Source organism: Streptomyces sp. NRRL S-455 (genome assembly GCF_000717875.1).
Lineage (GTDB): Bacteria > Actinomycetota > Actinomycetes > Streptomycetales > Streptomycetaceae > Streptomyces.
Genome location: NZ_JOCT01000004.1, coordinates 113,061 through 169,431, shown reverse-complemented (window position 1 = coordinate 169,431; position 56,371 = coordinate 113,061). Strand labels below are relative to the sequence as shown.

General features: G+C 71.4%; 55 protein-coding genes (2 of these 55 only partly in view). 33 read left to right on the top strand and 22 right to left on the bottom strand.

The window, feature by feature from the left end; translation table 11 throughout:
• From IE97_RS0106375 to IE97_RS0106355, 5 genes are all read left to right on the top strand, one after another.
• Nucleotides 1-414, top strand: the 3' end of a protein-coding gene (locus IE97_RS0106375) for a peptide ABC transporter substrate-binding protein (protein WP_030232614.1). It extends 1,200 nt beyond the left edge of the window; only the last 414 of its 1,614 coding nucleotides appear in the window; the start codon falls outside the window, past its left edge; the stop codon is at nt 412-414.
• A 133-nt stretch (nt 415-547) separates the two neighbouring features.
• Nucleotides 548-1,477: an ABC transporter permease gene (locus IE97_RS0106370; RefSeq protein WP_030232609.1), complete on the top strand. Its 930-nt coding sequence runs from the start codon at nt 548-550 to the stop codon at nt 1,475-1,477.
• Nucleotides 1,470-2,432 carry an ABC transporter permease gene (locus tag IE97_RS0106365; protein WP_030232604.1) on the top strand — a complete coding sequence of 321 codons (963 nt, stop codon included), beginning with the start codon at nt 1,470-1,472 and terminating at the stop codon, nt 2,430-2,432. The genes IE97_RS0106370 and IE97_RS0106365 overlap by 8 nt, the downstream gene beginning before the upstream one ends.
• Before the next feature lie 11 nt (nt 2,433-2,443).
• On the top strand, nt 2,444-3,502 hold the full coding sequence (locus IE97_RS0106360) for an ABC transporter ATP-binding protein (RefSeq protein WP_030232602.1): 1,059 nt from the start codon (nt 2,444-2,446) through the stop codon (nt 3,500-3,502).
• A complete protein-coding gene (locus IE97_RS0106355) occupies nt 3,495-4,643 on the top strand; it encodes an ABC transporter ATP-binding protein (RefSeq protein WP_030232598.1) in 1,149 nt (382 codons plus the stop codon). The genes IE97_RS0106360 and IE97_RS0106355 overlap by 8 nt, the downstream gene beginning before the upstream one ends.
• Nucleotides 4,644-4,897: 254 nt before the next feature.
• Here the strand turns inward: IE97_RS0106355 and IE97_RS0106350 are convergent, their stop codons facing one another.
• Nucleotides 4,898-7,009, bottom strand: coding sequence for a prolyl oligopeptidase family serine peptidase (locus IE97_RS0106350; protein ID WP_030232594.1), 2,112 nt, complete (start codon nt 7,007-7,009; stop codon nt 4,898-4,900).
• Between the two features lie 176 nt (nt 7,010-7,185).
• Here IE97_RS0106350 and IE97_RS0106345 point away from each other — a divergent pair, with 176 nt between their 5' ends.
• From IE97_RS0106345 to IE97_RS0106325, 5 genes are all read left to right on the top strand, one after another.
• Entirely contained in the window at nt 7,186-7,380 is a 195-nt protein-coding gene (locus IE97_RS0106345) for a hypothetical protein (protein WP_003992731.1), read from the top strand.
• A gap of 266 nt (nt 7,381-7,646) precedes the next feature.
• Nucleotides 7,647-8,507, top strand: a complete 861-nt coding sequence (gene mshB / locus IE97_RS0106340; RefSeq protein ID WP_030232589.1) for an N-acetyl-1-D-myo-inositol-2-amino-2-deoxy-alpha-D-glucopyranoside deacetylase — start codon at nt 7,647-7,649, stop codon at nt 8,505-8,507.
• On the top strand, nt 8,504-8,914 hold the full coding sequence (locus tag IE97_RS0106335; RefSeq protein WP_030232585.1) for a DUF6113 family protein: 411 nt from the start codon (nt 8,504-8,506) through the stop codon (nt 8,912-8,914). The genes mshB and IE97_RS0106335 overlap by 4 nt, the downstream gene beginning before the upstream one ends.
• 194 nt (nt 8,915-9,108) lie before the next feature.
• Nucleotides 9,109-11,673: a hypothetical protein gene (locus IE97_RS41950; protein WP_030232582.1), complete on the top strand. Its 2,565-nt coding sequence runs from the start codon at nt 9,109-9,111 to the stop codon at nt 11,671-11,673.
• A 266-nt stretch (nt 11,674-11,939) separates the two neighbouring features.
• Nucleotides 11,940-14,366, top strand: a complete 2,427-nt coding sequence (locus tag IE97_RS0106325) for a SpoIIE family protein phosphatase (RefSeq protein WP_030232579.1) — start codon at nt 11,940-11,942, stop codon at nt 14,364-14,366.
• A 59-nt stretch (nt 14,367-14,425) separates the two neighbouring features.
• On the opposite strand, the gene IE97_RS0106320 is transcribed toward IE97_RS0106325, so the two are convergent.
• Nucleotides 14,426-15,277, bottom strand: coding sequence for a transglutaminase-like domain-containing protein (locus IE97_RS0106320; RefSeq protein WP_030232574.1), 852 nt, complete (start codon nt 15,275-15,277; stop codon nt 14,426-14,428).
• Between the two features lie 30 nt (nt 15,278-15,307).
• Nucleotides 15,308-16,330, bottom strand: coding sequence for a GNAT family N-acetyltransferase (locus tag IE97_RS0106315; protein ID WP_030232570.1), 1,023 nt, complete (start codon nt 16,328-16,330; stop codon nt 15,308-15,310).
• Between the two features lie 140 nt (nt 16,331-16,470).
• On the opposite strand from IE97_RS0106315, the gene fdxA reads away from it, so the two are divergent.
• Nucleotides 16,471-16,788: a ferredoxin gene (gene fdxA / locus IE97_RS0106310; protein WP_004926152.1), complete on the top strand. Its 318-nt coding sequence runs from the start codon at nt 16,471-16,473 to the stop codon at nt 16,786-16,788.
• A 128-nt stretch (nt 16,789-16,916) separates the two neighbouring features.
• Nucleotides 16,917-18,008 carry a bifunctional succinyldiaminopimelate transaminase/glutamate-prephenate aminotransferase gene (locus IE97_RS0106305; RefSeq protein WP_030232566.1) on the top strand — a complete coding sequence of 364 codons (1,092 nt, stop codon included), beginning with the start codon at nt 16,917-16,919 and terminating at the stop codon, nt 18,006-18,008.
• A gap of 113 nt (nt 18,009-18,121) precedes the next feature.
• On the opposite strand, the gene IE97_RS0106300 is transcribed toward IE97_RS0106305, so the two are convergent.
• Together IE97_RS0106300 and IE97_RS0106295 are read right to left on the bottom strand one after the other, a co-directional pair.
• Nucleotides 18,122-18,562: a hypothetical protein gene (locus IE97_RS0106300; protein WP_030232563.1), complete on the bottom strand. Its 441-nt coding sequence runs from the start codon at nt 18,560-18,562 to the stop codon at nt 18,122-18,124.
• 354 nt (nt 18,563-18,916) lie between these two features.
• Complete coding sequence (locus tag IE97_RS0106295; protein WP_030232561.1) at nt 18,917-19,900, bottom strand: hypothetical protein; 984 nt, start codon at nt 19,898-19,900, stop codon at nt 18,917-18,919.
• A gap of 85 nt (nt 19,901-19,985) precedes the next feature.
• On the opposite strand from IE97_RS0106295, the gene dapE reads away from it, so the two are divergent.
• Together dapE and IE97_RS0106285 are read left to right on the top strand one after the other, a co-directional pair.
• On the top strand, nt 19,986-21,065 hold the full coding sequence (gene dapE / locus IE97_RS0106290; protein ID WP_030232559.1) for a succinyl-diaminopimelate desuccinylase: 1,080 nt from the start codon (nt 19,986-19,988) through the stop codon (nt 21,063-21,065).
• Between the two features lie 119 nt (nt 21,066-21,184).
• Entirely contained in the window at nt 21,185-21,943 is a 759-nt protein-coding gene (locus IE97_RS0106285; protein WP_030232557.1) for a TIGR00730 family Rossman fold protein, read from the top strand.
• A 103-nt stretch (nt 21,944-22,046) separates the two neighbouring features.
• Here the strand turns inward: IE97_RS0106285 and folP are convergent, their stop codons facing one another.
• The gene (folP, locus tag IE97_RS0106280) at nt 22,047-22,907 is read right to left on the bottom strand and encodes a dihydropteroate synthase (RefSeq protein ID WP_030232556.1); all 861 of its coding nucleotides are present in this window, start codon (nt 22,905-22,907) and stop codon (nt 22,047-22,049) included.
• A 174-nt stretch (nt 22,908-23,081) separates the two neighbouring features.
• Here folP and IE97_RS0106275 point away from each other — a divergent pair, with 174 nt between their 5' ends.
• Both IE97_RS0106275 and IE97_RS0106270 read left to right on the top strand, forming a co-directional pair.
• A complete protein-coding gene (locus IE97_RS0106275; RefSeq protein WP_030232554.1) occupies nt 23,082-23,465 on the top strand; it encodes a DivIVA domain-containing protein in 384 nt (127 codons plus the stop codon).
• Nucleotides 23,462-24,064, top strand: coding sequence for a DNA-3-methyladenine glycosylase I (locus IE97_RS0106270; protein ID WP_030232551.1), 603 nt, complete (start codon nt 23,462-23,464; stop codon nt 24,062-24,064). The genes IE97_RS0106275 and IE97_RS0106270 overlap by 4 nt, the downstream gene beginning before the upstream one ends.
• A 77-nt stretch (nt 24,065-24,141) precedes the next feature.
• On the opposite strand, the gene IE97_RS0106265 is transcribed toward IE97_RS0106270, so the two are convergent.
• Nucleotides 24,142-24,945: an enoyl-CoA hydratase/isomerase family protein gene (locus IE97_RS0106265; protein WP_030232549.1), complete on the bottom strand. Its 804-nt coding sequence runs from the start codon at nt 24,943-24,945 to the stop codon at nt 24,142-24,144.
• 65 nt (nt 24,946-25,010) lie between these two features.
• Here IE97_RS0106265 and IE97_RS41945 point away from each other — a divergent pair, with 65 nt between their 5' ends.
• Both IE97_RS41945 and IE97_RS39905 read left to right on the top strand, forming a co-directional pair.
• Nucleotides 25,011-25,175, top strand: a complete 165-nt coding sequence (locus tag IE97_RS41945; RefSeq protein WP_158708243.1) for a hypothetical protein — start codon at nt 25,011-25,013, stop codon at nt 25,173-25,175.
• A gap of 152 nt (nt 25,176-25,327) precedes the next feature.
• Nucleotides 25,328-25,495, top strand: a complete 168-nt coding sequence (locus IE97_RS39905) for a DUF3117 domain-containing protein (RefSeq protein WP_003966491.1) — start codon at nt 25,328-25,330, stop codon at nt 25,493-25,495.
• Between the two features lie 118 nt (nt 25,496-25,613).
• Here IE97_RS39905 and IE97_RS0106255 read toward each other — a convergent pair whose 3' ends face one another.
• Entirely contained in the window at nt 25,614-26,312 is a 699-nt protein-coding gene (locus tag IE97_RS0106255) for an O-methyltransferase (protein ID WP_324605834.1), read from the bottom strand.
• Nucleotides 26,313-26,546: 234 nt separating this feature from the next.
• Here IE97_RS0106255 and sigE point away from each other — a divergent pair, with 234 nt between their 5' ends.
• The 5 genes from sigE to IE97_RS0106225 all read left to right on the top strand — a co-directional run bounded on the left by sigE (nt 26,547) and on the right by IE97_RS0106225 (nt 32,013).
• The gene (gene sigE, locus IE97_RS0106250; RefSeq protein WP_037834883.1) at nt 26,547-27,245 is read left to right on the top strand and encodes an RNA polymerase sigma factor SigE; all 699 of its coding nucleotides are present in this window, start codon (nt 26,547-26,549) and stop codon (nt 27,243-27,245) included.
• Entirely contained in the window at nt 27,242-28,258 is a 1,017-nt protein-coding gene (locus tag IE97_RS0106240; protein ID WP_030898362.1) for an anti-sigma factor family protein, read from the top strand. Before sigE ends, IE97_RS0106240 begins: the two co-directional genes overlap by 4 nt.
• Nucleotides 28,259-28,738: 480 nt before the next feature.
• On the top strand, nt 28,739-30,469 hold the full coding sequence (locus IE97_RS0106235) for a trypsin-like peptidase domain-containing protein (protein ID WP_420706066.1): 1,731 nt from the start codon (nt 28,739-28,741) through the stop codon (nt 30,467-30,469).
• Nucleotides 30,470-30,663: 194 nt separating this feature from the next.
• Nucleotides 30,664-31,104, top strand: coding sequence for a sec-independent translocase (locus IE97_RS0106230; RefSeq protein ID WP_030232534.1), 441 nt, complete (start codon nt 30,664-30,666; stop codon nt 31,102-31,104).
• A 237-nt stretch (nt 31,105-31,341) separates the two neighbouring features.
• A complete protein-coding gene (locus IE97_RS0106225; protein ID WP_030232531.1) occupies nt 31,342-32,013 on the top strand; it encodes a hypothetical protein in 672 nt (223 codons plus the stop codon).
• A gap of 130 nt (nt 32,014-32,143) precedes the next feature.
• Here IE97_RS0106225 and IE97_RS0106220 read toward each other — a convergent pair whose 3' ends face one another.
• The 3 genes from IE97_RS0106220 to IE97_RS0106210 are packed head-to-tail and all read right to left on the bottom strand — an operon-like array spanning nt 32,144 to nt 35,192.
• Nucleotides 32,144-33,277, bottom strand: a complete 1,134-nt coding sequence (locus tag IE97_RS0106220; RefSeq protein WP_030232528.1) for an Mrp/NBP35 family ATP-binding protein — start codon at nt 33,275-33,277, stop codon at nt 32,144-32,146.
• Between the two features lie 42 nt (nt 33,278-33,319).
• Nucleotides 33,320-33,919: a DUF1003 domain-containing protein gene (locus IE97_RS0106215; RefSeq protein WP_030232524.1), complete on the bottom strand. Its 600-nt coding sequence runs from the start codon at nt 33,917-33,919 to the stop codon at nt 33,320-33,322.
• Nucleotides 33,909-35,192 carry a magnesium transporter MgtE N-terminal domain-containing protein gene (locus IE97_RS0106210; RefSeq protein ID WP_030232518.1) on the bottom strand — a complete coding sequence of 428 codons (1,284 nt, stop codon included), beginning with the start codon at nt 35,190-35,192 and terminating at the stop codon, nt 33,909-33,911. The genes IE97_RS0106215 and IE97_RS0106210 overlap by 11 nt, the downstream gene beginning before the upstream one ends.
• 225 nt (nt 35,193-35,417) lie before the next feature.
• Between IE97_RS0106210 and IE97_RS0106205 the strand changes: the two genes are divergently transcribed.
• On the top strand, nt 35,418-36,185 hold the full coding sequence (locus IE97_RS0106205; RefSeq protein ID WP_030232514.1) for a hypothetical protein: 768 nt from the start codon (nt 35,418-35,420) through the stop codon (nt 36,183-36,185).
• A gap of 5 nt (nt 36,186-36,190) precedes the next feature.
• Here the strand turns inward: IE97_RS0106205 and IE97_RS0106200 are convergent, their stop codons facing one another.
• Nucleotides 36,191-36,703 carry a hypothetical protein gene (locus IE97_RS0106200; RefSeq protein WP_030232511.1) on the bottom strand — a complete coding sequence of 171 codons (513 nt, stop codon included), beginning with the start codon at nt 36,701-36,703 and terminating at the stop codon, nt 36,191-36,193.
• Nucleotides 36,704-36,726: 23 nt separating this feature from the next.
• The gene (locus IE97_RS0106195) at nt 36,727-37,845 is read right to left on the bottom strand and encodes a magnesium and cobalt transport protein CorA (RefSeq protein ID WP_030232508.1); all 1,119 of its coding nucleotides are present in this window, start codon (nt 37,843-37,845) and stop codon (nt 36,727-36,729) included.
• A gap of 456 nt (nt 37,846-38,301) precedes the next feature.
• On the opposite strand from IE97_RS0106195, the gene IE97_RS0106190 reads away from it, so the two are divergent.
• A complete protein-coding gene (locus tag IE97_RS0106190) occupies nt 38,302-38,886 on the top strand; it encodes a suppressor of fused domain protein (RefSeq protein WP_030232503.1) in 585 nt (194 codons plus the stop codon).
• A 30-nt stretch (nt 38,887-38,916) separates the two neighbouring features.
• On the opposite strand, the gene IE97_RS0106185 is transcribed toward IE97_RS0106190, so the two are convergent.
• Nucleotides 38,917-40,140, bottom strand: coding sequence for an MFS transporter (locus IE97_RS0106185; RefSeq protein ID WP_030232499.1), 1,224 nt, complete (start codon nt 40,138-40,140; stop codon nt 38,917-38,919).
• A 167-nt stretch (nt 40,141-40,307) separates the two neighbouring features.
• Here IE97_RS0106185 and IE97_RS0106180 point away from each other — a divergent pair, with 167 nt between their 5' ends.
• The 3 genes from IE97_RS0106180 to IE97_RS0106170 all read left to right on the top strand — a co-directional run bounded on the left by IE97_RS0106180 (nt 40,308) and on the right by IE97_RS0106170 (nt 42,816).
• Entirely contained in the window at nt 40,308-40,949 is a 642-nt protein-coding gene (locus IE97_RS0106180) for a DUF6758 family protein (RefSeq protein WP_030232495.1), read from the top strand.
• Nucleotides 40,950-41,179: 230 nt separating this feature from the next.
• A complete protein-coding gene (locus tag IE97_RS0106175; protein ID WP_030232492.1) occupies nt 41,180-42,037 on the top strand; it encodes a PHP domain-containing protein in 858 nt (285 codons plus the stop codon).
• Nucleotides 42,038-42,210: 173 nt separating this feature from the next.
• Entirely contained in the window at nt 42,211-42,816 is a 606-nt protein-coding gene (locus IE97_RS0106170) for a MarC family protein (protein ID WP_030232487.1), read from the top strand.
• A gap of 9 nt (nt 42,817-42,825) precedes the next feature.
• Here the strand turns inward: IE97_RS0106170 and IE97_RS0106165 are convergent, their stop codons facing one another.
• Both IE97_RS0106165 and IE97_RS41320 read right to left on the bottom strand, forming a co-directional pair.
• Nucleotides 42,826-44,916, bottom strand: a complete 2,091-nt coding sequence (locus tag IE97_RS0106165) for a trypsin-like serine peptidase (protein ID WP_030232483.1) — start codon at nt 44,914-44,916, stop codon at nt 42,826-42,828.
• A gap of 141 nt (nt 44,917-45,057) precedes the next feature.
• Nucleotides 45,058-45,210 (bottom strand): hypothetical protein, encoded by a 153-nt coding sequence (locus IE97_RS41320; RefSeq protein ID WP_106975312.1) that lies wholly within the window; start codon nt 45,208-45,210, stop codon nt 45,058-45,060.
• Nucleotides 45,211-45,439: 229 nt separating this feature from the next.
• Here IE97_RS41320 and IE97_RS0106155 point away from each other — a divergent pair, with 229 nt between their 5' ends.
• A complete protein-coding gene (locus IE97_RS0106155; protein ID WP_037834904.1) occupies nt 45,440-46,333 on the top strand; it encodes an NYN domain-containing protein in 894 nt (297 codons plus the stop codon).
• Between the two features lie 31 nt (nt 46,334-46,364).
• On the opposite strand, the gene IE97_RS0106150 is transcribed toward IE97_RS0106155, so the two are convergent.
• Both IE97_RS0106150 and IE97_RS38235 read right to left on the bottom strand, forming a co-directional pair.
• Nucleotides 46,365-47,249, bottom strand: a complete 885-nt coding sequence (locus IE97_RS0106150; protein WP_030232475.1) for an alpha/beta fold hydrolase — start codon at nt 47,247-47,249, stop codon at nt 46,365-46,367.
• Nucleotides 47,246-49,696, bottom strand: coding sequence for a DEAD/DEAH box helicase (locus IE97_RS38235; RefSeq protein ID WP_420706060.1), 2,451 nt, complete (start codon nt 49,694-49,696; stop codon nt 47,246-47,248). Before IE97_RS38235 ends, IE97_RS0106150 begins: the two co-directional genes overlap by 4 nt.
• Nucleotides 49,697-50,174: 478 nt before the next feature.
• Between IE97_RS38235 and IE97_RS0106140 the strand changes: the two genes are divergently transcribed.
• Nucleotides 50,175-50,924 (top strand): ferritin-like fold-containing protein, encoded by a 750-nt coding sequence (locus IE97_RS0106140; protein WP_030232470.1) that lies wholly within the window; start codon nt 50,175-50,177, stop codon nt 50,922-50,924.
• A 93-nt stretch (nt 50,925-51,017) separates the two neighbouring features.
• On the opposite strand, the gene IE97_RS0106135 is transcribed toward IE97_RS0106140, so the two are convergent.
• The 4 genes from IE97_RS0106135 to IE97_RS0106120 all read right to left on the bottom strand — a co-directional run bounded on the left by IE97_RS0106135 (nt 51,018) and on the right by IE97_RS0106120 (nt 52,936).
• Nucleotides 51,018-51,287: a hypothetical protein gene (locus IE97_RS0106135; protein WP_030232467.1), complete on the bottom strand. Its 270-nt coding sequence runs from the start codon at nt 51,285-51,287 to the stop codon at nt 51,018-51,020.
• A 207-nt stretch (nt 51,288-51,494) separates the two neighbouring features.
• Nucleotides 51,495-51,722: a DUF3107 domain-containing protein gene (locus IE97_RS0106130; RefSeq protein WP_030232462.1), complete on the bottom strand. Its 228-nt coding sequence runs from the start codon at nt 51,720-51,722 to the stop codon at nt 51,495-51,497.
• Nucleotides 51,723-51,857: 135 nt separating this feature from the next.
• Nucleotides 51,858-52,505, bottom strand: a complete 648-nt coding sequence (locus IE97_RS0106125; protein WP_030232457.1) for a TetR/AcrR family transcriptional regulator — start codon at nt 52,503-52,505, stop codon at nt 51,858-51,860.
• Between the two features lie 206 nt (nt 52,506-52,711).
• A complete protein-coding gene (locus IE97_RS0106120; RefSeq protein WP_030232454.1) occupies nt 52,712-52,936 on the bottom strand; it encodes a hypothetical protein in 225 nt (74 codons plus the stop codon).
• Nucleotides 52,937-53,170: 234 nt separating this feature from the next.
• Here IE97_RS0106120 and IE97_RS0106115 point away from each other — a divergent pair, with 234 nt between their 5' ends.
• From IE97_RS0106115 to IE97_RS0106105, 3 genes are all read left to right on the top strand, one after another.
• Complete coding sequence (locus IE97_RS0106115) at nt 53,171-54,244, top strand: alpha/beta fold hydrolase (protein ID WP_030232452.1); 1,074 nt, start codon at nt 53,171-53,173, stop codon at nt 54,242-54,244.
• 8 nt (nt 54,245-54,252) lie between these two features.
• Nucleotides 54,253-55,782: a DUF3152 domain-containing protein gene (locus IE97_RS0106110; protein WP_030232449.1), complete on the top strand. Its 1,530-nt coding sequence runs from the start codon at nt 54,253-54,255 to the stop codon at nt 55,780-55,782.
• A 222-nt stretch (nt 55,783-56,004) separates the two neighbouring features.
• Nucleotides 56,005-56,371 carry the 5' portion of a DUF3492 domain-containing protein gene (locus IE97_RS0106105; RefSeq protein WP_030232445.1) on the top strand. It continues 1,319 nt past the right edge of the window, so only the first 367 of its 1,686 coding nucleotides appear in the window; the start codon lies at nt 56,005-56,007; its stop codon lies beyond the right edge, outside the window.

The following is a 56,371-nucleotide window of genomic DNA, read 5'->3' as shown; positions in this document are numbered from 1 at the left end:
TCCATCCGCAAGGCCACCGGTGTCGAGTGCACCGGTGACGCCAAGCCGGACTTCGCCACGGACCTCGAGGCCCGTGACAACGACCAGGTGAAGGGCATGTACCGCGGTGGCTGGGTGGCCGACTACCCGGTCAACGCCAACTTCATGAAGGAGCTGTACCACACCACCGCCGAGGCCAACAACGGCCACTTCTCCAACAAGGAGATCGACGGGCTGATGAACAAGGCGGACAACGCCAAGTCCCTCGAGGAGTCGGTGAAGGCCTTCCAGGAGGTCGAGAAGAAGCTGGTCGACCACATGCCGGCCATCCCGCTCTGGTACTACCGCATCAACGGCGGCCACGGTAAGAACGTCGACAACGTCAACGTCGACTTCCACGGTGACCTCGAAGTGTGGGGCGTCACCACCAAGTAAGAGGGCCTTTCGGACCTCTTCCCCCTCGGCCGTAAACCCGCCGCCGCTCAGGTGGCGGTGGGAGGTGTATGGGGGTCGTCTCCTCACCAGGAGGCGGCCCCCGCACCTGCGTTAACCCCTCACGGAGGCACCTATGGGGCGCTATGTCGCACGGCGACTGCTCCAGATGATCCCGGTGTTCATCGGGTCAACCTTGATCATCTTCTGCATGATGTACGCCCTGCCCGGCGATCCCGTCCGGGCGATGATGGGGGATCAGGCGTACGACCCGGCAGTGGTCGCGAGCATCAAGAAGGATCTCGGCCTCGATCAGCCGCTCCTTCAGCAGTATGTGAACTACATGGTCGGGCTGTTCCAGGGCGACTTCGGTACTCAGATCGCCAGTAAGCAGCCCATCGCGGACATCATCGCCGGCGCGTTCCCAGTGACCCTCCGGCTGACGCTCTTCGCCTTCACCTTCGTCACGCTCGTGGGCATCGGCCTGGGTGTCGTCGCCGGCCTGCGCCCCGACACCGTGCGTGACCGCGGACTGCTGACGCTGACGCTGTTCCTCGTCTCGATGCCGTCCTTCGTGCTGGGCTTCCTGCTGCAGTACCTGTTCGCGTTCAAGTGGCAGGTCACCACGCCCACCGTGACCGACACGACGGACTTCGGCCAGCTCGCGCTCCCCGCCATCGTGCTGGCGTCGCTCTCCCTCGCCTACGTCGCCCGGTTGACCCGCACGTCGATCGCGGAGAACCTGCGTTCCGACTACATTCGCACCGCCGTGGCCAAGGGGTTGCCACGCCGCCGTGTCATCGGTGTCCACCTGATGCGCAACTCGCTGATTCCCGTGGTCACCTTCCTCGGTATCGAGATCGGCAGCCTGATGACGGGAGCCATCGTGACCGAGGGCATCTTCAATGTGCGAGGTGTCGGCTTCGAGGTCTACGAGGCGCTCACCCGGCGTGAGGGCGCCACGGTCGTCGGCATCGCCTCGCTGCTGGTGCTCATCTACCTCGCTGCCAGCCTGATCGTCGACCTGCTCTACGCGGTCCTGGACCCGAGGATCCGGTATGCCTGACAAGACCGTTGAGAAGAAGGTCGAAGACCTTCCCGGCGACACCGTGAGCACCGCGGCTGTCGTCGTGGCCGACGCGGGCCCCGCTCCCGAGAAGGCCCGCAGCCTGTGGTCCGACGCCTGGCACGACCTGCGGCGCAACCCGCTGTTCCTCATCTCGGGCGTGCTGATCGTGTTCCTGCTGGTGATGGCGGTCTGGCCGGGACTGTTCACCAGTGCCGACCCGCGCGACGCCGATCTGGCCAAGCACTACCTGGGCAAGCCGAACTGGGGGCACCTCTTCGCTGCGGACTGGCTCGGCTACGACGTCCAGGGCCGTTCGATCTACGCCCGTGTCGTCTACGGCGCCCGCGCCTCGATCAGCGTCGGTGTCGGCGTCACGGTCGCCGTCACCGTCATCGGCACGGTCATCGGCATGATCGCCGGCTACTTCGGCGGCTGGACCGACACCCTGCTCTCGCGGATGACCGACGTCTTCCTCGGCATCCCGTTCCTGCTCGGCGCCCTGGTGGTGCTCAACTCCTTCGACGACCGCACGGTCTTCGTCGTCATCATGGCCCTCGCCTTCCTCGGCTGGACGCAGATCGCCCGTGTCGCCCGCGGTGCCGTGATCACCATCAAGCAGTCGGACTACGTGGTGGCCGCCAAGGCACTCGGCGCGTCGACGTCCCGGATCCTGCTCCGGCACATCCTGCCCAACGCGCTCGCGCCCATCATCGTCGTGGCGACCATCGCGCTCGGCGGCTACATCGCGGCCGAAGCCACCCTGTCCTTCCTGGGAGTGGGGCTCGGTGACACGGCGGTGTCCTGGGGCGGCGACGTGGCGCGAGGACGTGAGCAGCTCCGTATCGCCCCCCACACCCTGATCATCCCGTCGGTGATGGTCTCGATTACGGTGCTCTCGTTCCTGATGTTCGGCGATGCGGTACGCAACGCCCTCGACCCCAAGCTGCGCTGAGGGAGGCGTACGTGACCATCATCGATGAAACGGCCGAGAGCCCCGCTCCGGACGGCTCCGAGGACACGGGCCGCCCGCTGCTCGAAGTCCGCGACCTGCACGTGGAGTTCCACACCCGCGACGGGGTCGCCAAGGCCGTCAACGGCGTCAACTACTCGGTCGCCGCGGGGGAGACGCTCGCCGTGCTCGGCGAGTCCGGCTCCGGCAAGTCCGTGACCGCGCAGGCGATCATGGGCATCCTCGACATGCCGCCCGGCCGCATCCCCAAGGGGGAGATCCTCTTCCGCGGCCAGGACATGCTGAAGATGTCCGGCGAAGAGCGCCGGAAGATCCGCGGCAGCAAGATCGCGATGATCTTCCAGGACGCGCTGTCCTCGCTGAACCCGGTGCTCTCCGTGGGCTACCAGCTCGGCGAGATGTTCCGCGTCCACCAGGGCATGTCCAAGAAGGACGCCAAGGTCAAGGCGATCGAGCTGATGGACCGGGTGAAGATCCCGGCCGCCGCGGCCCGGGTGAACGACTACCCGCACCAGTTCTCGGGCGGTATGCGCCAGCGCATCATGATCGCGATGGCGCTCGCCCTGGAGCCGGACCTGATCATCGCCGACGAGCCCACCACGGCCCTCGACGTGACCGTCCAGGCCCAGGTCATGGACCTGCTCGCGGAGTTGCAGCGCGAGTACAACATGGGTCTCATCCTGATCACCCACGACCTCGGCGTGGTCGCCGACGTCGCGGACAAGATCGCCGTGATGTACGCGGGGCGCATCGTCGAGCGCGCCCCGGTCCATGAGCTGTACAAGCGTCCCGCGCACCCGTACACCAAGGGTCTGCTGGACTCGATCCCGCGCCTGGACCAGAAGGGCCAGGAGCTGTACGCGATCAAGGGGCTCCCGCCCAACCTGCTGCGCATCCCGACCGGTTGCGCCTTCAACCCGCGCTGCCCCCAGGCCCAGGACGTCTGCCGTACCGACGTCCCGCCCCTGCACCCGGTCGCCGAGCGGGACGGCACCGAGCTGGCCGGCCGCGGCTCGGCCTGCCACTTCTGGAAGGAGACGATCCATGGCTGAGCTCAGCAAGACCGACGAGCCGCAGGACGCCGAGCCGAACGTCTCCGAAGTCGAGGTCGTCGACGCCCGCTCCGAGTCGGAGGCGGTCGCCGCGATCGAGGCGCCGGTCGAGCGGGGCGAGCCGATCCTGCAGGTGCGCAACCTGGTCAAGCACTTCCCGCTCACCCAGGGCATCCTCTTCAAGAAGCAGGTCGGGGCGGTCAAGGCGGTCGACGGCATCTCCTTCGACCTCTTCCAGGGCGAGACGCTCGGCATAGTGGGCGAGTCCGGATGCGGCAAGTCCACGGTCGCCAAGCTGCTGATGATGCTGGAGAAGGCGACCGCCGGCGAGATCTTCTACAAGGGCCAGGACGTCACCAAGCTGTCCGGGCGCGCGCTGAAGGCGGTCCGCCGGAACATCCAGATGGTGTTCCAGGACCCCTACACCTCGCTGAACCCCCGTATGACGGTGGGCGACATCATCGGGGAGCCGTTCGACATCCACCCCGAGGTGGCCCCGAAGGGCGACCGGCGCCGCAAGGTGCAGGAGCTCCTGGACGTCGTCGGCCTCAACCCGGAGTACATCAACCGCTATCCGCACCAGTTCTCCGGCGGTCAGCGCCAGCGCATCGGCATCGCCCGCGGCCTGGCCCTGAACCCCGAGATCATCATCTGCGACGAGCCGGTGTCGGCCCTGGACGTCTCCGTCCAGGCACAGGTCATCAACCTGATGGAGCGACTGCAGGACGAGTTCAACCTGTCCTACCTCTTCATCGCCCACGACCTGTCGATCGTCCGGCACATCTCGGACCGGGTCGGTGTGATGTACCTCGGCAAGATGGCCGAGATCGGCACCGACGAGCAGATCTACGACCACCCGACGCACCCCTACACCCAGGCGCTGCTGTCGGCGGTCCCGGTCCCCGACCCCGAGGCCCGGGCCAACCGCGAGCGGATCATCCTCACCGGCGACGTCCCGTCCCCGGCCAACCCGCCGTCGGGCTGCCGCTTCCGCACCCGCTGCTGGAAGGCGCAGGACAAGTGCGCCGAGGAGATCCCGCTGCTGGCGGTCCCGGAGCGCTTCAAGGGCGAGGACACACCGGCGGCGCACGAGTCGGCCTGCCACTTCGCCGAGGAGAAGGACGTGGTCCACGCGGCCTGAACCGCCCTCGCGACGACCGTCCCGGTTCCCGGCACCTCACAGAGGTGCCGGGAACCGGCCGTTTCCGGCAGCCACAGGGCTGCCGCGCCCCGTCGGAGCCACGGCAAAGGGCCGGGGCGACATGGCGCGCCCCGGCCCTTTTACGGCACCCGCACGGCCGTACGCTGCTCAGTCTCGTGCGTCCGTATATCGGTACCGCTTCCGTGAAGTTGCTTGCGCGTTAACGCAGTTCGTGCCGCTTTGCGGTGCTGCGGCTATGCCAGCGACCGCTTCAGGAAGTCCACCTGGAGGAGCAGCAGGTTCTCCGCGACCTGTTCCTGCGGGGTGATGTGCGTGACCCCGGACAGCGGCAGCACCTCGTGCGGCCGGCCGGCCGCCAGCAGCGCCGAGGAGAGGCGCAGGGCGTGCGCGACGACCACGTTGTCGTCGGCGAGGCCGTGCACGATCATCAGCGGCCGGTGCGGTTCAGCGGGGGACGACAGTCCGTCGGCCGTCACGAGGGAACTCCTCGCGTACGACTCCGGGTGCTTCTCCGGGTCGCCGAGATAGCGCTCCGTGTAATGCGTGTCGTAGAGCCGCCAGTCCGTCACCGGCGCCCCGGCGATCCCCGCGCGGAAGACGTCGGGGCGGCGCAGCACCGCGAGACCCGCCAGCCAGCCGCCGAAGGACCAGCCGCGGATCGCCACCCGGGTCAGGTCCAGCGGATACCTCTTCGCGAGGTCCTGCAGCGCCTCCACCTGGTCGTCCAGCGACAGCGTGAAGTCGTGGTGGATGGCCTTCTCCCAGGCGGGGGAACGTCCGGGGGTACCCCGCCCGTCCGCGACCACGACCGCGAACCCCTGGTCGGCGAACCACTGCGAGGTGAGGTACGGGTTGTGGGCCGCGAGCACCCGCTGTCCGTGCGGCCCGCCGTACGGGTCCATGAGGACCGGCAGCGGGGTGTCACCGTCGTAGTCCCGAGGCATAACCACGGCGCACGGGACACGGCGTGCGCCCCCTTCGGTGAGTGTCACGCGGGGAGACATACCGGGATCTTCCGCGTATGAGGGGACAGTCAGGGTCGGCTTTCCGTCACGCAGGACCCGCACCCGCGAACCTGGCCGGTCCAGTGTCGCCGAGACGAGCACGGTCACGTTCCCGGCCCGCACCGCCGCGTGCACGCCCGGCTCCTGCGACACCCGTTCCACACCCAGCTCGTTCACCCGGTACACATGCACCTGACCCGTCTCCGCGTCGACGGCCTCCTCACCCGCCGACGCCGAGACCAGTACGTCCTGTTCGGAGACGTCCAGAACGGCGCGGACATGCAACTGCGCTCCGGTGAGCGGCCGTTCCCCGACCGCCAGTACCCGCGCACCCCCCTCGTCCGCGATCCGCACGAGCTGACCGGCCGGACTCCAGCACGGCACCCCAGGGAAAAGATCCAGCCATGTTGGATCTTCGTCCGCGTGCACCATCCGGGTCCTGCCGGACTCCGTGTCCACCGCCAGGATCAGCTGGCCGCGCTGGTCGCGCGCCTGTACGAGCAGTAGCGGCGCACCCGCCGCTGACCAGTGCACACGCGCCAGATACGGGTACCGGGCCCGGTCCCAGACGACCTCCGTCCGCGCCCCGTCCAGCCCGATGACGAACAGCCGTACGTCCGCGTTGCCGGTGCCCGCCGCCGGGTACGCCACCCGCTGCGGCTCGCGTTCCGGATGTGCCGGATCGGAGATCCACCACCGCCGCACCGGTGTGTCGTCCACCCGTGCCACGAGCAGCCGGTCCGACTCCGGGGCCCACCAGAAGCCGCGCGACCGGTCCATCTCCTCGGCCGCGATGAACTCGGCCAGTCCATATGAGACATTTTCGGAATCCGGCTCGGCGAGCGCCCGGTCGCCGTCCCCCTCGGCGCCCACGACCCGCAGGGCACCCCGGGCGACGTAGGCGACATGCCGCCCGTCGGGCGACGGACGCGGGTCGATCACCGGCCCCGGAGCGGGCAGTTCACGCGCCGTCCCGGCCCGCAGCTCGGCCGCGAAAAGCCGTCCTGACAAGGCGAAAGAGGCCAACTCGACGGCCGCGTCGGTGGCGTACCCGACGATGCCGGCCCCGCCCTCGCGACTGCGTTCACGCCGGGCACGTTCCTCGGGCGAGAGGTCCTCCGAGGCACCGCCCAGCAGGGCGCGCGGGTCGGCGGCCACGCGCTCTTGGCCGTCCTCCGTGTCGAGGACCCACAGGGCGCTCGCCCGGTCCGAACCGGAACTCGAGCGAAGGAACACGACACGTGAACCGTCGGGCGCCACAGTGAACGAACGCGGCGCGCCGAGCGTGAAGCGCTGGGTACGGGCGTGCCGCCGGGGGAAGGAGTCAGGCTCGGTCGTCATGCCCTGACCATATTGGCCATGCGCCCCCTTGTGCGGCCGTGCGCCGAGCGATGCGGCGGACGGATAGTTATGATCAATGTCGCATAGTGGGTATGAACCTGCTTGCTGCTGTACGGATTTAATGCCCCCATAGCCCGACCCCCCGCGCCCCTGTGGATCTTTGGAGGTGAGCCGCCGTGGCACTCTCGATTTCGGCGGTGGTGCTGCTGGCGATCATCGTCTTCCTGCTGATCAAGAAGTCGGGCCTGAAGGCGGGGCATGCGATCGTCTGCATGCTGCTCGGCTTCTACCTCGCCTCCTCGACCGTCGCTCCCACGATCAGCGAGTTGACGACGAACATCGCGGGCATGATCGGCAGCATCAAGTTCTGAGCGTGGTGCCTTCCGGCCGGGGCCCCGAGGGAAGTGGCGGGACCCGGCCGGAGGCCATGCCTCATCCGTCCCGAGGTCCGGTTTCCCCTAGTCGGGCCTCGTAAGCCTGGAGGGCCGCCGGTCAGCCCTCGACCGCGTACGGCACGAAGCCGGCCCACGGCGAGGACGTCACCATCGGTGAGTGGACCATCTCCACGAGCGGCCTGCCGCGCTACGACGCCCCAGGGCGTGACGACCTGCGCCCCGGCGCCTCATAGGCTGGTCCCATGACGGAACTGCCCTCCCGTCGTCTCCTGCTGGTGCACGCGCACCCGGACGACGAGTCGATCAACAACGGCGCGACCATGGCCAGGTACGCGGCCGAGGGTGCCCACGTCACCCTGGTCACCTGCACCCTCGGCGAGCGCGGCGAGGTCATCCCGCCCGATCTGGCCCACCTGGCCGGTGCCGCCCTGGGCCAGCACCGGCGCAGCGAGCTCAGCGCCGCCATGGCCGAGCTGGGCGTCCAGGACTTCCGGCTGCTCGGCGGCGCCGGACGTTACAGCGACTCAGGGATGATGGGGCTGCCCGACAACGACGACCCCGCCTGCTTCTGGCAGGCCGACGTCGACGAGGCCGCGGCACACCTCGTCGAGGTGATCCGCGAGGTGCGCCCCCAGGTCCTCGTCACCTACGACGACAACGGCGGCTACGGCCATCCCGACCACATCCAGGCCCACCGGGTCGCCATGCGCGCCGCCGAACTGTCCGCCGAGTCCGGATGGAAGATCCCGAAGGTCTACTGGAACCGGGTTCCCCGGCCCGTTGTGGAGCAGGCCTTCACCCGGCTCCAGGAGGACCTGCCCGGTCTGCCCTTCACCAAGTCGGCCGCCGTCGACGACGTGCCGGGCGTCGTGGCCGACGAGCGGATCACCACCGTCGTGGACGGCAGCGCCCACGCCGCCGCCAAGGCCGCCGCGATGCGTGCCCACGCCACCCAGATCACCGTGGCCGAGCCGTACTTCGTGCTGTCCAACGAACTCGCTCAGCCGCTCCTCACCACGGAGTACTACGAACTGGTGCGGGGCGAGCGGGGCTCCGACGAGCGGGAGACGGACCTGTTCGCCGGTGTGGAGGAGGTCTCATGAACGACCGGAGCCCGATGCTCGCCCAGCCGCTGCGGCCGCCGTCCGTCGGACGGGCCGCCGCCTTCCTGGGGCTCTTGCTGCTCGGGGCCGTGGTCGGCGCCGCCGGGGCGCTGGTGCAGCCGGGGTGGTTCCCGGGCGGGCTGCTGCTCGCCCTCGCCGGTGTGGCGGGGCTCGTGCTGGGCGCCGCACGGCTCACCCGCAGCCGGGCCGGGGGCGTCGCGGCCGCCGCGGGCTGGATGCTCGCCGTCATCCTGCTCACCGCCAGCCGCCCCGAGGGAGACTTCCTCTTCGCCGCGGGAAGCGGCTCCTACCTCTTCCTGCTCGGCGGCATCGTCATTGCTGTGATCTGCGCCACCCTCGGTCCGGGGCGGCAACCGGGCAGCGATCCCGTCCGACTTGGCAAGTGACGTACCACTTCGCCAGAACGTGCGCGTGGGGGTCCGGTGTGAGTTTCCCCAGCGGTCACGGGATACGGGTGAGAAGTGGCCAGTATGGTGGTGGGCGCCGCCGAGCCTCCCCCAAGCACTCGACTTCGCTCGTGCAGGGGGGACCCCCATCGTGAGGTTGTGACGGGCGGCGGAGCCAACCGGGAGAACCTGCCTTGAGTCGTGAAACTGACACTCCGTCCTCCGGGCCCAACGGGCGCGGCGGAGCCGCCTACCCGTCGGGTACGCCGCCGTACGGGATTCCGGCGGTCTCCGACAGCGGTACGGACGCGGGCCGTTCGGCCACGCGGCCGGAGGAACGCAAGACCGAGACCACGCTGACGACCCGGATCCGGATCAACATCCCCGGCTCCCGGCCCATTCCGCCGGTGGTGGTGCGCAAGCCCGTCACGGACGCGGAGAGCGCGGGCGACACCGGTACGCGCGCCGAGGAGTCGACGCCGCCGGGTGCCGCCACGTCCCGGGGCACGGGCACGGTCGAGCCTCCCGCCGAGTCCGCTCAGTCGGCCGATGACAAGCCGGCCAGCGACTGGTTCGCGCCCCGCAAGTCCGGTCCGGGCAAGGGCGGTCAGGGCGGCGGCTCCACCAACGGTGCCGGTCTGCCGGGCGGTTCCGGTCCGGGTGGGCCTGGTCCGGCCGGCGCGGGGGCGTCCGGTGGGGCGCGACCGGGCACCGGGCGGCCTGGCGGCGTGGTCGGCTCCATGAGCGCGCCCGGCGGTTCCCGGTCCGGCGGCACGAACGGCTCCGGGCTGCCGGGCGGCGCGACCGGTGGTCCCGTCGCGCCCGGGCACGGTGGCGGCACCGGCTCCTTCGACGTCACCGAGGCGCTGGCGGCGGGCCCGCTGGGCAACGGTTCGCGTCCCGCCCCGGGCGGTGGCGGTGAGGAGCCGCGCCGGGACGACCTGCCGTACTTCGCGGAGAACGGCGGTGGCCCGAGCGGACAGAGCGGAACGAACGGTCAGGGTGGCTACGGCGGCCCGGGCGCTCCCCACGGCTTCGGCGAGGCCGAGGGGTCCCGTGGCTCCGGAAGCCGGGGTCCTGCCGGCCCGACCGGCGGTCCGGTCACCGGGGACGGTCCGATGGTGCCGTCGGCGGGTGGGCCCGGTGGCCGCAGCGGGCCCGGTGGCCCGGGTCGAGCCGGTGACTTCGACGAGCCCGGTGGCCCGGGCCGAGCCGGTGACTTCGACGAGGCCGGTGGGCCCGGGGCTCCTGGTGGCCCCGGAGGCTTTGCCGGGCCGGGCGGGCCTGGTGCCCCCAGTGGGCCTGGTCCCTTCAACGCGCCGGGTGGCCCGGGCCGAGCCGGTGACTTCGACGAGCCCGGTGGCCCTGGCACCGCCGGCCGCCCCGTCGCTTTCCAGCGGCCCGGCGGTGGTGACCCCGCGGGCTCCAGCGCGCCGGGCGCCCCCGGCATCTTCAACGGTCCGGGCAAGCCCGGCGGCCCTGGTGCCTTCACCGACCCCACCGGCCCCGGCGGCCCCGGCACCGCGACCACCGGCCCGGGCGCAGCAGGCACCGGCGGCGGCATGAGTGACGACACCGCCATCCTCACCCCGCAGAAGCCGGCTCCCGAACCCCCGGACGGCCAGGGCTACGGTGGCCCCCGCCACGACAACGTCTCCGGACACACCGTCACCAGCGGCATCCCCGTCGTACCGCCCGGCGCGGCCTCGCCCTTCGGCCCTGGCGCGTCCGGCGACGGCCCGGCGCCCCACACGGCCCCGAAGCCGCCCGAGCCGGCCTCCCCGTCCCCGGCGAGCTCCTCGAAGGCGCCGAAGAAGAAGGGCCGCAACAAGCTCGTGCTGCTCGCGGCGGGCGTGGTCGTGGCCGCCGGTGGCGTCTACGGCGCCGGACTGCTGATGAACCGCACCGACGTGCCCAAGGGCACCACCGTGCTCGGCGTCGACATCGGCGGCACGACTCGCGACGGCGCGGTCAAGAAGCTCGACGAGGCCTTCGACGGCAACATGGGCAAGCCGCTGAAGCTGTCGGTGGACGGCAGGACCGTGTCCCTCGACCCGGACAAGGCCGGACTCCAGTTCGACATGGACGCCACGGCCGACGCGGCGGCGAAGAGCGACTACAACCCGGTCTCCGTCATCGGCTCCCTCTTCGGCAACCACCGCGTGGTCACACCCGTCATGCCCGTCGACGAGGAGAAGCTGCACGCGTCCCTCGAGAACGCGGCGGGCGGTGGCGGCTCGGCGAGCGACGGCACGATCAAGTTCGAAGGCGGCAAGGCCGTCCCCGTGTACGGCAAGGCGGGCAAGGGCGTCGACGTCGCCAAGTCGACCGCCGCGATCGAGGAGGCGTACCGCACCCAGGTGGAGACCGGCGCGGCCGGCACGGTGAACCTCCCGACCACCACCCGCCGGCCGACCGTCTCGAACGCCGAGGTCGACCGGGTGCTGAAGGACTTCGCGCAGCCCGCGATGTCCGCCAAGGCCATCGTGCAGACCGACCCGGCGCACAGCATTCCGTTCGGCGCGTTGTCGCTGCCGAAGATCCTCGGGTTCAAGGCCGTCGACGGCAAGCTCGTGGACACCTACAACCTGGAGGCGCTCAAGGAGGCGTACGGCACGACCTTCGACGGTGTGCAGATCGAGACCGCGAGCGGAAAGCGCGACGTGCTGCCGCAGGACGTCGTCACCGCGCTGCGCAAGGCACTGCGCGGCAAGACGACGGCGGAGCGCACCGTGGTCATCGACACCAAGCCGAACTGACCTCCGGCCGGCCGACGTACGAGAGCCCCAGCCCGGGTGAGTGAGGGCTGGGGCTCTCGCCGTCACCTGGCGGCATGACGTCCGTCATCCGGCACTTCGGACGCCCGCGCCCAGGGTGGGTGCCGCCGACCTGCCATGAGGACCCATTCGCACATATCTGTCACCCTTGATGTCTAGTGTCGTAAGAGATGAAGGTGCGGCGAACCTCGGGTTCGGGGCGCTCCCGGGCAGACGGACGCGGGGCGGGAGTGAGGCGAGATGAGGTCATGACCGGATCCGCGTCCGCCCGGGACGAGGGCCCGTCGAGCGCCTGGTCGCCGGCAGATGTCGACGAGGCGGCCACTGCCAGGGCCGTCGTCGATGGTCACGGTGTCGTGACCGCGTGGAACGAAGGGGCCCGGCGGCTGCTCGGATACCGGGCCGGCGAAGTGGTCGGCCGGCCCGCGGCCCGGCTGCTCGCGGACGCCGCCGACGCTCAGGTGCCGGCCTCGCTGACCGGCCTGCCAAGGTGGAGCGGGACGGCCAGGCTGCTGCACCGGGACGGTCACCGCCTCGCCGTCGGGCTGCTGGCCCATCACCGGGAGAACGACGGGGACGACGACTGGCTGCTGGTGTCACCGGTCGCCCGTCCGGAACCGACGCCCGAGGGTGATGCGTTCGTGCGGCGTGGATTCGCGCAGGCTCCCTACTCCATGGCCCTGTACGACGCCGGACTGCGGTTGCGCTGGGCGAACGCGGACATGGAACGGGTGATCGGCCTGCCCGAGGCGGAGATGCGCGGGCTGCGGGTGACGGAGATCGTCCTCGACCCGGAGAGCGAGCGGGCTGAGGAGGGCATGCGGGCCGCGCTGCGGACCGGTCGTCTCCAGGAGCTGGGAGCCGCGCTGCACCTCGCCGGTCACGAACGGGAGAGCGTGTGGTCGGTGTCCCTCGTCCCGGTGCGGGACGCCGACGGGCGGCGAGCCGACGGTGTCCTGCTGTCGGCGCACGACGTGACGGAGCAGTACCTCGCACGGCAGCGACTGGTCCTGGTCGACGACGCCAGCCTGCGGATCGGCAGCACCCTGGACCTGCCCCGTACCGCTCAGGAACTGGCCGACGTGGCCGTCCCGCGGTTCGCGGACTTCGTCACAGTCGATCTCCTGCCCGCGATCGAAGGGGGTGAGGACCCCCCGCAGGGCTCACCGCACGGGCCGGTGATGCTGCGGCGGGTCGCCTCCCAGTCGGTTCTGGAGGGCCTCCCCGAAACCGTGGTGCCGCACGGGACGGTGGCCGCCTATCCGGAGGGCTCCACCGCGGCGGTCTGCCTGGCCGCGGGGCGGCCGATCATCGAGCACATCACGCCCGCCGCCCTGGAGGAACTGGACCGGACGGCCCCGCATCGGGCCGAACGGATGCGGCGGTTCGGTTTCCATTCGGTGCTGGCGGTGCCCATGCGCGCGCGGGGCCTCACCTTGGGAGTGGCCACGTTCTCCCGCCACCGACGGCCCCAGCGCTTCGAGCAGGACGATCTGCTGCTGGGCCAGGAGATCACCGCCCGCGCCGCCGTGTGCATCGACAACGCCCGGCGCTACACCCGCGAGCGCGACACCTCCCTCACCCTGCAGAACAGCCTGCTGCCACAGCGTCTCCCCGAGCAGGCGGCCCTGGAGGTCGCCTCCCGCTATCTGCCCGCCAGCGCCCGGGCCGGTGTGGGCGGCGACTGGTTCGACGTCATTCCGCTCTCCGGTGCCCGGGTCGCTCTGGTCGTCGGCGACGTCGTGGGCCACGGCATCCAGGCCTCGGCGACCATGGGGCGGCTGCGCACCGCCGTACGCACCCTGGCAGATGTCGACCTGCCCCCCGACGAGTTGCTGACCCACCTCGACGACCTGGTCAACCGCCTGGCGGGCCAGGAAGCCCCCCTGGGCCTGCCCGACGGCGACGTCGGCGCCACCTGCCTCTACGCCGTGTACGACCCGGTCTCCCGCTGCTGCACGATCGCCCGCGCGGGTCACCCCGTGCCCGCCCTCGTGGCGCCTGACGGCACCGTCGAGTTCCTGGAGGTTCCGGCAGGGCCTCCCCTCGGTCTGGGCAGCCTGCCCTTCGAGTCGACCGAGCTGGAGCTGGCCGAGGGCAGTCTGCTCGTCCTCTACACGGACGGGCTCGTCGAGACCCGCGGCCGTGACATCGACGAGGGGATCGCCGCGATGCGCGAGGTGCTGCGGCGACCGGCTCCTGATCTGGAGGCCACCTGCGACGCCTTGCTGCGCGCCCTGCTCGTGGAACGCCCCTCCGACGACGCGGCGCTCCTGGTGGCGCGCACGCGAGCCCTCGACGCGTCCCACGTGGCGAGCTGGCCGGTGTCGCCGGATCCCGCCGCGGTCGCCGAGACCCGCAAGGCCGCCTGCAGGCAACTGTCCGAGTGGGGTCTCGACCATGCCGGGTTCATCACCGAGCTGGTCGTCAGCGAACTGGTCACCAACGCCATCCGGCACGCCCGGCCCCCCATCGAGCTGAGACTGATCTACGACCGCACGCTCATCTGTGAAGTCTCCGACGGCAGCACGACCGCACCCCACCTGCGCCGGGCCCGTACCTTCGACGAAGGCGGACGCGGACTGCTCCTCGTCGCGCAGCTCACCCAGGGCTGGGGCACCCGTCAGCTCCCCGAAGGAAAGATCATTTGGGCGGAGCAGTCACTTCCGTCCTAGAAACGGGCGGTGAGAAACCGGGCCGAGGCGGTCCGGGTCGCACGAGAACACGGCCGCGGTCAGTTCAACATGGCCCTGGCCGCCGACGCCTCCCCCCGCACCCCCTCGGCCGCGGACGCGTCCACCGCCCCGACCACCTCCGCATAGGCCTCCAGCTCCAGAGCCCCGCCGAGGAAATCCCCCCGCCGCACCAGCAACTGCGCCCGCTCGTACCGCAGCCGAGCCGGATGCGACGGCAGCAGCAACGACAGCTCCACCGCCCACAGCGCCACATCCGACCGCTCGGGCCGGGCCGCGGCCCACGCCCGCACGTTGTTCAGAATCCGCAGCACCACATCCAGTGGATCAGCGGGCCGCAACATCGACGGCTCCAGCCGAGTCCCCGTCGCCCCCACCACCAGCAACTCCGCGTCCGCCCCGGTCAGCACCCGCCCACCGTCGAACGGGTCGGCCAGCACCCGCCCCTCGTCGGCCCCGAACCCGACCACGAAATGCCCCGGCAGCGCCACCCCGTACACCGGCGCCCCGGCCCGCCGGGCCACCTCCATCCACACCACGGACAGCAGGATCGGCAGCCCACGACGCCGCCGCAGCACCTCGTGCAGCAGTGAGGACTCCAGCCGCCGGTAGTCGGCCGGAGTGCCGTGGTAGCCCAGCCGGTCACCGAGCAGCTCCCGCAGGGCGACCGCCCACGCCCGCGGCCCCCCGGGCCGGTACGGCAGCAGCCCGGCCAGCCGGTCCAGCTCGACCTGCGCCGCGTCCAGGCCCGCCTCGTCCAGCCCGCCGTCCGCCTCCGCGCCCACCAGCAGGCACAGCGTCGACAGATCGGGCCGCTCGGAGCGGGCCTCTTCGGCGAACCGCCGCCGCAGCTCGGCGGAGCGTTCCGGGGGCGGGGGGTACGGGGGACGCATGACTGGCTGGTGCCCTCTCACGACGATCGGCTACCCGGGCGTTCCGGTGCCGCCGGCATCCGGCGCCCGGTAGTGGTGGTAGGCGTGGTGCGCGGCGAAGCCCATCCCGGCGTACAACGCCCGCGCTCCCTCATTGTCGGCCTCGACCTGGAGCCACGCCGCCGAGGCCCCCTCGTCGAGTGCCCGCCGGGCCAGCGCCGCCATCACGGCCGTGCCCACGCCCTGCCGACGCAGCGCCGGATCGACCTCGACCGCGGCGAACCCGGCCCACCGCCCGTCCACGACACACCGCCCGATGGCGGCCGGAGGAGCCCCCTCCACCGCGCCCGGCACGGTCGCGAACCACACCGACGGCCCGCCCCGGAGCACCCGCAGCGCCACCTCACTCACACCCTTGCGCCGGTAGCGGGCCAGCCACGCCCCGTCCGCCTCCCGGGACAGCACGACCCCCGACGGATCGGCGCGGTCGGCGACCGGTGCGAGCGGTCCGGTCCACAGTTCGGCGGTCACCTCCCGCACCCAGCCCCGGTCCTCCAGCTGGGCACAGAGCAGCTCCTGCGTGCCCTCGGCCCCGGTCGCGGTCTGGACGTAGGCGGGCAGCCCGCGCTCGCCGTACCAGCGCCGCACGGTGTCGAGCGCCTCGTCGAGCGGCACACCCGGGTCACCGAGCGGCAGCACCGAGTTGGCCCGCCGCGTGAATCCGGAGGCGGCCCGCAGCTCCCACGCGCCGAGCCGCTCGCTCTCCACGGGGGGCCAGGCCCGCGCGGCGACCCGGGCCAGTTCCTCGTAGGAGGCGGCAGGGCCCCGGCGACGCGCCGGGGCGGAGGGCACCACCTTGCCCGCGACCAGCGCGGATTCCGCGATGCGGACGCTCTCGCCGCCCTTCCGTGTGATCAGCAGCACACCCTTGTCCCATGATGTGAGAACACCGACCGTGTCGGTGAACTTCTCACCCGGAGCCCCATGTTCGATCAAGCTCCGCACGGAGACCCGTTTTCCCACGTCAGCAGCGGTGATACGGACCTCGAGTCGCCCGGCGGCAGAGATTTCCACAGGTCAGTTCACCCCTCCTGTTCGGATCATGCCCAGGAACGGAGATACTAGGGGCGGGCATCGACGACGCCGCGCTCCCGCGCGCCAGGCGGCGGAGCCTGAGGAGGCCCGCCAGCGCCCTATCGAGGAGGAACGACAGCGTGACCTACGTCATCGCGCAGCCTTGTGTCGACGTCAAGGACAAGGCGTGCATCGAGGAGTGCCCGGTCGACTGCATCTACGAGGGCCAGCGGTCCTTGTACATCCACCCGGACGAATGCGTCGACTGTGGTGCCTGCGAGCCGGTCTGCCCGGTCGAGGCGATCTTCTACGAGGACGACACCCCGGAGGAGTGGAAGGACTACTACAAGGCGAACGTCGAGTTCTTCGACGAGCTCGGCTCGCCCGGCGGCGCCAGCAAGCTGGGGCTGATCGAACGCGACCACCCCTTCATCGCCGCGCTGCCGCCGCAGGCCTAGTCACCTCGAGCGGCCCGCACACCGTGCCGCCTCGGTCCCGTACGGCCCGATCACGTCCTGGTCGCCGCACGGGGCCGGGGCGTTTGCCGTACGACGGCTCGTGCGAACCAGAAAGTGAGCCAGAACCCGTGTCCGCAGTCTCCGACCGCCTTCCCACCTTCCCCTGGGACAAGCTGACGCCGTTCAAGGCCACGGCCGCCGCCCATCCGGACGGCATCGTGGACCTGTCCGTCGGTACCCCGGTCGACCCGGTCCCCGAGCTGATCCAGAAGGCGCTGGTGGCCGCCGCCGACTCGCCGGGTTATCCGACCGTCTGGGGCACGCCCGAGCTGCGCGACGCGATCACCGGCTGGGTGGAACGCCGCCTCGGCGCCCGGGACGTCACCCACCGCCACGTCCTGCCGATCGTCGGCTCCAAGGAGCTCGTCGCCTGGCTCCCGACCCAGCTCGGCCTCGGCCCCGGCGACCGGGTGGCCCACCCGCGCCTCGCCTACCCGACGTACGAGGTCGGCGCCCGCCTGGCCCGCGCCGCGTACGAGGTCTACGACGACCCGACGGAGCTGGACCCCGAGGGCCTGAAGCTCCTCTGGCTGAACTCCCCGTCGAACCCCACCGGCAAGGTCCTGCCGAAGGCGGAGCTCACCCGGATCGTCGCCTGGGCCCGCTCGCACGGCATCCTGCTCTTCTCCGACGAGTGCTACCTGGAGCTGGGCTGGGAGGCCGACCCGGTCTCGGTGCTGCACCCCGACGTCAACGGCGGCTCCTACGACGGCATCGTCGCCGTCCACTCCCTGTCCAAGCGCTCGAACCTCGCCGGCTACCGCGCGGCCTTCCTGGCCGGTGACCCGGCCGTCCTCGGCCCGCTCCTGGAGATCCGCAAGCACGGCGGCATGATGACGTCCGCACCGACGCAGGCGGCGGTCGTGGCGGCCCTGGGCGACGACGACCACGTCCGCGTCCAGCGGGAGCGCTACGCCGCCCGCCGCGAGCTCCTGCGCGAGGCGCTCCTCTCCCACGGCTTCCGCATCGAGCACAGCGAGGCCAGCCTCTACCTGTGGGCCACCAGGGGCGAATCCTGCTGGGACACGGTCGCCCACCTGGCGGAGCGAGGCATCCTCGTGGCGCCGGGCGACTTCTACGGCGAGGCGGGCGCGGAGTTCGTCCGGGTCGCCCTGACGGCGACGGACGAGAGGGTCGCGGCGGCGGTGCGACGCCTGTAGCCGCCGTGGGCACGGGTCCCACCCAGCCGCATCCACCTGCGGCACCCACCCGGACACAGACCGAAGGGGTCCAGGGAAACACCCTGGACCCCTTCGGCGGCCACCGCCCGGCGTCAGCCGACCGGCAGCCCCTTCGTCGGCAGCGAGCCCTTGCCCGGGCCCTTCGCCAGGGAGTTCGTGGGCAGACCCCCCTGGGCGGAACCGGCCGTCTCGCCGACGAGCTGTCCGGCGGAACCGGCCGCGTCACCGGCCGCCTTCTGCGCGGCGGGCGTGGCCTGCTTGACCGTCTTGCCGCCGATCTTGCCCGCGGACGGCACCGCCTTCTTGACCGTCTTGCCGCCGGTGTCGCCCGCGGACTTGGTGACGTCCCGCGCCGTGCCGTCGACGGTGTTGCCGACGCTCGCCCCGTCCAGGGCGGTCAGACCGCCGAGGTTCGGGTTGGCCGGCAGCTCGGGGGCCGCGCTGGCGGAGCCGGCCGCGCCGACCCCGGCAGCCGCTCCGGCAGCGACGATCAGCGCGGCACGGGCGATCCGGCGGGTCAGGGGGAGGGACATGGTGCTCCTTCGACGGAGAGAACAGTGAGGTTCGTGAGAGGTCCGACTGGCTCCGGGGCTGACCGACTGGCTGTTGGCCGCCCCCGGATCGGACGCAGTGACTACCGCTCGAACCCCGCGAAGGTTGCGGCGTCGAAACGTAAAGAATTGGCAATGCGTCGCATAATCGGTGTGGACAAACGGGCAATAACACCCCCGCCGGAGCGCCTGCCGAATCCTTCAACCCCTTGGCCCCCAAGGATTCTCAGGGCTTCCCGGGCGCGGGCCCGAAAGCCGGCGCGCACCGACGCGGCCGAGCCGCACACGCAACCCCCACGGGGGAAGTCCCGCACCCCTGCGCGGTAGTGCCACGGCCTAGCGCATGGTGACGATACGGACGGCGTCCGTGTCCCGTTCCCCGCCGGCGGTGCCCTTGGCCGAGGCGGCCCGCCACTCGCTTGCGGTGTTCCCGGCGACCCACTCCCGCCCCGCGTACGTGACGCGCGCGATGTGCAGCTCGGAAGCGTTGGCCACGGCCCAGTGCGCCAGTTGCCAGCCACGCCGCCCGGCGTCGCGCCCGGTGGCGGAACCGGTGTCCTCGGTCACCGGCAACGTCACGGTCCGCCCGCCGGACCCGCCCGAACCGCTCGGGGACGGCGCCGGAGTGGCCGCGGAGGAGCCGCCCGCCTGGGCACCGGCCGGCACCAGCACATCACGCCCGAAGTCCCGCACCAGCGCGGCACGCACCCCGTCCGGGCCGGTCGCCCGGGTCGCGGCCGGACGGCCCTCGCAGGTCAGCGTGGCGGCGGACTGCCCGGTGAGCGCCGCGGCGAGCAGCGCCGCGTCCGGCTCGTGCTTGGCGTAGGCCTGCGGGAACCCGCTGCGCTGCACGCGCTGCGCGGCGACGGTGAGCGGCAGCCGCGTGTAGCCGGGCACCTTGACCAGGTGGTCGTAGAACTCACCGGCCGAGTACGACGGGTCCATGATCTCCTTCGGCGTGCCCCAGCCCTGCGAGGGCCGCTGCTGGAACAGGCCGAGGGAGTCCCGGTCGCCGTGGCTGATGTTGCGCAGGGCCGACTCCTGCAGCGCGGTCGCCAGCGCGATGGTCACGGCCCGTTCCGGCAGGCCCCGCCCGGTACCGACGGCCGTGATCGTGGCCGCGTTCACCGCCTGCTCGGGAGTGAACTCGTACGACGCTCCGTCGCCCTTTCCGGAGACGACCTTGCAGCCCGGACCACCGGTGCCTCCGGTGACGTACTGCACGACGAGGTAACCGGCGACCGCGAGCAGGATCACGAACGCGGATCCGGCTCGGAAGAGGCGGCCACGACGCTTGGGAGTGGGGGACGGCTCAGGCACGACGTACAAAATACTGGAGAGTACCGAGTGCCCTGGGCCGGATGCGCACAGTGGGCCCCGAACCTGGCGCGTTAGGGTCGACGCCATGGCCGACACCTCGCTTGACCTCACGCTGGACGCCGCGCGGCTCACCGCCCGGCTCGTCGACTTCCGCTCCGAGAGCGGCACCGAGAAGCCGCTGGCGGACGCCATCGAGACAGCGCTGCGCGCGCTGCCCCACCTGACGGTCGACCGGTACGGCAACAACGTCGTGGCCCGGACGAACCTGGGCCGCTCGGAGCGGGTGATCCTGGCCGGCCACATCGACACCGTCCCGATCGCGGACAACGTCCCCTCCCGGCTCGACGAGGACGGCGTCCTGTGGGGCTGCGGCACCTGCGACATGAAGTCGGGCGTGGCCGTGCAGCTGCGCATCGCGGCCACGGTCCCGGCCCCCAACCGCGACCTGACCTTCGTGTTCTACGACAACGAAGAGGTCGCCGCGGAGCTGAACGGCCTCAAGCACGTCGCCGAGACCCGCCCCGACTGGCTGGCGGGCGACTTCGCGGTCCTCCTGGAACCCTCGGACGGCCAGGTCGAGGGCGGCTGCCAGGGCACCCTGCGGGTGCTGCTGAAGACCACGGGCGAGCGGGCCCACTCGGCCCGCGGCTGGATGGGCTCCAACGCCATCCACGCCGCCGCCCCGATCCTCGCCCGCCTCGCCTCCTACGAGCCGCGCTGGCCGGTGATCGACGGCCTGGAGTACCGCGAGGGCCTGAACGCGGTCGGCATCAGCGGGGGAGTGGCCGGCAACGTCATCCCCGACGAGTGCGTCGTCACCGTCAACTTCCGCTACGCCCCCGACCGCACGCCCGAGGAGGCCGTCGCCCACGTCCGCGAGGTCTTCGCGGACTGCGGGGTGGAGGAGTTCGAGGTGGTCGACCACAGCTCCGCGGCGATGCCCGGTCTGTCCCATCCGGCGGCGAAGGCGTTCATCGAGGCGGTCGGCGGCACCCCGATGCCCAAGTACGGCTGGACGGACGTCTCCCGCTTCTCGGCCCTGGGCGTCCCGGCGGTCAACTACGGCCCGGGCAACCCCCACTTGGCGCACAAGCGGGACGAGCGCGTGGAGATCGCGAAGATCCTCGCGGGCGAGGAGCGGCTGCGGAACTGGCTGACCGCCTGACCCCGCCGGGACGCCATCGTGTTTACGGCGCTCCAACGCGGACATGCTCAGGTCCCTCGTTCGTAACCCGCGTAGATCTACGCTGAGGCGGAACGACCGGCACGACGGAGGGAGCGCACATGGCGACCGGCAACCCCGAGGGGAAGCAGCAGCCGCCGGAGGAAAAGCGCCTGGGCCCGGTCCTCCAGAGGCGGGACCAGGTGCAGGCCAGCACCACCGACCAGCGGCTGCTGGACGAGCGAGCCCCCTCCGACTGGGTCCACACCGACCCCTGGCGTGTGCTGCGCATCCAGTCGGAGTTCATCGAGGGCTTCGGCACGCTCGCCGAACTCCCGCCCGCGATCAGTGTGTTCGGCTCGGCCCGGACCCCGGCGGACTCACCCGAGTACGAGGCGGGCGTCCGGCTGGGCCGGGGCCTGGTCGACGCGGGCTTCGCGGTCATCACGGGCGGCGGCCCGGGCGCGATGGAGGCGGCCAACAAGGGCGCCGTCGAGGCGAGCGGCATCTCGGTCGGCCTCGGCATCGAGCTGCCGTTCGAGCAGGGGCTGAACCAGTACGTCGACATCGGCCTGAACTTCCGCTACTTCTTCGTCCGGAAGATGATGTTCGTCAAGTACGCCCAGGGCTTCGTCGTCCTGCCCGGCGGCCTCGGCACCCTGGACGAACTCTTCGAGGCCCTCACCCTCGTCCAGACCCAGAAGGTCACCCGCTTCCCCATCGTCCTCTTCGGCACCGAGTACTGGGGCGGTCTGGTCGACTGGCTCCGCAAGACGGTCATCGCGCAGGGGAAGGCGGCGGAGAAGGACCTGCTGCTGTTCCACGTGACGGACGACGTGGACGAGGCGGTGGCACTGGTGTCCAAGGAGGCGGGCCGCTAGAGGGCCTTCGGGCCGGGCTTCTTGCCCGACCGCTTCGGGTGGCGGGTGGTCACAGGTCCGGGGGTCCAGGGGGCGAAGCCCCCTGGTACCTCAGCTCAACGCCTCAGGCCAGCCCACGCCGGGCAACCGCAGGCTCCCGCCACCCCGCGATCGCCGCGACCATCTCCAGCACCTGCCGCGTCTCCGCGACCTCGTGCACCCGGTACACCTGCGCCCCCAGCCACGCGGACACCGCGGTCGTGGCCAGAGTCCCCACCACCCGCTCCTTCACGGGCCGGTCCAACGTCTCTCCGACGAAGTCCTTGTTGGACAGCGACACCAGCACCGGCCACCCCGTGGCGACCATCTCGCCCAGCCGCCGCGTCGCCTCCAGGCTGTGCCGCGTGTTCTTCCCGAAGTCATGCCCCGGATCGATCATGATCGACTCCCGCGGCACCCCCAGCCCCACCGCCCGCTCGGCCAGTCCGACCGTCACCTCCAGGATGTCGGCCATGACATCGTCGTACTCGGTCCGATGCGGCCGGGTCCGCGGCTCCGCACCTCCCGCGTGCGTACACACCAGCCCCACGCCGTAGCGCGCGGCGACCTCCGCGAGCCCCGGGTCCGCCCCGCCCCACGCGTCGTTCAGCAGGTCCGCCCCCGCCTCGCAGACGGCCTCTCCCACCTCGGCCCGCCAGGTGTCCACGCTGATGATCACGTCCGGGAAGCGCCGCCGCACCTCCGCCACGAAGCCGACCGTCCGCCGGGCCTCCTCCTCGGCCGTGACCTCCTCGCCCGGTCCGGCCTTGACCCCGCCGATGTCGACGATCGCCGCGCCGTCGGCCACCGCCTGCTCCACGCGCGCGAGCGCCGGCTCGTCACGGAAGGTCGCCCCCTGGTCGTAGAAGGAGTCCGGCGTCCGGTTCACGATCGCCATGACCACCGGCTCGTGCGGCTCGAATTCCCGCCTGCCCAGCCTGAGCATCCGCTGTGACCTTCCCTGGTACGTCCCGTCTTCCGCCGCCTGCGACCCTAACCGCCGCCATCACATGGCACGATCGGAGCCTGACAACATCCGACTTCGAGGACTCAGCGGACTCCGGACCTCCGAGCCTTCGAGGACACCGAGACATCCGACCGTGGGGGCTCCGCGATGGTTATGTTCCTGTTCCTGGTCGTCGCGCTCGCCGTCGTGGTCGCCGCGGTGACCCTCGCCGTGGTGGGCGGCGGCGAGAACGGCCCGCTGCCCGAGGCCGCCCCCGAGCGGCTGCGGGACCCGCTGCCCCCGGACCGCCCGGTCGACCGCGCTGACGTGGAGGCCCTCCGCTTCCCGCTGGCCGCCCGCGGCTACCGCATGGCGGACGTGGACGACGCCCTCAGCCGCCTGGGTGCCGAGCTCGCCGAACGCGACGCCCGCATCGCCGACCTGGAGTCCGCGCTGGCCGGAGCCCGGGAGGCCTCCGCCCACGGCCCGGTGCGCGCGTCCGGGGAGAACCACGTGTCCATGGACAAGCCCGCCCCGCGCCCGGAGGACCGACCGTGAGTGACGGCACCGCCCTGGCCGGCCCGGACGGCGGGCTGCGCTGCCCCTGGGCCCTGTCCGCCCCCGAGTACGTGACGTACCACGACGAGGAGTGGGGCCGCCCGGTCCACGGCGACGACGCGCTCTACGAGCGCCTGAGCCTGGAGGCCTTCCAGTCCGGCCTGTCCTGGATCACGATCCTGCGCCGCCGCCAGGGCTTCCGCGCCGCCTTCGCCGACTTCAAGATCGCGTCCGTGGCCGCGTTCACCGACGCGGACCGCGAGCGCCTCCTGGCCGACACCGGCATCATCCGCAACCGCGCCAAGATCGACGCGACCCTCGCCAACGCCCGCGTGCTGGCCGAGTGGGCCCCGGGCGAACTGGACGGACTGATCTGGTCCCACGCCCCCGCCCCGACGTCCCGTCCGGCCCCGAAGACCCTCGCCGACGTCCCACCCGTCACCCCCGAGTCGACGGCCCTGTCCAAGGCCCTGAAGAAGCGGGGCCTGCGGTTCGTCGGCCCGACCACGGCGTACGCGCTGATGCAGGCGTGCGGCCTGGTCGACGATCACTTGGAAACATGCGTGGCGAGAAGCGCCCCGTCGGGGGCGCGGGGCTGAGTCGACTTGCGGCTCCGCCGCGTGGGCGCGACCAGCCACATGGACCCCGCAGTCCCCGACGGCGCCGGCCCCCGGGCTCAGCGGCCCAGATACTTCGGCTTCTCCTTGTTGACGAAGGCCTGAACCGCGATCGCGTGATCCTCGGAAGACCCCGCCCGGGTCTGCAGCTCGTCCTCCTTCTCCAGGGTCTCCTCCAAGGAGTGCGTCAGCCCGAAGCCCACCGACTCCTTCAACGCCGCGTACGCCACCGTCGGCCCCTCGGCCAACGCGCGCGCCACCTTCTCGGCCTCCGCACGCAGCTCACCCCCCGGCACCAGCCGATTGGCGATACCCAGCTCGTAGGCCTCCTGAGCACTGATGCTCCGCGGGAAAAGCAGCAGGTCAGCTGCGCGCCCAGGACCGATCACCCGAGGCAGCGTCCAGGAGATCCCCGAGTCGGCGGTCAGTGCCACCCCGGCGAACGACGTGTTGAACGCGGCCGTGTCCGCCACGATCCGGTAGTCCGCCGCCAGCGCGAAGCCGAAGCCGGCCCCGGCCGCCACCCCGTTCACGGCGGCGACGACCGGCTTCGCCGCCCCGGCCAGCGCCCGCACGATCGGGTTGTAGTGCTCCCGGACCGTGCTCATGGTCTGTCCCGAGCCCGCCTCACGGTCCTGGGCCAGCAGCCCGATGTGCTCCTTGAGGTCCTGCCCGACGCAGAACGCCCGGTCACCGGCTGCGGTCAGCAGCACCGCCCGCACGGCGGCGTCGCCCGCAGCGGACTCGACCGCCTCCCGCAGGGCGACCTTGGTCGCCACGTTCAGCGCGTTCATCGCCTCCGGGCGGTTCAGCGTGATCGTCGCGAGCCCGTCGCTCACCTCGTAGAGCACGGTGTCGGCCATGACGTATCCCCTCCGTGTCGCGGCTCGAGGACGTACCGGCCGGTACGTCCCCTCCGCAGGACAGCATGACCGAGATCGGCGTGCGGGGACCGGACCGGACGTGTGACCTGCGTCAAACAAATCCGGTCCGTCTTCGTCAGGCGGATACGTGTGCGGTGGCGGAGTATCGCAGCCTCATCGCCGAATTGAGTGGTTTTGCTCGCGTGCGTTGCCCAAGCGATGCCGACTGATGTTGGTCATCGGGTCCTGGGATGCGGGATAATGGCTGGGAAGCAATGTGTTCGATGCCGGTGTCGCGTGTCCTGCCTCAAGGGCCGCACGTGTGCCCTTCTCAGGGCCGTCGGCTTTGGCGATGAGCTGGGTTTCAGGAAGGGGAACGAGCATGGCGGCCATGAAGCCGCGGACGGGTGATGGCCCGCTCGAGGTGACCAAGGAGGGGCGGGGCATCGTCATGCGCGTTCCGCTCGAAGGCGGCGGTCGGCTCGTCGTCGAGCTGACCCCGGACGAGGCCGACGCCCTGGGCGACGCCCTCAAGAAGGTCGTCGGCTGACGCGCAAGCGACCATACCCCTTCAGCTGCCCCGGCATCACATGAGGTGCCGGGGCGGCTGCTTTCTCACCGATGAACCTCGTCTGCCCCGGCTTCCGGCTTTCAGACGTGCCGGTCGGCTACCGTTTCACGGCGCACAGCAGTCCGTCGCCCACCGGCAGCAGGGACGGCACCATTTCCTGACTCTCGCGCACCGCGCGTAGCAGCTCCCGCAGCCGCAGCACCTCCGTGGGCTGCGGACCGGAGTCCACGGTCCGGCCGTTCGCGAAGGCGCCCTCGAAGACGACGAGCCCGCCGGGGCGCAGCAGCCGCAACGATTCGGCGAGGTAGTCCATGACCTCCAGCCGATCGCCGTCACAGAACACGAGGTCGTAGCCGGAGTCCGCGAGCCGCGGCAGCACGTCCAGGGCCCGGCCCGGGATGAAACGGGCGCGGTTGCTGGCGAAGCCGGAGAAGCGGAAGGCCTGGCGGGCGAACTGCTGGTGCTCCGGCTCGGAGTCCACGGTGGTCAGGACACCGTCGGGCCGCATACCGTGCAGGAGGTGGATCCCCGAGACGCCGCAGCCGGTGCCGATCTCGGCGACGGCCTTGGCATCGACGGAGGCCGCCAGCAGTCGCAGCGCGGCGCCCGTGCCGGGCGACACCGAGCGCAGCCCTGCCTCACGGGCCCGGTCGCGGGCCCAGCGCAGCGCGTCGTCCTCGGCGACATAGGCGTCGGCGAACGCCCAGCTCGTCTGCCGGTTGCCGGTAATGACCCTCTCCTGTCCCCGTGAATGCCTGGGCGTGACTGTATCCGTTGGGCACGGGAACCCGCAGATGGGACCGGTCGTTTAAAGGGATGAGCAAGTGGTGCCGGTCGTGACGGGGGGCAGGCGGTGGACCAGGACACCGAGCAAGTGCCGACGCAGCAGTACGAGGCGTATCAGCACAGATCAAAATCTCGTAAAACCGCTTATCCGGTCCTAACGGGCGAGGTGGCTATGGTAGGGGCTCCACTGGACACCACCAGAGCTGACAGGGGAGGTGCGGCTACGCCTGTGGATCGAGGAGGAGTGCTCCGGCGCTTCTTCGGATCGGCGGGCAGGCCGACATCCGTGAACGACACCGCTGACCACGGCCACGCCGCCGGCTTCGCCCAGACCGCGACCTTCACCACCGACGCGGACGGGCAGGCGTGGACTCCGCCCACGTGGGAGGAGATCGTCAGCACGCACAGCGGCCGGGTCTACCGGCTCGCCTACCGCCTGACCGGCAACCAGCACGACGCCGAGGATCTCACGCAGGAGGTCTTCGTCCGTGTCTTCCGCTCCCTGTCGACCTACACGCCCGGCACCTTCGAGGGCTGGCTGCACCGCATCACCACGAACCTGTTCCTGGACATGGTCCGCCGCAAGCAGCGCATCCGCTTCGACGCACTCGGCGAGGACGCGGCCGAGCGGCTGCCCAGCAAGGAGCCCACACCGCAGCAGGTCTTCAACGACGCCCACTTCGACGCCGACGTCCAGCAGGCCCTCGACACCCTCGCCCCCGAGTTCCGTGCCGCGGTCGTGCTGTGCGACATCGAAGGACTGTCGTACGAGGAGATCGCCGCGACCCTCGGAGTGAAGCTGGGCACGGTCCGTTCGCGGATCCACCGTGGCCGCTCCCAGCTGCGCAAGGCCCTCGCGCACCGTTCCCCGGAGGCGCGGGCCGAGCGCCGCTCCTTCGTGCCCCGTGTTCCCGCCCTGGGAGGAGGGGGCGCGAGCGCGTGAGCGGATCACGGCCGAAGTCTTCCGAGGGTCACCTCGCAGAGCAGCACCTGGGAGACCGACTCTCCGCCCTGGTGGACGGAGAGCTCGGTCATGACGCGCGCGAGCGCGTACTGGCGCATGTGGCCACCTGCCCGAAGTGCAAGGCGGAGGTGGACGCCCAGCGCCGGCTGAAGAGCGTCTTCGCTCAGGCGGCCCCGCCGCCCCCCTCCGAGAGCTTCCTGGCCCGCCTCCAGGGACTACCCGGGGGAGGTGACCCGGACGGCGACGGCTTGCCCCCGGGTGGGGGAGGGCTGCCCGGCGGACTGTCCGGACGGTTCGGTTCGTCCGGAGCCTTCGGAATGAAGCGCGGCGAGCGGTTCGAGTTCGGGTACGCCCCGGCCCGGCCGCACATCGCCGCGCTGCCGCCCTCGGACGACCGCGGCCTGCCTCCTGGCAGCAGGGGATTCCGTATCCATGACGTCGGCCGGCCCGAGTCCGACCGGTCCTCCTCGCGGCTGCGGTTCGCGTTCGCCGCCGCCGGGGCCGTGTCCCTGGCCGCGATCGCGCTGGGCGGTGTCACCACCGGCGCACCGGCCGACGCGGAGGCCCGCGGCGGCTCCGGCACGGGGAGTAACGTCACGCCGATGCGCACGCCGGGCACCGGCGCCGCGGCCCAGCCCGAGTCCCAGCGGCGCCGCGGTACGGGTCCGCTGATCGGACAGCTGCAAGGGCAGAGCGTGCTCGGCCACACCCCGGTCGCCCCGACCGAGGTGTCCGCACCGCTGCTGCCGGGCGTGCCGCACCCTGCCGCACAGCACGACGCCGTACACGCGCTGACCGCCCCGGTGGTGGCCGGCGCCGCCACCGTGTCCCCGCTGATACGCCCGCTCGAGGCCGCCCCGTCGGCCGCGCTGACCTCGTGGTCCGCGATCCCGAAAATCACGACACCCCTGCTCGCCGTGCCCCTCCCGGACCCGACCACACCCGCCTCTCCTTCCGTCTCCCCTTCCGCCTCCTCGGGTGCCGCTCGCTGACCGGCCCCTGCGCAGCGGCGCGCGAACCTGATTGAATCCGGGGGTGGCGCCCGCCGCCGGGGTAGGGCAGGGCGCCGATTCGACGAACCGCGGCACGCCGTCGAGCCGTGCCGCGGCTGTGGGGAGAACATGAACGAGGGGAAGCCGGCGAAAACCAAGTGGTGGAGCCGGCCACGGCTGGAAGGGCCTTCGCAGGGGTCGGAGGCGACGGGCGCGGACGACGTCCAGGGCCCGGGGGCGAGCCCGGCGGGGTCTGCCGACACCGACGGAGACTTCGAACTGGCGCGGCCCGCGGTTCGGCAGGACGACGAGGGCGACTACGAGCTGAGGCGGCCGGAGGCGGTCGCGGCCGGGGACGGCACCGCTGGGGCGTCTGCCGGCGGAGGGGTGGCACCCGCCGAGGCCGTTCCCGCTGCCGCACAGGCGGCGGACAGCGTCCCGGACACGTCCACGAGGCCCCTCGAGGGCACACCCAAGCCACTGCACGACCCCGATCCCTACAGCACCCCGCCCTACGGCCAACCAGGCCCCTGGGCACCCGCGCCGCCCGTCCAGCATCCTGCTGCGACACCGGCCCAGGGCGTCGCGATACCGGCGCAGCCGACTCCGGCGGGCACCCCGGCCCCCGCAGCGCACGGCGGCGCACCGACGGTGCCGTCTCCGGGCGCTCCGGCTCAGGGGCCGGTCGCCAGTGCCCCCGCATCGGCTCAGGCACCGTCTCCCGGCGTTCCCGCCCAGATTCCGGCTCAGGGGCCGTCCCCCAGCGCCCCCGCGCCGGCTCAGGGGCCGTCCCCCAGCGCCCCCGCGCCGGCTCCGGGACCGGTCCCCAGCGCCCCCGTGCCGGCTCCGGGACCGGTCCCCAGCGCCCCCGTGCCGGCTCCGGGACCGGTCCCCAGCGCCCCCGTGCCGGCTCCGGCACCGGTCCCCAGCGCCCCCGTGCCGGCTCCGGCACCGGTCCCCAGCGCCCCCGCGCCGGCTCCGGCACCCGCTCACGGCCTCGACCCCTGGCAGCGCTACGACCCCTGGGCCGCTCCGGTGGCCCACGGAGGTGTCGGGCCGCTCCAGCAGAACGGGGCCGGTGTGCTCAGCACCGAGCAGCGCCGCAGGCGGGGCAGGAAGGCGCTGGCCGGAGGCGCCGTGCTGATCGCGCTCGTGTCCGGGGGCATCGGCGGGGCCGCGGGGACGTATCTGGAGAGGAACGGGGGCGTCGGCACCGTCGAGTTGCCGCAGGCCGGAAAGGAGGCCACAGGGCGGGACCCGGGCAGTGTGGCCGGGATCGCCGGACGGGCCCTGCCCAGCGTGGTCACCCTGCACGTGAGCGGCTCCGGAGAACAGGGCACCGGTACCGGCTTCGTGCTCGACACCCGCGGGCACATCCTCACCAACAACCACGTCGTGCGGCCCGCCGGATCCGCCGGCGAGATCACCGTGACCTTCAACGGCGGGGAGACCGCCCAGGCCGAGCTCGTCGGCCGGGACAGCGGCTACGACCTCGCCGTCATCAAGGTGAAGGGCGTACGCGGACTCTCCCCCCTGCCCCTCGGCAACTCGGACAACGTGCGGGTCGGCGACCCGGTCGTGGCCATCGGCGCCCCCTTCGACCTGGCCGGAACCGTCACCTCCGGCATCATCAGCGCCAAGCAGCGGCCCATCACGGCGGGCGGAGAGAAGGGCGACGGCAGCGACGTGTCGTACGTCGACGCGCTCCAGACCGACGCGCCCATCAACCCGGGCAACTCCGGTGGGCCCCTGCTCGACTCACAGGCGCGGGTCATCGGTATCAACTCGGCCATCCGCTCGGCGGACAGCGGCTCCGACCCGGACAGCGGTCAGTCCGGCTCCATAGGTCTCGGCTTCGCCATACCCATCAACCAGGGCAAACGCGTCGCCGAGGAGCTGATCAACACCGGCAGGGCCACCCACCCGGTGATCGGCATCACCCTGGACATGGACTACGCGGGCGACGGCGCCCGCGTCGCCACCGAAGGCAGCGAGGGGGGACCGCCGGTCACCGTGGGCGGCCCGGGCGCCAAGGCCGGGATCAAAGCGGGCGACGTCATCACGCGGGTCGACGGACAACGCGTCCACTCCGGCGAGGAGCTGATCGTCAAGACGCGTGCCCACCGCCCCGGTGACCGGCTGGAACTGGTCCTGGAGCGAGGCGGCAAGGAACGGACGGTCTCCCTGGTCCTCGGGTCCTCCGGAGGCTGAGACGTGAGGGCCGGTACATACAGGGGCGAACAAGGCAAACATTCTGGAAAGCGCTCCCACTCCCCGCACTCGGAGGTCCCGGGACGGTACCGGCCGGAGAGGATGGCCGGGTACCGTGGATCCGGCCCGGACCACGGCAAGACCCGCACTGACCACCGAGGGCCGAGGACCGAGGACATCGCAAGGAGCTTCAGGTGTTCAATGACATAGGACCGCTCGAGCTGGTGACGCTCATCGTCCTTGCCGTGCTCGTCTTCGGTCCGGACAAGCTCCCCAAGGTCATCCAGGACGTGTCGCGCACCATCCGGAAGATCCGTGAGTTCTCGGAGAGCGCCAAGAACGACATCCGGGAGGAACTGGGCCCGGAGTTCAAGGACTTCGAGTTCGAGGACCTCAACCCCAAGACGTTCATCCGCAAGCAGCTGGACAACGAGGATCTGGGGCTCAAGGAGATCCGCAACGGCTTCGACCTGAAGAAGGAGATGGCGGAGGTCACCGACGCCGTCCACAGCCGTGACTCCGACACGTCCCCCGCGTCGTCCCCCGGCTCCTCCGGTGGCCGCGTCGACATGACGAAGAAGCCCGAGACCCCGGACCGGGACGACCGTCCGCCCTTCGACGTGGACGCCACCTGAGCGACACCGGCCAGGGCGTACGCCTCTGGTGGGCGTGACGCGTTTCATACTCCGGTCGGGCTGTGCACGGCCTGATCAAGGCGCCCGTGCGGCCCACGCGCCGGGCGATTTCCCTGCTGCTCGCAGCGGTGTGGCTATGCTGCCGAGTTGGTGGGCGGACCGTATGCGAACCGGCGACGCCGCCCGAAGGGGGGCGGGCCGTTCCGGTCCGACTAGAGCGAGGAGGCGTGCGGGCACATGGAGACGACGAGTCGGGGAGTCGCGCAGACGCCGGCCACGGAGAGCGGACAGCAGGTCCCCTCCGCCCGGCGTACGGTCGACGGCTACCTGCGTGCGCCCTTCCCGTGGTACGGCCTCGACGAGGCCTTCTCGGGGCCGCGCTGGCTGATGCAGGTCGGCACGACGGCCGACGGGGTCGTGGAACACGGTTCGATCGGGCACGGTGACCCGCCCACGGTGCGCAATGAGTACGCCACCGGGGCCGGTCAGGAGGCCAAGGAGAAGTTCGCGGTCGTGGTGACCGTGGCGGCGAGTCCCCCACGGCGCACCGCGGACGGGACGGGGCTGCTGGAGGCGACGTCCGTGTCCTCGGCGGCGTGGCTCGCGGGCGTGGGACTGCTGTCCTGCACATGGCCCGGGCAGATGGACCACTCCCTGCGCGACGACTGGCTGGAGCAGCAGACCGAGACGGCGTGGGTGCTGGCGGACGACCTCGAGGGGTCCGACTGGTCGACGCTGTCGCTGCCGGTGGACGGGGTGCCGACGGCGTTCCACTACCGGGAGTCGGAGTTCGGCTGGGTGCTCGCCGGGTCGACCTCGGCCGGGGTTCACGTCGGGGCGTACGGCAGGGGCATGAGTGCGTACGGGCTTGGCTTCGCCGTGGTGAAGGACATCGCCGCTTACGCGTGAGCATGGGGCGCCGTTAGTTCCGGCGCCCCTTCGCCGTAGGGCTTGCGCCAGGCGGGCGACCACGGGTGCGATGTGCTTGCTCGCGCAGTTCCCCGCGCCCCTGAAGGCGTTGCCCTCAGGGACGCAGCGATCAGAACTTGTTCTTCGGGGTGATCCCCAGGGACAGGCCCGACAGGCCCCGCTGCCGTCCGCCCAGCTTTCCGGCGATCGCGCGCAGGGCCGAGCCCGCCGGGGAGTCCGGGTCCGTCAGGACCACCGGCTTGCCGTCGTCGCCGCCCTCGCGGAGGCGGACGTCGATCGGGATGTTGCCCAGCACCGGGACCGACGTACCAGTCGTACGCGTCAGACCGTCGGCCACCACCTGGCCGCCGCCCGTGCCGAAGACGTCGACCATCTCGCCGCAGTGCGGGCAGGGCAGGCCGGACATGTTCTCGACCACGCCGACGATCTTCTGGTGGGTCTGGACGGCGATGGAGCCGGCCCGCTCGGCGACCTCGGCGGCGGCCTGCTGCGGGGTGGTCACGACCAGGATCTCGGCGTTCGGGACGAGCTGGGCCACGGAGATCGCGATGTCGCCCGTGCCCGGCGGCAGGTCCAGGAGCAGGACGTCCAGGTCGCCCCAGTACACGTCCGCCAGGAACTGCTGGAGGGCGCGGTGCAGCATCGGGCCGCGCCAGACGACCGGGGTGTTGCCCGGGGTGAACATGCCGATGGAGATGACCTTCACACCGTTCGCCGACGGCGGCATGATCATGTTCTCGACCTGGGTGGGATGGCCGTCGGCGCCCAGCATGCGCGGCACGGAGTGGCCGTAGATGTCGGCGTCCACGACACCGACCTTGAGGCCGTCGGCCGCCATCGCCGCCGCCAGGTTCACCGTCACCGAGGACTTGCCGACGCCGCCCTTGCCGGAGGCGACCGCGTAGACGCGGGTCAGGCTGCCCGGCTTGGCGAACGGGACCTCCCGCTCGGCCTGGCCGCCGCGCAGCGCGGACGCCAGCTCGCGGCGCTGCTCGTCGCTCATCACGTCCAGCGTGACGTCGACGCGGGTGACCCCCTCGACGCGGGAGACCGCCTCGGTCACACGCTGCGTGATGGTGTCCCGCATCGGGCAGCCCGAGACCGTCAGGTACACGGTGACCGCGACCGCGCCGTCAGCGCCGATCTCCACGGACTTGACCATCCCGAGTTCGGTGATGGGCTTGTGGATCTCGGGGTCGTTCACCGTCGCCAGTGCCTCGCGCACCGCGTCTTCCGTAGCCATAGGACGATGGTACGGCGCCGTACCGGTGCGTAGGAAAGTGTCTCAGCGGTCGTCTGCGTCACGCCCCCGTGACCGTTCCGCCGGGAATACGACGGAGTCGTGACGGTGACCGTTCTGGCGTTCCTCCAGCTCCTTGATCATGTCCTGGAACTCGGAGCGGATCCAGTCGCGGGTGGCGACCTCGCCCAGGCCGATGCGCAGGGCGGCGATCTCGCGGGTCAGGTACTCGGTGTCCGCGATCGACCGCTCGTTCTGCTTGCGGTCCTGCTCCAGGTTGACCCGGTCGCGGTCGTCCTGCCGGTTCTGCGCGAGCAGGATCAGCGGGGCGGCGTAGGAGGCCTGGAGCGACAGCATCAGGGTCAGGAAGATGAACGGGTACTCGTCGAAGCGCAGGCCGCTCGGGGCGAGGCTGTTCCAGGCCACCCAGATGATGATGACGGCCGTCATCCAGACGAGGAACCGCCCCGTGCCGAGGAAACGCGCGATGCGTTCCGACAGCCGCCCGAAGGCTTCCGGATCGTACTCGGGCAGGAACCGGCGCCGGGGCACGCCGGGCTGGTCGAGCCGGGGCCCGCGCGGCCGGGAAGCGGCCGTGGCGCCGGACGGCGTGCGCTCGCGCGGGGTGTCACGCTCAGGAACCATCGGTCGCCACCTCCTCGTCCAGATGGAACTCCGTCTCCCGCCAGTCCTCGGGCAGCATGTGGTCCAGCACGTCGTCCACGGTCACCGCGCCCAGCAGCGCCCCCGCCTCGTCGACCACCGGGGCCGCGACCATGTCGTACGTGGCGAAGAACCCGGCGATGGCGGGCAGGTCCGCCTCCGGATCGAGCGGTTGCAGGTCACTGTCCACGATCGAACTGACCAGGGAGGGCGGTGGCTCGCGCAACAGGCGCTGGAAGTGGACCGTGCCCAGGTACTTGCCCGTCGGCGTCTCGTCCGGCGGGCGGCAGACGTAGACCTGGGCCGCCAGAGCGGGGGAGAGGTCGGGGTTGCGGACGCGGGCGAGGGCGTCGGCCACGGTGGCGTCCGGGCGCAGCACGATCGGCTCGGTGGTCATCAGTCCGCCCGCCGTGCGCTCCTCGTACGACATCAGCCGCCGCATGTCGGCCGCGTCGCCGGGCTGCATCAGGCTCAGCAGCCGCTCCTGCTCGTCCGTCGGCAGCTCGCCCAGCAGGTCGGCCGCGTCATCCGGGTCCATGGCCTCCAGGACGTCGGCGGCGCGCTCCTCCTTCAGCTTGCCGAGGATCTCGATCTGGTCGTCCTCAGGCAGCTCCTCCAGCACGTCGGCCAGCCGGTCGTCGTCGAGGGCGGCGGCGACCTCGGCCCGGCGCTTGGGGGAGAGGTGGTGCAGGACGTTGGCCAGGTCCGCGGGGCGCAGCTGCTCGAAGGTGGCGAGCAGGCTCTCGGCGCCCTGCGCCTGCTCCTCCAGGGAGAAGCCGGTGACGGCCGACCACTCGACGGTCAGCGCCTCGCCCTTGGCGCGCCGGAAGGCGCCTCCCTTTCTGCCCTTGCGGACGAAGACCCGGTCGATCTCCCACTCCCGGCGGGCCGGCAGCTGATGCACCGACAGGTCGAGGACGGTGACCTCCTCGCCGGTCTCGGTGAGCGTGACCCGCCGGTCCAGCAGCTCCCCGAAGACCAGCCGCTCGGTGGGCCGCTGCTCGAAGCGCCGGACGTTGAGCACGCCGGTGGTGATCACCTGGCCGGACTGGATGGCCGTGACCCGGGTCATGGGCAGGAAGATGCGGCGGCGGGTGGCGAGTTCGACGACCAGGCCGAGCAGCCTCGGCGGTCGCTGCCCCACCCGCAGCATGACGACCAGGTCGCGCACCCGCCCCACCTGGTCACCGGCGGGGTCGAAGACGGCGACACCGGAGAGGTGCGATACGAAGATCCGGGGGGCGCCCGCTGCCATGGCCGCGGCTCCTTTTCGTGCGGGGTGGTTCGTGGTGCCTGGATGTGTGCCTGTCTTTGTGCCTGTGCCTTCCGAATTGCCCGCTCGGATGGGCTTCAGGCTAGCCCGTCCCGATCGCGGGTGCGTCGGCGGACGGTCCGGACGGACTGGCTCCGATCGGCCCGCACGACCCCGGTACCCTGCGGTACGCCGTTCAGGTCTCACATAAGAGAGGCAGCCCCACCTGTGACTCCGATTCCCCAGGGCCGCAACCGCAGTGCCGCACTCGCGAGCGCGATATGCGCACTGGCGGTGACGGGAACGGTGCTCACGGGTTGCTCGGAGGAGGATCCGAACGCGGGCACCAACGGGATCGGCAGACTGCCGGCCGCGAAGATCCAGGCCAAGACCCGTACGACCGCCGAGTCCGCCGGGGCGGTCCGGGTGCACGGAAACGTCGTCAGCGGCGGACGCACCTACGCGCTCGACATGCGCCTGAAGGACGACGGCGGCGAGGGGTCGGTCACCTCGGAGGGGACGACCTTTCAGCTGCTGCGCGTCGGCGAGCAGCTCTTCGTCAAGGCCGACGCGGAGTTCTGGAGTCACGGCGACGGCCAGGGCGAGGAGGGCGAGGAGAGCGAGGCGGACGCGGCGGCGGCCTCCAAGCTCGGCGGCAAGTTCGTGAAGGTGCCGCAGGGCGACCCCTCGTACAAGAAGTTCAGCGGTTTCACGGACAAGGGGATCCTCCTCGACGGTCTGCTGACCCTGCACGGCACGCTCGCCACGGACGGGCACGACGAACAGGCGGGCATCCGCACCATCCGCATCACCGGCGACAAGGGCTCCGGCGGCACCCTGGAGGTCTCCCTCGAGGGCAAGCCGTATCCGCTGCGCCTGGAGCGGGCCGGCAGCGCTGGCACCCTCACGTTCTCCGCCTGGGGGGAGAACTTCTCCCTCAGGGAGCCGGAGCGGAACGAGACGGTGGACTACGGCAAGCAGCTGCCGACGTCGTAGATCCGTCAGCTCCGTTTGCGCTTCTTCAGCAGCAGCCGGGGCAGCCCCGCCGGGACGGGCCGACGGGTGATCGCCGGGGACGGCAGCGGGGCCTCGGCCAGGGAATCGTCGGGCATCGGCGCCCGGGCGCCGGTCGGCTCCAGGCGCAGCACCCGGCACTCGCGGGCCCAGCGGCCGGTCATGGCCTCGCCGTCGGGCGCGTTCAGCCGTTTGCCCTTGAGCTCGGCGACCGCCGCGTCCCACGCCTCGGAGCCCGGTTCGAGCTGCCTGACTCGCGCGGTCCAGGAGACCAGCCGGCCCCCCTTGTCCTTGCTGCGGACCGTCACCTGGGCCTCGGCCCCGTCGGTCAGCCCGGGCAGCGGCTGCTCGCCGGGCCCGTCGCCGACCAGGCACGCGGCGCCCTCGTGCCACACGTGCCACAGCGCACGCGCCGGGCTGTCCGGGCCCTGGACCCAGACGAGGCCGGACTTCTTCGTGGCCTCCTCGACGAGGGCGTGGCCGAGCAGCTCATCCGTCATGGGGCTCAGCCTATCCAGGCCGCTCACAGCCAGCCGTTCCGCTTGAGCGTGCGGTGGATGCCGAGGCAGATGGCCACGGTGATGCCCATGATCACCGGGTAGCCGTACCGCCAGTGCAGCTCCGGCATGTGGTCGAAGTTCATGCCGTACACCCCGCACACCATCGTCGGCACGGCGATGATCGCCGCCCACGAGGTGATCTTCCGCATGTCCTCGTTCTGCGCCACGGACGCCTGTGCGAGGTTGGCCTGGAGGATGGAGTTGAGCAGCTCGTCGAAGCCGATGACCTGCTCCTGGACCCGGGCCAGGTGGTCGGCGACGTCCCGGAAGTACTTCTGGATGTCCGGGTCGACCAGCCGCATCGGACGCTCGCTCAGCAGCTGCATGGGCCGCAGCAGCGGCGACACGGCCCGCTTGAACTCCAGCACCTCGCGCTTGAGTTGGTAGATCCGGCCGGCATCCGTGCCGCGCGGTGTGCCCTTGCGGCGGCCCGGGGAGAACACCTCGATCTCGACCTCGTCGATGTCGTCCTGCACCGCGTCGGCGACCGCGATGTACCCGTCGACGACGTGGTCGGCGATGGCGTGCAGCACCGCCGAGGGGCCCTTGGCCAGCAGCTCGGGGTCGTCCTGGAGGCGGTGCCTGAGGGCGCGCAGGGAGCCCTTTCCGCCGTGCCGGACGGTGATGAAGAAGTCCCGTCCGGTGAAGCACATGACCTCGCCGGACTCGACGACCTCGCTGTTGGCGTCGAGCTGGTCGTGCTCGACGTAGTGGATGGTCTTGAAGACCGTGAACAGCGAGTCGTCGTAGCGCTCCAGCTTGGGCCGCTGGTGGGCCTGGACGGCGTCCTCCACGGCCAGCGGGTGCAGCCCGAACTCGCTGGCGATACCGGCGAATTCGGCCTCGGTGGGCTCGTGCAGGCCGATCCACACGAAGCCCCCGTCGCGGCGCACCAGGCGCACCGCCTCGTGCGGGGTCAGCGGGGTCTCGGTCTCGATGCGGCGGCCGTCCCGGTAGACGGCGCAGTCGACGACGGCCGAGGGCGTCGCGGGGCTGCGGGTGGTGTCGTACGGCCCACTCTCCTTGCGCAGCGACACACGGGACGGACGGACGACGGCGCGCAGGTCGCGGATCATCGACATGGCGGGCTCCTTCGCGGGCGGGCAACGAAAGGCGCCGGCGACGGGTGGAACTACCCGGAATGAGGACGTCGGGACCGAGGATGTTTGGCACGTCCACAAAGCGGGGAGCACCGCACCGTCGCGGTGGCGAGATTCGTTACTGATTCAGCTACTGAGGCAGATCAGGTAATGCGAAACGAAGCGCTCTTCCGCGGTGAGGCGAGTGCGAGAGGTGGCAGCCGGCAAAAGCCAGAACAGCTACGTCAGCGGCGGGAAGAGCGTGGTGCTACTGCACGGTCGACTTCGATCCATTGCAGTCCCACCTCCTCCGGCCGGTCCCTCGTAAGGGAGTTCCATCGGCGTCGGGGCTTGATCGCGACGCTTCTGCGTGCTGCCCCGAACCACCGGGTAAGAGTATCAGCCGCCCGACGTCAAGGCGCTTGTTTGCCCGCTACTGACGAGTTCTATGCTCGCCGCATGGCAGATGTTCTTCCTCTGGTCGAGGCCCGGTTGCGTACGGCGCTGGGCGAACCGGACGCACGCGCGGCGGTCACCTTCCTCGGCACGGACCGCATCGAGGTGCTCCGCTTCCAGGAGGGCGACATCGTCCGCTACGCCACGCTCGGCATGTCCGCGCACCCCATGACGGACCCCACGGCCGTCGTCGCCGACCCGGTCAAGGGCCCGCGCGCCGAGCTGGTCCTCTCGGTCCGCTCCGGGGCCGCCGACACCGGCAAGGTGCTCCGCCCGCTCGCCGTGCTCGCCGCGTCTCCGCAGGTGGAGGGCCTGATCGTGGCTCCTGGCGCCTCCCTCGACGTAGGGGAGCCGCTGTGGCCCGGAGCTCCCTTCACCTCGGTCCTCGTCGCCGAGCCGGGCGGACTGGTCGAGGATCTGGAGCTCGACGAGCCCCTCGACCCCGTGCGGTTCCTGCCGCTGCTGCCGATGACCCCGAACGAGGCCGCCTTCAAGCGCGTGCACGGCGCCCAGGCGCTCCACGAGCGGTGGCTGAACCAGGGGACGGACCTCCGGGATCCGTCCCGGAAGTCCGTCCCGCTGGAGTGAGGAAGCTCACCAAACCCTGGCCGGAAAGCCTCAGTTGGCGAAGACGGCGACACTGTCCTCGGCCGTGTGCCGGGTCTGGAGCTCCTCGGCTTCCCGCGTGAGGGCCTTCCGCCGCACGACGACCACCCCGGCGCCCACGATCGCGGTGACGGCCGCCACCAGGAAGGGGATGTGGATGTCGGTCCACTCCTCGATCTTCGGCGCGAAGTACGGGGCGGCGGCCGCCGCGAACCAGCGGACGAAGTTGTAGCCCGCGCTCGCCACCGGCCGGGGCGCGTCCGAGACGCCGAGGGCCAGTTCGGTGTAGACGGTGTTGTTCACGCCGATGAAGGCGCCGGACAGGATCGTGCAGACGACGGCCGCGGTGTGGGAGCCGTAGCCGAGCACGAGCACGTCGGCCGCGAGCAGCACCAGCGAACCGCCGAGCACCTTCAGCGAACCGAACCGCTTCTGCAGCCGCGGCGCCACGATCACCGAGAAGACGGCGAGCAGCACGCCCCAGGCGAAGAAGACCGCGCCCGACCGGTACGGGCTCATGTCCAGCACGAACGGCGTGAAGGCCAGCACGGTGAAGAACGTGTAGTTGTAGAAGAACGCCGAGACCGCGGCCGAGGCCAGGCCGCCGTGGCCCAGGGCCTTGACCGGTTCCAGGAGCGAGGTCTTGCGGGCCGGCTTGGGCTGCTCCTTCAGGAACACCGTGATGCACAGGAAGCCGACAGCCATCAGGAACGCGGTACCGAAGAACGGGTAGCGCCAGCTGGCGTCGCCGAGCAGGGCGCCCAGCAGCGGGCCGCAGGCCATGCCGAGACCCAGCGCCGATTCGTAGAGCAGGATGGCCGCGGCGCTGCCGCCGGCCGCCGCGCCGACGATGACCGCGAGGGCCGTCGAGACGAACAGCGCGTTGCCGAGGCCCCAGCCCGCCCGGAATCCGACCAGTTCGCCGACGGAGCCGGAGGTGCCCGCGAGTCCGGCGAACACCACGACGAACGCGAGGCCGAGCAGCAGGGTCTTGCGGCCGCCGATGCGACTGGAGACGAAGCCGGTCACCAGCATCGCGACGGCGGTGATGAGGAAGTACGAGGTGAAGAGCAGGGAGACCTGGCTCGCCGTGGCGTGCAGGCCCTGGGCGATGGACGGCAGGATCGGGTCGACCAGCCCGATGCCCATGAAGGCGACGACAGACGCCCCGGCTGTCGCCCACACGGACTTGGGCTGCTTCAGGAGGCCGCCCGTTCCGGCATCGAGGGGGTCCATGCTTGCTCCCTTTCCGAGATCCGAGAGACGGAGATGATTGGTACATGCACATGCTAAGTTAGCTAGGCTAATTAATGCAACATACATCTAATGTGGGCGTGAAGGGTTCCGTCCGGTTGGGTGATCGTCCTTGACGCGGCGGGGCGGGGGTAGGACCGTGGGGCCCTATGAGGGGCGAACCCAGTTGCCCGAAGTGCGGTGGCCGGGTCAGGGCTCCCGGCCTCTTCTCCGACTCGTGGCAGTGCGATGTGCACGGCACCGTCCATCCGGTGCAGCCCGTGATACCGCCCAGCGTCGACGCCCTCACCGTCGTGGTGCACCGCACGCAGGTGCCGGTGTGGATGCCGTGGCCCCTGCCGGTGGGGTGGCTGTTCACCGGGGTGGCCTGCGCGGGGGACGACCGCACGGGCGGGCGCGCGACGGCGGTGGCCTGCACCGGACCCGGACCGCTCGGCGGGGTGGGCGAGTTGATCCTGGTGGCCGAGGAGCTGGGTGTCGGGCTCGGGGCGCGGTACGCGGGGATCGACGGGCCGGATCCCGGGCCGTACATGGACGTCGGGAAGCCGGCTCAGGCGAAGGTGCTGGCCGCGGGGCGGCCGACGCCGCTGTGGCATGTGTCCGGGGCGCCGGACGACCGGGCGGTGTTCGCGGGGGAGGCGCTGGGGATGTGGCTGTGGGCCGTGGTGTGGCCCGAGCAGTCGGGGCTGTTGATGTACGACGAGTTGGTGCTGGCGGATCTGCGGGATGCCGGGGCCGAGGTCGAGCTGGTGCCGTGCGGGGCGTTGTCGCCGCGCCTGCTGCAGCCATAGCGCCCGGGCGGGGTCGGGGTGCGGTGTATCGGCGGGCTGCGGCTGCGCTGTGGCTGGTCGCGCCCCACGCGGCGGAGTCGCATATGACGTCGCGTATGAACACGGCCCCGCGTCCCTCGGGGGTGTTCTTGTAGGGGGCGCATGGTGGGTTCAGGTGTGACATCGGGCGTTGAAAATGTGGTTATCCTTGAGCAGCCCTGTTCATGTCGTCCGTGTCTGGAGTTCGTGTCGTGCGTATCGATCTGCACACCCACTCCACTGCCAGCGACGGCACCGACGCTCCGGGCGAGCTGGTGCGGAAGGCCGCCGCTGCCGGGCTGGACGTCGTCGCCCTGACCGATCACGACACCACCCGTGGGCACGCCGAGGCGATCGCCGCACTGCCCGAAGGGATCACGCTGGTCACCGGGGCCGAGCTGTCCTGCCGGCTCGACGGGATCAGCATGCACATGCTGGCCTACTTGTTCGACGCGGAGGAGCCGGCCCTGCTCGCCGAGCGGGAGCTGGTGCGGGACGACCGGGTACCGCGGGCACAGGGCATGATCGCCAAGCTTCAGGAGCTGGGCGTTCCGGTGACCTGGGAGCAGGTGTCGCGGATCGCGGGTGACGGGTCCGTCGGACGGCCGCATGTCGCGAGCGCGCTCGTGGAGCTCGGTGTGGTGCCGACCGTCGGTGACGCCTTCACCCAGGACTGGCTGGCCGACGGCGGCCGGGCCTTCGTGGAGAAGCACGAGACCGACCCCTTCGAGGCGCTCCGGCTGATCAAGGGCGCGGGCGGGGTCGCGGTGTTCGCACACCCCGGTGCGAGCAGGCGGGGACGTACGGTGCCGGAGGCCGCGATCGCCGAGATGGCCGCGGCCGGACTGGACGGTATCGAGGTCGATCACATGGACCACGATGCCGATACACGGGCGCGGCTGCGGGGCCTGGCGAAGGAGCTGGGGCTTCTCGTGACCGGGTCCTCGGACTATCACGGCAGCCGGAAGACGTGTGTGCTCGGGGAGTACACGACGGATCCCGAGGTGTACGGGGAGATCACGCGGCGGGCGTTCGGGGCGTTTCCGGTGCCCGGGGCCGGCGGGGTCTGAGGCATCTCTCCAGCAGGTCCGTTTTTCAGGCACCCGGCGCTGCCGGCTGTGCCCGCCCGCCCTCCCTCGAGCTTCCGACTGCGTTCGAGCCGGGCGGTGCCCGCTCGCCATGCGGAACGTTTCGCCACAGCGGCAGCGGTTCGCGCTCCACACACACGCAAGGCCACACGCTCATGTTCGACCTCGCCGTCTTCGGCTCTCTCTTCCTCACCCTCTTCGTGATCATGGATCCCCCGGGGATCACCCCGATCTTCCTCGCGCTCACCGCCGGGCGGCCCGGCAAGGTGCAGAAGCGGATGGCCTTTCAGGCCGTCTGTGTCGCCGGTGGGGTGATCACGGTGTTCGGGCTGCTGGGGCATCAGATCCTGAACTATCTGCATGTCTCCGTGCCCGCGTTGATGATCGCGGGCGGGCTGTTGCTCCTGCTGATCGCCCTTGACCTGCTGACCGGCAAGAACGACGAGCCGAAGCAGACCAAGGACGTCAACGTCGCGCTCGTGCCACTGGGCATGCCGTTGCTCGCCGGGCCGGGGGCGATCGTGTCGGTCATCCTCGCCGTGCAGAAGGCACACAGCGTGGCCACGCAGGTGTCGGTGTGGACGGCGATCCTCGCCATCCACGTCGTGCTGTGGCTGGTGATGCGCTACTCGCTGGTGATCATCCGGATCATCAAGGACGGCGGCGTGGTGCTGGTGACACGGCTCGCGGGCATGATGCTCTCCGCGATCGCCGTGCAGCAGATCATCAACGGCGTCACCCAGGTGATCCAGGGGAGCTGACGGGGCGCCTCAGCTCCGGCCGGTGAGCACCGAGCCGATCGCGCCGGCCGCTCCCGGGTGGGAGAGGTACTCCTCGATCTTGTGGGCGCGGTCGCGGCCGTTGGAGACGGCCAGCTGCGTGAGCTTGCCCCACCGCTCGTCCTCCAGGGGGCAGCCGATGGCGACCGCGTCGGTGGGGCACCAGACGTTGACCCAGTCACGCACCCGGGGAGGCCGGTGCGGGCCGCGGGCGAGGAGACGCTCGTTGACGCCGTCCAGCCCCAACGGACTGCCCGCGGTGACGAGCAGGACCGGATCGAGGCCGTCGGGGAGCCGGGTCAGCAGGTCCATGCCGACGACGGTGCCCAGGCTGTGCGTGACCAGCACCACTTCACCCGTGGCGGGCATGGTCTCCATGACGCTGTCCAGCACGGACTGGCGCACGGCACTGTCGCCGAGGTACAGGTCGACGTCCCGCAGGAACGTGGCGATGGTCCACTCGTCCACGTCGGACCGGGTGGCGAGCCAGCTCAGCGGCCGGTGCAGCGCGCCGACCAGGCCCGCCCCGAATCCCTCCGTGGTCGCCGGACCGTCCTGGGGCATACCGGCCCGGGCGGCCGCCTCGTAGAGCAGCTGCTCGTAGGAGCCGGTGGGTGACTCGGCGGCGAAGACCTCGGCGGCAGCGGCGGCGTTCACCTGGTCGAGGCCGACGGCCTCGGCCGTGCTCTCCCGTCCGCTCACGAGGCCGGCCAGTCTCGTGCCGTAGAACGGGAACCACACGTCGTCCGGGTCGAGCGGGGGCAGCGAGGCGAGGGTCAGTCCGCGGTTCAGGCCGGCCGTCCAGTTCCGGCGGAGGTCGTCGGGCTCCTTGCCCTGCTGGTCCCTGCCGTGCAGGAAGACCAGGTGCCTGCGGCCGCCGAACGCGGTACTCCGCGCCGGACGTCCCTTCTTCGGGGGCTGCGACCGGGTCTCGCTCACCGTCATGGGCACGGTCACCGGGACGGCGGGGACCGTCGGGGCCGTGACGCCGGGTACGTCCGGAGTGGTGTGCTCGGGCTGAGGCGCGGGGGCGGCCACGCTCTGGTCAAGGCCGGAGTCCGGTCCCATCTCGGCCAGCAGTGCCCGCCGCCCCGGGGCGAGGTCCAGCCCGGCCAGGTGCCTCAGGACGGAGCTGATGCGAACGCCCTCGTTGGCGACCCAGTCGATCGCGTCGTCGCCGTCGCCCGGCTGCCAGGGCCGGCCGTCCTGCCGCAGGACACGCCCCTGGTCGTCCCTCTTCGGCACGCCGCTGTGGTGCAGGGCCACGACCTCCCACTGGTCGTTGAAGACGGGGGAGCCCGAGTTGCCGGGGCGCGTGTCCGTTCTGTAGTGGACGAAATCGTCGAGCCGCACCAGCACCGCGTTGTCGCGCAGCACGATCTCCTTGAGCCGTCCGTCCGGGTGACCGATGATGTTCACCTTCTCGCCGAGCACCAGCTTGCCGAGCTGCACGCTGAGCCGGTTCCAGCCGAAGATCTCGCCCGGCGGGAGGCCGTCCTGGGCGGGCGTGACGGCCACCAGGGCGAAGTCCAGCCGCCGGTCGGCGGCGAAGAAGCTGCCCGGGTCGAACTCCAGGCGGACGGCGGCGTCGGGCACGTTGTCGACGGTGACCTGGGCGTTGAACTCCGCGAAGCACTGGCGGGCGAAGTCCTCGTCGGGCAGGACATGGTGGTTGGTCATCATCAGCCGTGGCGACACCATGAAACCCGTGCCGTGCGGAAGCTCACGGCCGTCGCGGCGCAGGGTGATCCGGGCGACCGTGGCCCCGGCCCGCACTCCGCGCGGCAGGAAGCTCCAGGCCTGCAGTTCGTTGGACAGGTCGATGACGCGTTCGTTGGCTTGGGGCAGGTCCATGGCCTCCCGGTGGATGTCCGCCACGACCGCCGAGGGCGACAGACCGCCCCGGTCGAGGATCCGGTCGGCGCGGGCGGCGAGGGCGTCAGGGGCGTCCGGGAACCGGACACCGGCCGCCAGCCGGCCCTCGACCCGCTCGCGCTCCGCGGTGGAGTCCTCGTATCGCCGCGCGGCCTCGGCGGCGGCCTGCTCGTGCAGCTTCTCTTTCGACCGGCCCGCAACGGACATGTGCTCCACCGTCCTGTTCTCGCTCTCACCGACCCCCTCAAGCCAGTACGCCCCTGGTCACGACGGTCCGCAACAGCTCAGCCCCCCGCGCGGCCGATGCCGGGCGGGGGGGCTGAGAGGTGTGGGGGAGAGCCGCGCGCGTTATGAGACCGTGGTCTCGGCCGGGCGGATCCACAGGCGCTGCCCGATGGCGGCGGCCTGCTGAACGATGCGGTTGACGGAGGCGGCGTCCACGACGGTCGTGTCCACGGGCGTGCCGTCGACATCGTCGAGGTGCATGATTTCGAAGCGCAAGGGCTTCTCCCTTCGTCTGGTGATCCTCCTGAAGGAGAACTGCTGGCGGAAGGCCCACGAGGCTGAGGTGCCCCGGTGTTCCATATGAGTCAACAGGGCTGGACCGTTCAAACATTCCCTACGCTAAGGAAATTTTTCGAACGTCTAATTACCGAGCCGTAAGAGTGCCGTTACGGGACCGATCGGGATCAGTTGTGTTCGCAGCGTGACCGCCAGGACAATGGAGACGATGAACGACGACCTCGCGGTGCTCAGCGACCGCATCGACCGCACCAACGAGCTGCTCAAGCGCATGCTCGCCGAGGTGGCGAAGACACCCTCGACCCATGCGATCTTCGTCGATGCCGGGTACCTGTACGCGGCCGCGGGGCGGCTCGTCGCCGGAACGGAGGACCGCCGGGCCTTCGACCTGGACGCCGAGGGCCTGATCGACGCGTTCATCGACAGGGCCCGCACCATCTTCGCGGACAGCAGGCTGCTGCGGGTCTACTGGTACGACGGCGCCCGCCGCCGGATCCACACGGCGGAGCAGCAGACCATCGCGGAGCTGCCCGACGTGAAGGTCCGGCTGGGCAACCTGAACGCCAACAACCAGCAGAAGGGCGTCGACTCGCTCATCCGCAGCGATCTCGAGTCCCTCGCCCGGCACCGCGCGATCAGCGACGCGGCCCTGCTCGGCGGCGACGAGGACCTGGTGTCGGCGGTGGAGGCGGCCCAGGGGTACGGCGCCCGGGTCCACCTCTGGGGCATCGAGGCGCCGGAAGGCCGCAACCAGGCGGAGCCGCTGCTCTGGGAGGTCGACAGCCAGCGCACCTTCGACCTCGAATTCTTCAAGCCGTACGTCTCCCGCCGCACGGCTCCCGCCTTCGAAACGACCACCGGCCGCCCCACCCGCGAGGACGTACGGTTCGTGGGCGCGCAGATCGCGGCGAAGTGGCTCGCGGCACGCGGCCGGGACACGCTGGTCGAGCTGCTGCCCGGACACCCCTACCTGCCGGGCTCGGTGGACCAGGACCTGCTCGTGGAGGCGGAGGGACTGCTCCAGTACTCGCTGCGCGGGCAGGCGGACCTCAGGCGTGCGCTGCGGGACGGTTTCTGGGAGCACCTGCGGACGCAGTACTAGAGCCGGACGCAGTACTGGAGCGGACGCAGGATTAGAGCGGGGAGCCGTCTTTCCGGGTGCTGTCCCAGAAGTCGGCCAGCGCCTCGGCGGTCGGCAGTGGCTGGTCGGCGTTCGGGGAGTGTTCGGCTCCCGTGACGACCGTGCGGCGCGCGTTCAGTCGTACGGCCATGTCGTCGAGGGTCGCCACCGGCCAGGTGTCGTCGTGCGCGCCCGACAGGACGTGGAACGGCAGCGGCACGGCGGCGAGTTCGGCGACACGGTCCGGCTCGGTGCACAACTGGCGCCCGGTGGCGAGGAGTTGGGCGGGCTTGTTGCCCAGCCAGCGGCGGCGCAACTGCTCCTGGTCCCCGAGGCCGCGTGCGGGCCCGCCGACCTCCTCCGGAGGCCCCATCGCCTGGATGGCCTCCCACACCCTCTCCATCGACATCACGGTGAGCGCGTCCCGCAGCAGCTTCACACGCTGCTGCTGCGATACGGAGATCTCCGCCGGGCCCGACGAGACGAGGGTGAGGGAGAGGAAGGGGGAGTGGTCGAGCAGTACGGCCGCACGGGCGATCTGCCCGCCGAGCGAGTGCCCGATGAGGTGCACGGGCACGCCGAGCGCCTCGGCCTGCGCGAGCACGTCCAGCGCCAGCTCCCGCTGCGCGTAGGCGGTTTCGTCGTCCACCGGCCCGTCGGACTCGAACTGTCCCCGGCCGTCCACGGCGACGACCCGGTACCCGCGCGCTCCGAGCGGCTCGTGCAGCAGCCCGAAGTCCTCCTTGCTGCCCGTGAACCCGGGCAGCAGCAGGGCGACGCCCCTGACCTCCGCGCCGGCGTCGGGCGACGAGTCCACGACGGCGAACTCGCCTCGGGTCGTGCGCAGGGCGTACGCGCGGGCGCCGGGGGGTGGGGCGAACGTGGGGGGCCTGGTCACGGGGTGAGGGTAGCGGGTGGGGGTCCGGTCCGGGGCGTGCGTCCACGGGCGGCATCCGTGACGGCCCGCACCGCGGGGAATGCCGACGGCCCGGCCCCACGCTGGGTGGGACCGGGCCGTCGGGTGAGCATCAGCCCTCCGTGGGCTCCGCGGTGCGGGCACGCCGCGGCTTGGCCTCGGCGGTTTCCGGCTCCTGTCCGGCCTGGGCGGGGATCTCGGCGGTTTCGGTGGCCTTGCGGGTGCGGCGGCGGGGCTTGGCTTCCGTGGCCTCGGCGGTGTCGACGGCGGCCTCGGCGGCTGCGGTGGTCTTCCGCGTGCGGCGCGGCTTGGCCTCGGTCCGGAGCCGTGGCAGCCGTCTTGCGCGTACGGCGCGGTTTCGCGTCGGTCGCTTCGGCCGTGTCGACGCTCGCCTCGGCCTCGGTGGTTGCCTCGGCCTTGGCGGTTGCCTTGCGGGTGCGGCGCCGCGGCTTGGCTTCCGTGGCCTCGGCGGTGTCCACGGCGGCCTCGGCGGCTGCGGTGGTCTTCCGCGTGCGGCGCGGCTTGGCCTCCGAGGCCTCCGCGGTGTCGGCGGGGGCCTCGGACTGCGCCACCGTCTTGCGGGTACGGCGCGGCTTGGTCTCCGTCTGCTCCGGTGCGGGCTCCACGGTGCCCTCGGCCGCGGCGACCGCCGACTCGGCAGCGGATGCCGCCGTGGTCTTGCGGGTGCGGCGGCGCGGCTTGGTGGCGGACACCTCGGGCTCAGCGGTCTCCGGGGCGGTCGTGACCGGCGCGGCCTCCGCGGCCTCCGCGTCCGCCGGGGCCGCAGGCTGCTCGGCCGACGGCGTCACCGCGGCCTCGGCCTCCACCGCCGGCGTCTCCGACCTGCGCGTACGGCGCCGACGCGGCTTCGCCGCCTCGGACACCTCCGCGCTCGGGCTCGTGCCCTCCGCCGTCGTCACGGCGTTCTCCGCCTGCGCGGAGGCGGACGACTCGACCGCCGCGACCGGGGCCGACCCGGCCGGTGCACCGCCGCGGGTGCGGCGACGGCGACGCGGGGTGCGAGGTGCTGTGACGGCCTCCGCCTCGGCGGCGCCGTCCGTGGCCGTGGTCTCCGGCGAGGTGGTGGCGGCGGAGTCCGGCGCCCCGTCCATCGGGGCCCCGCCACGCGTGCGGCGACGGCGCCGCGGGGTGCGCGACGGGCGCTCGCGGTCGGCCGACCGGGACTCGTCCCGGTCACCACGACCCCGGCCTCCGCGCCCGCGCGGCCCCCGGCCGCCCGGCTCACCCAGGTCCTCCAGTTCCTCCGCGTCCAGCCCGGCGCGGGTGCGCTCCGAGCGCGGCAGGACGCCCTTGGTGCCCTCGGGGATGCCCAGGTCGGAGTACAGGTGCGGGGACGTGGAGTACGTCTCCGGCGGGTCGTTGAAGTCCAGCTCCAGCGCCTTGTTGATCAGCTGCCAGCGCGGGATGTCGTCCCAGTCGACCAGCGTGATCGCCGTACCCTTCGCGCCCGCGCGGCCCGTACGGCCGATGCGGTGCAGGTACGTCTTCTCCTCTTCGGGCGACTGGTAGTTGATGACGTGGGTCACGCCCTCGACGTCGATGCCGCGGGCGGCGACGTCGGTGCAGACGAGCACGTCCACCTTGCCGTTGCGGAAGGCGCGCAGCGCCTGCTCACGGGCGCCCTGGCCGAGGTCGCCGTGGACCGCGCCGGAGGCGAAGCCGCGCTGCTTCAGCTGGTCGGCGAGGTCGGCCGCGGTGCGCTTGGTGCGGCAGAAGACCATGGCCAGCCCCCGGCCCTCGGCCTGCAGGATGCGCGCGACCATCTCGGGCTTGTCCATGTTGTGCGCGCGGTAGATGTACTGCTTGGTGTTCGCGACCGTCGCGCCCGCGTCGTCCGGGGCCGTGGCACGGATGTGCGTGGGCTGCGACATGTAGCGACGGGCCAGGCCGATGACCGCGCCCGGCATGGTGGCCGAGAACAGCATGGTCTGGCGCCGGACCGGCAGCATGTTGATGATCTTCTCGACGTCGGGCAGGAAGCCCAGGTCGAGCATCTCGTCGGCCTCGTCGAGGACCAGGCACTTGACGTGCTTCAGGTTCAGCTTCTTCTGCCCGGCGAGGTCGAGCAGCCGGCCCGGGGTGCCGACGACCACGTCGACGCCCTTCTTGAGGGCCTCGACCTGGGGCTCGTAGGCCCGGCCGCCGTAGATCGCCGTCACGCGGACGTTGCGGACCTTGCCGGCCGTCAGGAGGTCGTTGGTGACCTGTGTGCACAGCTCGCGCGTGGGGACGACCACGAGGGCCTGCGGGGCGTCGGTGAGGTCCTCGGGCTTGGCGCGTCCGGCCTCGACGTCGGCGGGGACGGTGACGCGCTCGAGGAGCGGGAGGCCGAAGCCCAGCGTCTTGCCGGTGCCGGTCTTGGCCTGGCCGATGACGTCCGTGCCCGACAGGGCCACGGGAAGCGTCATCTCCTGGATGGGGAAGGGGGTGATGATGCCGACGGCCTCCAGGGCCTCGGCGGTCTCGGGAAGGATTCCGAGCTCTCGGAACGTCGTAGTCAGGGTGCTGCCTCTTCTGTGTGGGCGGCGCGAGGCGAGCGCGGGGGTCTTGTCGGACCGTGCCGGGGACGTCGGCTGCCTACGGGCGGGCCGTAGAGCACGGGACCGCGCCGACGCTCTAGCGCTCGTGCCGCTGAGGGTGTCCCCCTCCGGGTCTCGTACGCAAGTGCCGTACGGCCGGTGAGGGCTGTCGGGTCGGAGCCGATCGGGCCACCGACCGGGCATCCTCATACGTGCGGCCTGTCGAGGTACGTCGACGTACCAGCAGGCGCATTACCACCATACCCCGGAATCCCGCACACGCGATGGCCGATTTGGTCACGTAGTCGTCGTCACAGTGATTGACCACGGCCTTACGCCTCCCGGCGGGCGGGCTATTGTGCGCTGCATGACGAGCTCTGACAAGCCTGGGAACGCCTCGGAAACCGCCCCCGCCGAACACACCGGAGTCGCCGCCCGGGACTGGGCGTCGGCCTCCGCCGACCCGCAGTACCGCGCCGCGGTCGTGGACCTGCTCGGCGCGCTCGCGTACGGGGAGCTGGCGGCGTTCGAGCGGCTCGCGGAGGACGCCAAGCTGGCGCCGACGCTGGAGGACAAGGCGGAGCTGGCGAAGATGGCGTCGGCCGAGTTCCACCATTTCGAGAGGCTGCGCGGCCGGCTCGCGGAGATCGGTGAGGAGCCGACGCGGGCGATGGAGCCGTTCGTCGCGGCATACGACGGCTTCCACAAGCAGACGGCCCCGTCGGACTGGCTCGAGGGACTCGTCAAGGCGTACGTCGGCGACTCGATCGCCAGCGACTTCTACCGCGAGGTGGCGGCGCGGCTGGACTCCGACACCCGTGGTCTGGTGCTGGCCGTGCTCGACGACACCGGGCACGGCGGCTTCGCCGTGGAGAAGGTGCGTGCCGCGATCGACGCCGACCCGCGGGTGGGCGGGCGGCTCGCGCTGTGGGCGCGGCGGCTGATGGGCGAGGCCCTTTCGCAGTCCCAGCGGGTGGTCGCCGACCGGGACGCGCTGTCGACCATGCTGGTGGGCGGCGTCGCGGACGGCTTCGACCTCGCCGAGGTCGGCAAGATGTTCTCCCGGATCACCGAGGCCCACACCAAGCGGATGGCCGCGCTGGGCTTGGCCGCGTAGCCGTCGGCGAAGGGTGCTTCTCCGGTGGAGTCGCGGCGGCGGACCGCTGCCGACTGGGCGCGCGGGGAACCGCGCGTCCCACAGGCCCCGCGGCTACGCCGTCGCTGATCGTCGGCGCATGCGCCCCGTGGGACGCAGCAGCAGGGAAAGCGAGGCCACCGAGACGATCACCGCGCCCAGCAGGACCACCAGCAGATGCCCGGCCTCCAGGGCGCTGTGCATCACGAACGCCCCGAACAGGGCTCCGGCGACGCCGGTCGACAGGACCAGCGGGCGGGCCGGGAGACGGTGCGCCAGGCGGTGCGTGGCCGCCCATGCCAGGGCCAGGCCGAGGATCGCGGAGCTCAGCGCTTCCAGGAGCATGTCGGGGTCCCTCCCACATGGCCGGCCTGCTCAAATCGGTCGTAGCCCGTCTTACCCCTGACCTGCGGATTCCAATCCACCCCTGTGAGCGGGGTGTGCTCCACCCGTGGAGAACCCCGCATGCCGCAAGGGCACTGACGCGAGAGGTGGGGAAACGCGAACGGGGCGGGACGGCCGGTAGCCGTCCCGCCCCGTTCGCGCCTGCGCCTACAGCGCGCCGAAGCCCACCTTGCGCGGGGCCGGCTCGCCGATCTCGACGTAGGCGAGACGGTCGGCCGGGACCAGGACCTTGCGGCCGTGCTCGTCCACGAGGCTGAGCAGCTGCGACTTCCCGGCCAGTGCCTCGGCCACCACGCGCTCGACCTCCTCGGGGCTCTGGCCGCTCTCCAGAACGATCTCGCGGGGCGCGTGCTGCACGCCGATCTTGACCTCCACGGCTATGTCCCTCCGACGGTCAGTGATGTGCGCGACCTTCCGCGCCGTACGCAGCACACATTAGCCCGGTGAGGGGATCCGCATGCTCCGCCCGAGAACGCCACGAGCGAACACCGGGCGGGAACAAAGCAGCCGTCAGTGGTGCTGCTGGTCGGTTCCGTGCAACGGGAAGCCCGCGATGCCGCGCCATGCCAGCGAGGCGAGCAGTTGCACGGCCTGGTCGCGCGGCACGCTGCGGTCGCTGTGCAGCCAGGACCGCGCCACCACCTGGGCGAGGCCGCCGAGACCCGAGGCGAGCAGCATCGACTCCGCGCGCGACAGGCCGGTGTCCTCGGCGATGACGTCGCAGATCGCCTCCGCGCACTCGTTGGTGACCTTGTCGACGCGCTCGCGCACGGCGGGCTCGTTCGTCAGGTCCGACTCGAAGACCAGGCGGAAGGCACCGCCGTCGTCCTCCACGTACGCGAAGTAGGCGTCCATCGTGGCGCGCACGCGCTGCTTGTTGTCGGTCGTCGACGCCAGCGCGTGCCGTACGGACTGGATGAGCGATTCGCAGTGCTGGTCCAGCAGCGCGAGATAGAGGTCGAGCTTGCCCGGAAAGTGCTGGTAGAGCACCGGCTTGCTGACGCCGGCCCGCTCGGCGATGTCGTCCATCGCGGCCGCGTGGTAGCCCTGGGCCACGAAGACCTCCTGGGCGGCGCCCAGGAGCTGGTTCCGTCGGGCACGGCGCGGCAGGCGTGTGCCCCGCGGGCGAACCGCCTCTGTCTGCTCGATGGCTGTCACGCCGCCTCCCATAGTCGTCCACGTGCGGATCTGGCCGCGTCGCCATCGTACTTTTCGGTAACCGTGGTGTGCGCGGTGAGAGCGCAGAATTTCACGGACCGGACGGTTACGAAAGTGGCTGAGAAGGTTTCAAACAGGGGCAGAGCGGGCAAAATGCGGCTCCTTTCCTGCTCAGTGGTGCTCCGTGCCGCCCTCGGCGGCCTTCGTCACCGGTAGTCGTCCTCGTCGAGCGAGACGATCCGGGCCTGTTCCGCCAGGTCGGCCTCGTTGGCGTGGCCCGGGTCGACGCCGGTCAGCGGGTCGTCGCGGTCCGGCGTGATGTCCGCGTGCTGCTCGGCCGCGTCGGCATCGGGGGCCTCGACGTCGTACTCCGGCGTTTCCGGCGCGTTCTCGGCCTCGAACGTCTCGGGGTCGGTGGGGTCTACGGCCATGCTGGGCTTCCCTTCCTACGAACGTCCCTGGGGATGCAGGGTCCACACGCGGGTGCCCTCTGCACGAGCCTAGGAGACACCCGATCCGGACGCTATGCGATCCGCGTCCGAGATGTGACGCGGTGCGCATCCCGTTGACTGCTTCTCGTATGCCCAGCCCGCGTTCCCCAAGTGGCTGATTCCTGTGACGGCGAACACATGAACCACTACGTGATCGTCTCGTAACATTGCCGCATGTCTTCGACCGAACTGCCCTTCGTGCCGCCCGCCAACGTGCTGCCGAAGGTGGGGGGCGTCAGGGTCGCGGAGGGCGAGCGGCTCCGGTCGGTGGAACTTCCCGGTGTCACGCTGACGGTGCGGTCGAGGCGCCCGGCGCGCGAGGGGCTGCCTCCCGCGCTGTATGTGCACGGGCTCGGGGGTTCGTCGCAGAACTGGTCGGCGCTGATGCCGCTGCTGGACGACGTCGTGGACAACGAGGCCCTCGACCTGCCGGGCTTCGGGGACTCCCCGCCACCGGACGACGGCAACTACTCCGTCACGGCCCACGCGCGCGCGGTCATCCGCTACCTCGACGCCACCGGACGCGGTCCCGTGCACCTGTTCGGCAACTCGCTCGGCGGCGCCATCACCACTCGTGTCGCAGCGGTACGGCCTGACCTCGTCCGAACGCTCACGCTCGTGTCGCCCGCGCTGCCCGAGATCCGAGTGCAGCGCTCAGCCGTACCGACGGGCCTGCTCGCGGTTCCCGGCGTCGCCCTGCTGTTCACCCGGCTCACCCGGGAGTGGACGGCGGAGCAGCGGGTCCGCGGTGTGATGGCGCTGTGTTACGGGGATCCGGGGCGGGTCACGCCGGAAGGCTTCCGCAACGCCGTGCAGGAGATGGAGCGGCGGCTGCGGCTGCCGTACTTCTGGGACGCGATGGCGCGGTCCGCGCGCGGGATAGTCAACGCGTACACTCTGGGCGGCCAGCAGGGGCTGTGGCGCCAGGCCGAACGGGTCCTCGCGCCGACGCTCCTCGTCTACGGCGGCCGTGACCAGCTCGTCGGCTTCCGTATGGCGCAGAAGGCGGCCCGGGCCTTCCGCGACTCGCGTCTGGTGACGTTGCCCGACGCGGGGCACGTGGCCATGATGGAGTACCCGGAGACGGTGGCCATGGCGTTTCGTGAACTCCTCGACGATGCGGGAGAGTCGGGCACGCGGCGGGCACGGCAGGCTCGGGGCGCCACGTGCGCGGCGGAGCCGGGCCGGGCGGATGCCGGTGAAGAGGCCGTCGACGAAGAACGCACCGACGAGAGCATGGGGGGCTGAGGCGCGACGTGGGACGCCACAGCCGCCGCGGGCCCGTCGCCAAGGGCGACGACGCGGACACAACCGCAGTACCGGACGGCCGGGCCGGGCCGGCACAGAGGCCAGGGCCGAGTCAGGCGCCGGACACGAGCCGGGGAGGCCGCACGGCCCCGCCCCGCACCGGGCAGACCGGCTGGCCGCCGCCGGGTGGGGCCCCGCGCCGCACACCGGGGCCACGGTCCGCCGCACCGGGCGACACGCCGCCGCACGGGGCACCACGTCTGCCCGACGGATGGCTCCCGGACGGGACGCCGGCGCGTGGCGTTCCGCGGCCTCCGGACGGTACACCGGCACACGGTGTTCCCCGCCTGCCCGACCGCGGGGACACGCACGGGGGGCCCCGCTCCTCCGGCGGCACCTCCGGCGGCACCCCTGCGCACGGCTTCCCGCAAGCCCGTGGAGGCCACCCCGAGCAGCGGGAAGCCGGCGGTGGCTGGGGTGAGTTGAGGGGCACCGGCGGCACGGCCATACCGCGACAGCGGCGGGCGCCCGTGCCCGGGCCCCGGCAGGAGTACCTCGACGCCTTCCACGAGGACGACGTCTTCACGCCCGGCACGCCCGCCTCCGCGCACGCGGCGGACGCCTACGCCTCCGTCACGGACTGGAGCGACGGCCCCGCGGCCGGGCTCCGCTCGGACGGGGTGGACGATGACGACACGCACCCCACCGGCCCACCCGCGCCGGGCAAGGGCGCCAAGGGCCGTACCTTCACCGGCATCGCGGCCGCCGCCGTCACCACGGTGCTGGCCGTGGTCGTCGCCGGCCAGGTCGCCGACGGTCGCGGCGGTGCGGACGCGCAGTCGCAGTCGCAGTCCGCCACCGACCAGGCCCGCGACGTCCGGGACTCCGCGTCCCGCGCGGACGGTCGCGCGCTCGCCCCGGAACCGGGCGCGGCACCGCTGACGTACGACGAGAAGATGGGCAGGACGTACCCGCTCGGTGCCAAGCTCAAGGGCTCGGGGAAGTTCGACGCCGTCCCCGGCATCGCCGAAGCGCCGGGGACGGGGCAGAAGTTCACCTACCGCGTGGACGTGGAGCAGGGGCTCGGACTCGACGCCGAACTCTTCGCCGAGGCCGTGCACAAGACGCTCAACGACCAGCGCAGCTGGGCCCACGACGGCGCGCGTACCTTCGAGCGCGTCTACTCCGGCCGACCCGACTTCGTGATCACTCTCGCCAGCCCCGGCACGACCGCCGACTGGTGCGCCAAGTCCGGCCTGGACACCACCGTGGACAACGTCTCCTGCGACTCGGCCGCCACCGACCGCGTGATGATCAACGCATACCGGTGGGCGCAGGGCTCACGGACCTACGGTGACAAGATCCACGCGTACCGGCAGATGCTGATCAACCACGAGGTCGGCCACCGCCTCGGCTACGGCCACGTCACCTGCGACAAGGACGGCGGCCTCGCCCCGGTCATGCAGCAGCAGACCAAGTTCATCGACCACGACGGCATCCACTGCCTGCCCAACCCCTGGCCGTACCCCGGGAGCTGACAGGCGTCACACGCGGGTGTGGCGTGCCTCGCGCCGACCGCGTCCGGTGATCTCCTAGCGCGACGGAACGCGACCCGCACAGGAAAGTTACGACCGTTCACCCCTTTTGGTGGTGCGACGGACAACCGTCCGTCGCACCACCGCCTTGTCCGCATACGTTCGTCCCGCTGCGAGCCGCCGGGACAACGGCGGCTCCCCAACCGGGAGATCGGGGGTGCACTCGTGCGCATCGGATTGCTTACGGAGGGTGGCTATCCGTACGTGAGCGGTGACGCCAGGCTCTGGTGCGACCGGCTGGTGCGCGGGCTCGCACAGCACGAGTTCGACGTCTACGCGCTCAGCCGCAGCGAACACCAGGAGGACGAGGGCTGGATCCCGCTGCCGTCGCATGTGCGCAGGGTGCGCACCGCACCGCTGTGGGCGTCCGAGGAGGACAAACCGGTTCTGGGCCGCCGCGCCCGCCGGCGGTTCACCGAGTGCTTCGGCGAACTGGCGGCCGTGCTGTGCGGAGCTTCCGGGGGTGCGTCGACCCCTGAGGCGGACCGTTTCGGCAACGCTCTGTACGGGCTGGCCGAACTCGCCCGTGAAG

Coding starts and splice junctions, on each gene's coding strand:
- IE97_RS0106370 (WP_030232609.1), top strand. CDS start 548: ATGGGGCGCTATGTCGCACGGCGACTGCTCCAGATGATCCCGGTGTTC.
- IE97_RS0106365 (WP_030232604.1), top strand. CDS start 1,470: ATGCCTGACAAGACCGTTGAGAAGAAGGTCGAAGACCTTCCCGGCGAC.
- IE97_RS0106355 (WP_030232598.1), top strand. CDS start 3,495: ATGGCTGAGCTCAGCAAGACCGACGAGCCGCAGGACGCCGAGCCGAAC.
- IE97_RS0106350 (WP_030232594.1), bottom strand. CDS start 7,009: ATGACGACCGAGCCTGACTCCTTCCCCCGGCGGCACGCCCGTACCCAG.
- mshB (WP_030232589.1), top strand. CDS start 7,647: ATGACGGAACTGCCCTCCCGTCGTCTCCTGCTGGTGCACGCGCACCCG.
- IE97_RS0106335 (WP_030232585.1), top strand. CDS start 8,504: ATGAACGACCGGAGCCCGATGCTCGCCCAGCCGCTGCGGCCGCCGTCC.
- IE97_RS0106325 (WP_030232579.1), top strand. CDS start 11,940: ATGACCGGATCCGCGTCCGCCCGGGACGAGGGCCCGTCGAGCGCCTGG.
- IE97_RS0106320 (WP_030232574.1), bottom strand. CDS start 15,277: ATGCGTCCCCCGTACCCCCCGCCCCCGGAACGCTCCGCCGAGCTGCGG.
- IE97_RS0106300 (WP_030232563.1), bottom strand. CDS start 18,562: ATGTCCCTCCCCCTGACCCGCCGGATCGCCCGTGCCGCGCTGATCGTC.
- dapE (WP_030232559.1), top strand. CDS start 19,986: ATGGCCGACACCTCGCTTGACCTCACGCTGGACGCCGCGCGGCTCACC.
- IE97_RS0106285 (WP_030232557.1), top strand. CDS start 21,185: ATGGCGACCGGCAACCCCGAGGGGAAGCAGCAGCCGCCGGAGGAAAAG.
- folP (WP_030232556.1), bottom strand. CDS start 22,907: ATGCTCAGGCTGGGCAGGCGGGAATTCGAGCCGCACGAGCCGGTGGTC.
- IE97_RS0106275 (WP_030232554.1), top strand. CDS start 23,082: ATGTTCCTGTTCCTGGTCGTCGCGCTCGCCGTCGTGGTCGCCGCGGTG.
- IE97_RS0106265 (WP_030232549.1), bottom strand. CDS start 24,945: ATGGCCGACACCGTGCTCTACGAGGTGAGCGACGGGCTCGCGACGATC.
- IE97_RS41945 (WP_158708243.1), top strand. CDS start 25,011: ATGACCGAGATCGGCGTGCGGGGACCGGACCGGACGTGTGACCTGCGT.
- IE97_RS39905 (WP_003966491.1), top strand. CDS start 25,328: ATGGCGGCCATGAAGCCGCGGACGGGTGATGGCCCGCTCGAGGTGACC.
- IE97_RS0106225 (WP_030232531.1), top strand. CDS start 31,342: ATGGAGACGACGAGTCGGGGAGTCGCGCAGACGCCGGCCACGGAGAGC.
- IE97_RS0106220 (WP_030232528.1), bottom strand. CDS start 33,277: ATGGCTACGGAAGACGCGGTGCGCGAGGCACTGGCGACGGTGAACGAC.
- IE97_RS0106215 (WP_030232524.1), bottom strand. CDS start 33,919: ATGGTTCCTGAGCGTGACACCCCGCGCGAGCGCACGCCGTCCGGCGCC.
- IE97_RS0106210 (WP_030232518.1), bottom strand. CDS start 35,192: ATGGCAGCGGGCGCCCCCCGGATCTTCGTATCGCACCTCTCCGGTGTC.
- IE97_RS0106200 (WP_030232511.1), bottom strand. CDS start 36,703: ATGACGGATGAGCTGCTCGGCCACGCCCTCGTCGAGGAGGCCACGAAG.
- IE97_RS0106195 (WP_030232508.1), bottom strand. CDS start 37,845: ATGTCGATGATCCGCGACCTGCGCGCCGTCGTCCGTCCGTCCCGTGTG.
- IE97_RS0106190 (WP_030232503.1), top strand. CDS start 38,302: ATGGCAGATGTTCTTCCTCTGGTCGAGGCCCGGTTGCGTACGGCGCTG.
- IE97_RS0106185 (WP_030232499.1), bottom strand. CDS start 40,140: ATGGACCCCCTCGATGCCGGAACGGGCGGCCTCCTGAAGCAGCCCAAG.
- IE97_RS0106180 (WP_030232495.1), top strand. CDS start 40,308: ATGAGGGGCGAACCCAGTTGCCCGAAGTGCGGTGGCCGGGTCAGGGCT.
- IE97_RS0106170 (WP_030232487.1), top strand. CDS start 42,211: ATGTTCGACCTCGCCGTCTTCGGCTCTCTCTTCCTCACCCTCTTCGTG.
- IE97_RS0106165 (WP_030232483.1), bottom strand. CDS start 44,916: ATGTCCGTTGCGGGCCGGTCGAAAGAGAAGCTGCACGAGCAGGCCGCC.
- IE97_RS0106155 (WP_037834904.1), top strand. CDS start 45,440: ATGAACGACGACCTCGCGGTGCTCAGCGACCGCATCGACCGCACCAAC.
- IE97_RS38235 (WP_420706060.1), bottom strand. CDS start 49,696: ATGACGCTTCCCGTGGCCCTGTCGGGCACGGACGTCATCGGCCAGGCC.
- IE97_RS0106140 (WP_030232470.1), top strand. CDS start 50,175: ATGACGAGCTCTGACAAGCCTGGGAACGCCTCGGAAACCGCCCCCGCC.
- IE97_RS0106135 (WP_030232467.1), bottom strand. CDS start 51,287: ATGCTCCTGGAAGCGCTGAGCTCCGCGATCCTCGGCCTGGCCCTGGCA.
- IE97_RS0106120 (WP_030232454.1), bottom strand. CDS start 52,936: ATGGCCGTAGACCCCACCGACCCCGAGACGTTCGAGGCCGAGAACGCG.
- IE97_RS0106115 (WP_030232452.1), top strand. CDS start 53,171: ATGTCTTCGACCGAACTGCCCTTCGTGCCGCCCGCCAACGTGCTGCCG.